53 protein-coding genes and 2 pseudogenes (2 of these 55 running past the window's edge) are annotated in these 55,439 nt (G+C 70.8%); 31 read left to right on the top strand and 24 right to left on the bottom strand.

The annotated features are described in order from the left end of the window. The 7 genes from ACFXJ5_RS11955 to ACFXJ5_RS11925 all read left to right on the top strand — a co-directional run. Positions 1-429, top strand: the 3' portion of a protein-coding gene (locus ACFXJ5_RS11955; RefSeq protein WP_384630354.1) for a TetR/AcrR family transcriptional regulator. 129 nt of this gene lie to the left of the window's left edge; the window shows 429 of its 558 coding nt (coding positions 130-558); the start codon falls outside the window, past its left edge; it ends in the stop codon at positions 427-429. A gap of 228 nt (positions 430-657) precedes the next feature. After that, on the top strand, positions 658-2,184 hold the full coding sequence (locus ACFXJ5_RS11950; protein WP_384630211.1) for a glycosyltransferase 87 family protein: 1,527 nt from the start codon (positions 658-660) through the stop codon (positions 2,182-2,184). Between the two features lie 197 nt (positions 2,185-2,381). After that, positions 2,382-3,272 carry an ABC transporter substrate-binding protein gene (locus ACFXJ5_RS11945; protein ID WP_384630210.1) on the top strand — a complete coding sequence of 297 codons (891 nt, stop codon included), beginning with the start codon at positions 2,382-2,384 and terminating at the stop codon, positions 3,270-3,272. Continuing rightward, entirely contained in the window at positions 3,272-4,900 is a 1,629-nt protein-coding gene (locus ACFXJ5_RS11940) for an amino acid ABC transporter permease/ATP-binding protein (RefSeq protein WP_384630209.1), read from the top strand. Before ACFXJ5_RS11945 ends, ACFXJ5_RS11940 begins: the two co-directional genes overlap by 1 nt. Further along, entirely contained in the window at positions 4,897-5,367 is a 471-nt protein-coding gene (locus ACFXJ5_RS11935; RefSeq protein ID WP_384630208.1) for a RidA family protein, read from the top strand. Before ACFXJ5_RS11940 ends, ACFXJ5_RS11935 begins: the two co-directional genes overlap by 4 nt. After that, positions 5,364-6,497 carry an acetamidase/formamidase family protein gene (locus ACFXJ5_RS11930; protein WP_384630207.1) on the top strand — a complete coding sequence of 378 codons (1,134 nt, stop codon included), beginning with the start codon at positions 5,364-5,366 and terminating at the stop codon, positions 6,495-6,497. The genes ACFXJ5_RS11935 and ACFXJ5_RS11930 overlap by 4 nt, the downstream gene beginning before the upstream one ends. A gap of 83 nt (positions 6,498-6,580) precedes the next feature. Next, on the top strand, positions 6,581-7,327 hold the full coding sequence (locus tag ACFXJ5_RS11925; protein WP_384630206.1) for a FadR/GntR family transcriptional regulator: 747 nt from the start codon (positions 6,581-6,583) through the stop codon (positions 7,325-7,327). Here ACFXJ5_RS11925 and ACFXJ5_RS11920 read toward each other — a convergent pair. Beyond that, on the bottom strand, positions 7,301-7,648 hold the full coding sequence (locus ACFXJ5_RS11920; protein WP_384630205.1) for an ArsR/SmtB family transcription factor: 348 nt from the start codon (positions 7,646-7,648) through the stop codon (positions 7,301-7,303). The two genes, ACFXJ5_RS11925 and ACFXJ5_RS11920, sit on opposite strands and share 27 nt — an antisense overlap. An 86-nt stretch (positions 7,649-7,734) precedes the next feature. Here ACFXJ5_RS11920 and ACFXJ5_RS11915 point away from each other — a divergent pair, with 86 nt between their 5' ends. From ACFXJ5_RS11915 to ACFXJ5_RS11905, 3 genes are all read left to right on the top strand, one after another. Beyond that, a complete protein-coding gene (locus ACFXJ5_RS11915; RefSeq protein WP_384630204.1) occupies positions 7,735-8,085 on the top strand; it encodes a VOC family protein in 351 nt (116 codons plus the stop codon). A 36-nt stretch (positions 8,086-8,121) separates the two neighbouring features. Then, on the top strand, positions 8,122-8,862 hold the full coding sequence (locus ACFXJ5_RS11910) for a type 1 glutamine amidotransferase domain-containing protein (protein WP_384630203.1): 741 nt from the start codon (positions 8,122-8,124) through the stop codon (positions 8,860-8,862). Positions 8,863-9,086: 224 nt separating this feature from the next. Next, on the top strand, positions 9,087-10,970 hold the full coding sequence (locus tag ACFXJ5_RS11905) for a ricin-type beta-trefoil lectin domain protein (RefSeq protein WP_384630202.1): 1,884 nt from the start codon (positions 9,087-9,089) through the stop codon (positions 10,968-10,970). Positions 10,971-11,023: 53 nt separating this feature from the next. On the opposite strand, the gene ACFXJ5_RS11900 is transcribed toward ACFXJ5_RS11905, so the two are convergent. The 5 genes from ACFXJ5_RS11900 to ACFXJ5_RS11880 all read right to left on the bottom strand — a co-directional run bounded on the left by ACFXJ5_RS11900 (position 11,024) and on the right by ACFXJ5_RS11880 (position 14,980). Beyond that, positions 11,024-11,863 (bottom strand): alpha/beta fold hydrolase, encoded by an 840-nt coding sequence (locus ACFXJ5_RS11900; protein ID WP_384630201.1) that lies wholly within the window; start codon positions 11,861-11,863, stop codon positions 11,024-11,026. Further along, on the bottom strand, positions 11,860-12,786 hold the full coding sequence (locus ACFXJ5_RS11895; RefSeq protein ID WP_384630200.1) for an alpha/beta hydrolase: 927 nt from the start codon (positions 12,784-12,786) through the stop codon (positions 11,860-11,862). Before ACFXJ5_RS11895 ends, ACFXJ5_RS11900 begins: the two co-directional genes overlap by 4 nt. A gap of 108 nt (positions 12,787-12,894) precedes the next feature. Further along, entirely contained in the window at positions 12,895-13,521 is a 627-nt protein-coding gene (locus ACFXJ5_RS11890) for a TetR/AcrR family transcriptional regulator (RefSeq protein ID WP_384630199.1), read from the bottom strand. Between the two features lie 43 nt (positions 13,522-13,564). Next, on the bottom strand, positions 13,565-14,428 hold the full coding sequence (locus ACFXJ5_RS11885; RefSeq protein WP_384630198.1) for a GNAT family N-acetyltransferase: 864 nt from the start codon (positions 14,426-14,428) through the stop codon (positions 13,565-13,567). A 390-nt stretch (positions 14,429-14,818) separates the two neighbouring features. Beyond that, complete coding sequence (locus ACFXJ5_RS11880) at positions 14,819-14,980, bottom strand: nuclear transport factor 2 family protein (RefSeq protein WP_384630197.1); 162 nt, start codon at positions 14,978-14,980, stop codon at positions 14,819-14,821. 183 nt (positions 14,981-15,163) lie between these two features. Between ACFXJ5_RS11880 and ACFXJ5_RS11875 the strand changes: the two genes are divergently transcribed. From ACFXJ5_RS11875 to ACFXJ5_RS11865, 3 genes are all read left to right on the top strand, one after another. After that, a complete protein-coding gene (locus ACFXJ5_RS11875) occupies positions 15,164-15,508 on the top strand; it encodes a hypothetical protein (RefSeq protein ID WP_384630196.1) in 345 nt (114 codons plus the stop codon). Between the two features lie 131 nt (positions 15,509-15,639). Beyond that, positions 15,640-16,362: a Type 1 glutamine amidotransferase-like domain-containing protein gene (locus tag ACFXJ5_RS11870; protein ID WP_384630195.1), complete on the top strand. Its 723-nt coding sequence runs from the start codon at positions 15,640-15,642 to the stop codon at positions 16,360-16,362. A 10-nt stretch (positions 16,363-16,372) separates the two neighbouring features. After that, complete coding sequence (locus tag ACFXJ5_RS11865; RefSeq protein WP_127355298.1) at positions 16,373-16,756, top strand: RNA-binding S4 domain-containing protein; 384 nt, start codon at positions 16,373-16,375, stop codon at positions 16,754-16,756. A 10-nt stretch (positions 16,757-16,766) separates the two neighbouring features. Here the strand turns inward: ACFXJ5_RS11865 and ACFXJ5_RS11860 are convergent. Continuing rightward, positions 16,767-17,060: pseudogene (locus ACFXJ5_RS11860) on the bottom strand (SDR family oxidoreductase); the annotation flags it as partial. A gap of 4 nt (positions 17,061-17,064) precedes the next feature. On the opposite strand from ACFXJ5_RS11860, the pseudogene ACFXJ5_RS11855 reads away from it, so the two are divergent. From ACFXJ5_RS11855 to ACFXJ5_RS11840, 4 genes and pseudogenes are all read left to right on the top strand, one after another. Next, positions 17,065-17,352: pseudogene (locus tag ACFXJ5_RS11855) on the top strand (SbtR family transcriptional regulator); the annotation flags it as partial. Positions 17,353-17,429: 77 nt separating this feature from the next. Continuing rightward, entirely contained in the window at positions 17,430-17,825 is a 396-nt protein-coding gene (locus tag ACFXJ5_RS11850) for a nuclear transport factor 2 family protein (protein WP_384630194.1), read from the top strand. Positions 17,826-17,959: 134 nt separating this feature from the next. Further along, positions 17,960-18,172, top strand: a complete 213-nt coding sequence (locus ACFXJ5_RS11845; RefSeq protein WP_384630193.1) for a heavy-metal-associated domain-containing protein — start codon at positions 17,960-17,962, stop codon at positions 18,170-18,172. Continuing rightward, on the top strand, positions 18,172-20,391 hold the full coding sequence (locus ACFXJ5_RS11840) for a heavy metal translocating P-type ATPase (RefSeq protein ID WP_384630192.1): 2,220 nt from the start codon (positions 18,172-18,174) through the stop codon (positions 20,389-20,391). Before ACFXJ5_RS11845 ends, ACFXJ5_RS11840 begins: the two co-directional genes overlap by 1 nt. A 26-nt stretch (positions 20,392-20,417) precedes the next feature. Here ACFXJ5_RS11840 and ACFXJ5_RS11835 read toward each other — a convergent pair whose 3' ends face one another. After that, on the bottom strand, positions 20,418-20,831 hold the full coding sequence (locus ACFXJ5_RS11835; protein WP_384630191.1) for an SsgA family sporulation/cell division regulator: 414 nt from the start codon (positions 20,829-20,831) through the stop codon (positions 20,418-20,420). Between the two features lie 209 nt (positions 20,832-21,040). Here ACFXJ5_RS11835 and ACFXJ5_RS11830 point away from each other — a divergent pair, with 209 nt between their 5' ends. Continuing rightward, positions 21,041-22,213: a winged helix DNA-binding domain-containing protein gene (locus tag ACFXJ5_RS11830; protein WP_384630190.1), complete on the top strand. Its 1,173-nt coding sequence runs from the start codon at positions 21,041-21,043 to the stop codon at positions 22,211-22,213. A 14-nt stretch (positions 22,214-22,227) separates the two neighbouring features. Here ACFXJ5_RS11830 and ACFXJ5_RS11825 read toward each other — a convergent pair whose 3' ends face one another. Continuing rightward, complete coding sequence (locus ACFXJ5_RS11825; RefSeq protein ID WP_384630189.1) at positions 22,228-23,964, bottom strand: D-alanyl-D-alanine carboxypeptidase family protein; 1,737 nt, start codon at positions 23,962-23,964, stop codon at positions 22,228-22,230. Between the two features lie 586 nt (positions 23,965-24,550). Between ACFXJ5_RS11825 and ACFXJ5_RS11820 the strand changes: the two genes are divergently transcribed. The 3 genes from ACFXJ5_RS11820 to ACFXJ5_RS11810 all read left to right on the top strand — a co-directional run bounded on the left by ACFXJ5_RS11820 (position 24,551) and on the right by ACFXJ5_RS11810 (position 26,814). Next, complete coding sequence (locus ACFXJ5_RS11820; protein ID WP_384630188.1) at positions 24,551-25,249, top strand: GPP34 family phosphoprotein; 699 nt, start codon at positions 24,551-24,553, stop codon at positions 25,247-25,249. Positions 25,250-25,564: 315 nt separating this feature from the next. Continuing rightward, the gene (locus ACFXJ5_RS11815) at positions 25,565-26,422 is read left to right on the top strand and encodes a helix-turn-helix domain-containing protein (RefSeq protein ID WP_384630187.1); all 858 of its coding nucleotides are present in this window, start codon (positions 25,565-25,567) and stop codon (positions 26,420-26,422) included. Positions 26,423-26,607: 185 nt separating this feature from the next. After that, the gene (locus ACFXJ5_RS11810) at positions 26,608-26,814 is read left to right on the top strand and encodes a DUF397 domain-containing protein (RefSeq protein WP_384630186.1); all 207 of its coding nucleotides are present in this window, start codon (positions 26,608-26,610) and stop codon (positions 26,812-26,814) included. A gap of 81 nt (positions 26,815-26,895) precedes the next feature. Here ACFXJ5_RS11810 and ACFXJ5_RS11805 read toward each other — a convergent pair whose 3' ends face one another. Beyond that, entirely contained in the window at positions 26,896-27,738 is an 843-nt protein-coding gene (locus ACFXJ5_RS11805) for a hypothetical protein (protein WP_384630185.1), read from the bottom strand. Positions 27,739-27,851: 113 nt separating this feature from the next. Between ACFXJ5_RS11805 and ACFXJ5_RS11800 the strand changes: the two genes are divergently transcribed. The 3 genes from ACFXJ5_RS11800 (at position 27,852) to ACFXJ5_RS11790 (ending at position 31,846) form a co-directional block, all read left to right on the top strand. Continuing rightward, positions 27,852-29,042: a PLP-dependent aminotransferase family protein gene (locus ACFXJ5_RS11800; protein WP_384630184.1), complete on the top strand. Its 1,191-nt coding sequence runs from the start codon at positions 27,852-27,854 to the stop codon at positions 29,040-29,042. 195 nt (positions 29,043-29,237) lie between these two features. Beyond that, positions 29,238-30,020, top strand: a complete 783-nt coding sequence (locus ACFXJ5_RS11795) for an SDR family oxidoreductase (protein WP_384630353.1) — start codon at positions 29,238-29,240, stop codon at positions 30,018-30,020. 296 nt (positions 30,021-30,316) lie between these two features. Further along, positions 30,317-31,846, top strand: a complete 1,530-nt coding sequence (locus ACFXJ5_RS11790; RefSeq protein ID WP_384630183.1) for a sodium:solute symporter family protein — start codon at positions 30,317-30,319, stop codon at positions 31,844-31,846. Positions 31,847-31,885: 39 nt separating this feature from the next. Here the strand turns inward: ACFXJ5_RS11790 and trxA are convergent, their stop codons facing one another. The 12 genes from trxA to ACFXJ5_RS11730 form a co-directional block, all read right to left on the bottom strand. After that, a complete protein-coding gene (gene trxA / locus ACFXJ5_RS11785; protein ID WP_384630182.1) occupies positions 31,886-32,200 on the bottom strand; it encodes a thioredoxin in 315 nt (104 codons plus the stop codon). Then, positions 32,197-32,598: a MerR family transcriptional regulator gene (locus ACFXJ5_RS11780; protein ID WP_384630181.1), complete on the bottom strand. Its 402-nt coding sequence runs from the start codon at positions 32,596-32,598 to the stop codon at positions 32,197-32,199. Before ACFXJ5_RS11780 ends, trxA begins: the two co-directional genes overlap by 4 nt. A gap of 63 nt (positions 32,599-32,661) precedes the next feature. After that, positions 32,662-33,768, bottom strand: a complete 1,107-nt coding sequence (locus ACFXJ5_RS11775) for an ADP-ribosylglycohydrolase family protein (protein WP_384630180.1) — start codon at positions 33,766-33,768, stop codon at positions 32,662-32,664. Positions 33,769-33,910: 142 nt separating this feature from the next. Then, a complete protein-coding gene (locus ACFXJ5_RS11770; RefSeq protein WP_384630179.1) occupies positions 33,911-36,511 on the bottom strand; it encodes a bifunctional FO biosynthesis protein CofGH in 2,601 nt (866 codons plus the stop codon). Between the two features lie 242 nt (positions 36,512-36,753). Beyond that, positions 36,754-37,179, bottom strand: a complete 426-nt coding sequence (locus tag ACFXJ5_RS11765) for a roadblock/LC7 domain-containing protein (RefSeq protein WP_384630178.1) — start codon at positions 37,177-37,179, stop codon at positions 36,754-36,756. A 10-nt stretch (positions 37,180-37,189) separates the two neighbouring features. Then, entirely contained in the window at positions 37,190-39,391 is a 2,202-nt protein-coding gene (locus ACFXJ5_RS11760) for a sensor histidine kinase (protein WP_384630177.1), read from the bottom strand. Positions 39,392-39,487: 96 nt separating this feature from the next. Next, on the bottom strand, positions 39,488-41,230 hold the full coding sequence (locus tag ACFXJ5_RS11755) for an amidohydrolase family protein (RefSeq protein WP_384630176.1): 1,743 nt from the start codon (positions 41,228-41,230) through the stop codon (positions 39,488-39,490). A gap of 140 nt (positions 41,231-41,370) precedes the next feature. Beyond that, the gene (locus tag ACFXJ5_RS11750) at positions 41,371-42,510 is read right to left on the bottom strand and encodes an LLM class flavin-dependent oxidoreductase (RefSeq protein ID WP_384630175.1); all 1,140 of its coding nucleotides are present in this window, start codon (positions 42,508-42,510) and stop codon (positions 41,371-41,373) included. A gap of 81 nt (positions 42,511-42,591) precedes the next feature. Next, complete coding sequence (locus ACFXJ5_RS11745; RefSeq protein WP_384630174.1) at positions 42,592-43,359, bottom strand: SDR family NAD(P)-dependent oxidoreductase; 768 nt, start codon at positions 43,357-43,359, stop codon at positions 42,592-42,594. Positions 43,360-43,376: 17 nt separating this feature from the next. After that, positions 43,377-44,267: a TIGR03619 family F420-dependent LLM class oxidoreductase gene (locus ACFXJ5_RS11740; RefSeq protein ID WP_384630173.1), complete on the bottom strand. Its 891-nt coding sequence runs from the start codon at positions 44,265-44,267 to the stop codon at positions 43,377-43,379. Positions 44,268-44,783: 516 nt separating this feature from the next. Then, complete coding sequence (locus tag ACFXJ5_RS11735) at positions 44,784-46,010, bottom strand: amidohydrolase family protein (RefSeq protein ID WP_384630172.1); 1,227 nt, start codon at positions 46,008-46,010, stop codon at positions 44,784-44,786. A 58-nt stretch (positions 46,011-46,068) separates the two neighbouring features. Then, positions 46,069-46,836: an AMP-binding protein gene (locus ACFXJ5_RS11730; protein WP_384630171.1), complete on the bottom strand. Its 768-nt coding sequence runs from the start codon at positions 46,834-46,836 to the stop codon at positions 46,069-46,071. A gap of 276 nt (positions 46,837-47,112) precedes the next feature. Here ACFXJ5_RS11730 and ACFXJ5_RS11725 point away from each other — a divergent pair, with 276 nt between their 5' ends. The 4 genes from ACFXJ5_RS11725 (at position 47,113) to ACFXJ5_RS11710 (ending at position 51,235) form a co-directional block, all read left to right on the top strand. Then, positions 47,113-50,061 (top strand): BTAD domain-containing putative transcriptional regulator, encoded by a 2,949-nt coding sequence (locus tag ACFXJ5_RS11725; protein WP_384630170.1) that lies wholly within the window; start codon positions 47,113-47,115, stop codon positions 50,059-50,061. Positions 50,062-50,222: 161 nt separating this feature from the next. Next, the gene (locus ACFXJ5_RS11720; protein WP_384630169.1) at positions 50,223-50,363 is read left to right on the top strand and encodes a hypothetical protein; all 141 of its coding nucleotides are present in this window, start codon (positions 50,223-50,225) and stop codon (positions 50,361-50,363) included. A 168-nt stretch (positions 50,364-50,531) separates the two neighbouring features. Then, positions 50,532-50,789: a type II toxin-antitoxin system Phd/YefM family antitoxin gene (locus tag ACFXJ5_RS11715; RefSeq protein WP_384630168.1), complete on the top strand. Its 258-nt coding sequence runs from the start codon at positions 50,532-50,534 to the stop codon at positions 50,787-50,789. Beyond that, the gene (locus tag ACFXJ5_RS11710) at positions 50,786-51,235 is read left to right on the top strand and encodes a PIN domain-containing protein (protein WP_384630167.1); all 450 of its coding nucleotides are present in this window, start codon (positions 50,786-50,788) and stop codon (positions 51,233-51,235) included. Before ACFXJ5_RS11715 ends, ACFXJ5_RS11710 begins: the two co-directional genes overlap by 4 nt. Positions 51,236-51,247: 12 nt before the next feature. On the opposite strand, the gene ACFXJ5_RS11705 is transcribed toward ACFXJ5_RS11710, so the two are convergent. Both ACFXJ5_RS11705 and ACFXJ5_RS11700 read right to left on the bottom strand, forming a co-directional pair. Then, positions 51,248-51,949, bottom strand: a complete 702-nt coding sequence (locus tag ACFXJ5_RS11705; RefSeq protein WP_384630166.1) for a class I SAM-dependent methyltransferase — start codon at positions 51,947-51,949, stop codon at positions 51,248-51,250. Between the two features lie 43 nt (positions 51,950-51,992). Next, entirely contained in the window at positions 51,993-53,558 is a 1,566-nt protein-coding gene (locus ACFXJ5_RS11700) for a FadD3 family acyl-CoA ligase (protein ID WP_384630165.1), read from the bottom strand. 58 nt (positions 53,559-53,616) lie between these two features. On the opposite strand from ACFXJ5_RS11700, the gene ACFXJ5_RS11695 reads away from it, so the two are divergent. The 3 genes in view from ACFXJ5_RS11695 to ACFXJ5_RS11685 are tightly spaced (at most 4 nt apart) and all read left to right on the top strand, a layout consistent with a single transcriptional unit that may run on beyond the window. Further along, positions 53,617-54,774 carry a lipid-transfer protein gene (locus tag ACFXJ5_RS11695; protein ID WP_384630164.1) on the top strand — a complete coding sequence of 386 codons (1,158 nt, stop codon included), beginning with the start codon at positions 53,617-53,619 and terminating at the stop codon, positions 54,772-54,774. 4 nt (positions 54,775-54,778) lie between these two features. After that, on the top strand, positions 54,779-55,186 hold the full coding sequence (locus ACFXJ5_RS11690; RefSeq protein ID WP_384630163.1) for a Zn-ribbon domain-containing OB-fold protein: 408 nt from the start codon (positions 54,779-54,781) through the stop codon (positions 55,184-55,186). Beyond that, a protein-coding gene (locus ACFXJ5_RS11685; protein ID WP_384630162.1) for an enoyl-CoA hydratase/isomerase family protein crosses the window boundary here: on the top strand, positions 55,155-55,439 show its beginning. The gene runs 495 nt beyond the window's last position; the window shows 285 of its 780 coding nt (coding positions 1-285); its start codon is at positions 55,155-55,157; its stop codon lies off the right edge, out of view. Before ACFXJ5_RS11690 ends, ACFXJ5_RS11685 begins: the two co-directional genes overlap by 32 nt.

Here is a 55,439-nt window from a genome sequence, read left to right as displayed (position 1 = left end):
CAGCTCTTCCCCGCGAAGGAACTCCTCGTCGAGGCGTACCTGGAGCGCCGTGACGTCGCATGGCGTGCACGCCTCGCCGAGCGTGTCGACCGGCATACGGCGGCGGACGAGCGCATCCTCGCGGTCTTCGACCACCTCCACGCGTGGTTCGGCGAGCCCGGCTTCCGGGGCTGCGCCTGGATCAACTCCTACGGCGAACTCGGCGCCACCTCACCGGGCATAGCCGCGCAGGCCCGCGCGCACAAAGGGGCGTTCACGGCCTACCTGGACACTCTCGTGGCCGCGGCGGGTCTGCCGGCAGGCACGGCCGGCAAGCTGCAACTCCTCGCCGAGGGGGCCATGGTGATGGCGGGGATCTTCGAAACCCCGGAACCGGCTCTGCAGGCCCGGGAGGCGGCGGCCGTGCTGCTGGAGGCCGCACGGCGCTGAGCGCGCGCGTCATCCGAGGTGGACGGAAGCACTCCGGATCGGCACCAAATCCCGTAAGGGTGCTGATAGCCAGGGATTTCCGCATGACCTACGGCGGGTGGCGCAGGTCATGCGGTGCCGGTGTACACAGCCTTCATCCGACTCTCAGGTTGCTCATATTTTCGGTGGCTAAATTCGCGGTATCCGAGTCTCACCGCTTGAAATCCCCGCGAAAGGCACTCCCCCCACATGCTTGACGCCTCCACTACGCCCCAGCGAGCGGACCCGATCCGCAGTGCGCTGAAGAGTGCGCGGACCAGCCTGTTCGAGAAACGGGGCGGCAGGATCGCCCTCAGCGCGGCGATCGTGATCGTCGCATTAGCAGTACGCGCCGCGATGTACCGCTACCAGTCAGGAGATTACGACTTCTTCGTAAGCCGCTGGTACGCGTACATCGACACCAACGGCGGGTTCAGCGCCCTCAAGAACACCAGCTTCGCCGACTACAACGTCCCGTACCTCTATCTGCTGGCGATACTGACCTACCTGCCGGTCCCGGTGCTTGCCGGGGTCAAGGCGCTCTCGATCGCGTTCGACCTGCTGTTGGCGTTCTTCGTCCACCGCATCGTGGCCGAGCGCTACGGGAGGCGGTCGTGGCAGCCGTTCGCGGCCGCGGCCGTTGTGCTGTTCCTGCCGACCGTGGCCACGAACAGCGGATGGTGGGCACAGGCCGACTCGGTCTACAGCTCTCTGGCGGTCGGCGGGTTCTACTTCGTCGTGCGCCGACGCCCGTGGTGGGCCTGCGTGTTCTTCGGGCTCGCCCTGTCCGTCAAGCTCCAGGCGATCTTCATCTTCCCGTTGCTGCTCGTCCTGGCCCTGTGCCGGTGGCTGCCGTGGCGGTCGCTGCTGGCCATACCGGGGGTGTACCTGGCCCTCGACATTCCGGCGCTGCTGGTCGGGGCGTCGCCCGGCGACCTGCTGACGATCTACGCCCGGCAGACGGACAGCTACCAGTCCCTCACCCTAGGCGCGCCCAACATCTACCAGTACGTCACGGCGGGCGGCGACGTCGGCACCCTGCGGACAGCGGGCATCGGTCTCACGGGCCTGGTGGTGCTCGCGCTGACGGCGTGGGTCGTGCTGCGGCGCGCCGGGCGGAAGCCGTTGCGGGTCGGCCTGCGGCGGCCCGAACTGACCCAGAACCGGCTGGTGTTGCTGGCGGCGGCCTCGGTCATCATCGTGCCGTACCTGCTGCCGGCGATGCACGAGCGCTACTTCTACCTCGCGGACGTGTTCAGCGTCCTGGTGGCGTTCCACCTGCCTCGTCGGCTGTGGTACGTGCCGGTGCTGGTGCAGACGGCGTCCTTCGGCGCGTACTGGCAGTACCTGTCGACGCAGGGCGACATGGGCTCGGGCGGCGCGTTCACCGGGGGCGGTGGCCCGGGCGCGGGCGGCCGGCCCGGTGGCGGGGCTGGTGGCGGCGGCCGACCGGGTGCCGGCGGCGGGTTCCCCCGCGGCGGTGGCGGGGCCGGTGCAGGTGCCGGTACCGGGGCCCCCGGCGGCACCGGGGACGCGACGAACCATGCGGGAGGCATGGGCGGCCGCATCGCGTCGGCCGCGTCGGACTACACGAACGCCGAGCAGAGGATCTACGCCGCCCTGATGGCGCTGGCCCTGCTGGCCGTCCTGTGGGCCGCCTTCCGCGAATTCCGGAGCCGGAAGGCGGCCGCGCCCGAACCCCCCGAGGTCGGCGACGTACTGCCGGTGGAGTCCTAGGACGTCGCAACAGACGAGGACGCCCCGCCCTGACCGGCGGGGCGTCCTCGTTTGTTGCGACGCCGTAAGAAGCCCGTGACGTTTGCGTTCGGCTACTGACGCGCCGCCGGGGCGTTCGTAAGGTGGCCACATTGGTCGGACCATCCGTCCAATGCGGGCAGCCACCAGCGCCTGCACCGTGACCGAGAGGAACGGCCATGCGCCACCTTCTGCCGATAGCCGCGGCGTCCGCCGCGTCAGTCGCCCTCCTGACGGCCTGCGGCGCCGGCTCGACGACGGAGACCGCTGCGACCACGACCACCGTTTCGTCCGCCTGCAAGCAGCTGCAGACCACTTATCCGGATCTCAAAGGCAAGACGTTCACCAACGCGATCAACCCGCACACGCCCGGCTACGAGGCGCTCGACCCCAAGGATCCGAGCAAGTACGTCGGGTTCGACGTCGATCTCGGCAGCGCAGTGGGCGGCTGTCTGGGCTTCAAGCTCACCTACAAGGCGGTGGCCTTCCCTGCGCTGCTGACCACGCTCCAGAGCGGCCAGGCCGACCTCGTCATCTCCGACATCTACGCCACCGCAGAGCGCGCCAAGGCGGCGGACTTCGTCACGTATTCGAAGGTCTACGACGGGGTGCTGGTGAAGAAGGGCAACCCGAAGAAGCTCACGGGCATCAACACCTCCCTCTGCGGGTCGACCGCCGCGCTCAACACCGGATTCGTCGAGGTGCCGCTCGTCCAGAACCTGGCCGGTGCGTGCAAGGCCGCCGGCCGTCCCGCCCCGCAGGTGCAGCTGTACGACGACAACGCCCAGTGCATCCAGGCGATCCTGGCCGGCCGGGCGGACACGTACATCAACGACGTCAACACGGTCGACCAGGCGGTCACGGCGAACCCGGACACGCTGGGCAAGGCGACCGCCGTGACGCTGCCCTACTCCATCGGCATCGCCGTACCGAAGAACAAGACGCAGTTCCGGGACGCCATCAAGGCCGCGGTCACCGAGGTCCAGAAGAACGGCACCGAGACGAGGCTGCTCAAGAAGTGGTCGCTCCAGACGGGCACGCTGGAGGCACCGAAGCTGGTGACGGGCTGATGTCCGACTTCCTCCACTACGTGGAGATGCCGTATCTGCTGCAAGGCATCCTCATCACCCTGCAACTGACCGCGCTGGGCCTGCTCGGCGGCCTGGTGCTGGGGTTCGCGCTGGCGAGCATGCAGCTGTCCCGGCACCGGCCGGTGTCCGCGGTGGCGCGCGGGTACACGATCATCTTCCGGGGCACCCCGCTGATCCTCCAGCTGGTCTTCGCGTACGACGCCCTGCCGCACGCCGGACTTCGGCTGAGCCCCCTGATGGCGGCCGGGCTGGCGCTCGCGGCCAACGAGGCCACCTTCATCGCGGAGGTCTTCCGGTCCGGCGTACTCGGGGTGGACAAGGGCCAGGTCACCGCCGGCCAGGCGCTCGGCATGACGCCGGCCGTGATCATGAGGCGGGTCATCGCTCCACAGGCGATACGTCTCATGGTCCCCGCCCTCGGCAACGAAGCCGTGACGACGCTCAAGAACTCCTCGCTCGCGTCGTTCATCGCCGTCCAGGAACTGACGCTGCGCAGCACCCAACTCGCCTCGTCCACCTTCGACTTCTTCTCCATCTTCTTCGCTTCCGGCGTGATGTACCTGGCCCTCACCGGGGCCATCAGTGCCGTACAGCTGGCGGTCGAGCGCGCCCTCGACCTGGACCGGCCCGCGTCCCGGTCGTGGGCGGCGCGGCTGCTGCCGATCCGCCGGCCGGTCGTGCCGCCGCAGGCGAGGGACGCTACCGCCGCGGCGCCCGCCGAGGCCGAGGCCGAGGCCGAGGCCGAGGCCGAGGAACCGTGGCTGCCGCCGGCCCCGGTCCAACCGTGGGAGCGGGAGGCCCGGGCCGTCGCTCTCGACGGAGCCACGGCCGCCGTCGAGGTCCGCGACCTGCACAAGGCGTACGGGGAGCACGTCGTGCTCGCCGGCCTGGAGATGACCGTACGGACCGGCGAGGTCGTCGCCCTGCTGGGACCCAGCGGGTCGGGCAAGAGCACCCTCCTGCGCAGCATCAACCACCTGGAGGATGCGGACTCGGGGGCGGTCCTGATCGGCGGCCGCCGTATCGGCTACCGGGACGACGGCAAGCCGCTGACTCCCGCGAAGGTCGCGGGCGCCCGCGCGGCGGCGGGGGTCGGCATGGTCTTCCAGCACTTCAACCTCTTCAGCCACCTCAGCGCGCTCGAGAATGTGGCCGGGCCGCTGCGGTGGGTGCACCGGATGCCGGCCGGGGAGGCGGAACGCAGGGCGCGCGAGCTGCTGGAACGGGTCGGTCTCGCCCATCGGGCCGACGCGCTGCCCCGGCACCTGTCGGGCGGCCAGCAGCAGCGCGTGGCCATCGCCCGGGCGCTGGCGCCCAGTCCCCGGGTGCTGCTGCTCGACGAGCCGACGTCGGCCCTCGACCCGGAACTGGTCCACGAGGTGCTCGAGGTGATCCGAAGGCTCGCCCGCGAGGACGGTCTGACGATGCTCATCGCCACCCACCAGCTGCGCTTCGCCCAGGAGGTCGCCGACCGGGTGGTGTTCATCAGCGAGGGCTCCGTGATCGAGGAGGGGCCCGCCGAGGTGCTCCTCACCCGTCCCAGGCACCCGACGACCGCCCGTTTCCTGCGGATCATGGGAGTGGAGAGCGTAGGAGAGGTCGCATGACAGCAAAGAACATGACAGCAAAGCAGAAGAAGGAGACCTTCGTCTTCTCACCGGAGGACGGGGTGCCACCGCAGGTCGGGCCGTTCGCCCATGCCACCCGCTTCGGATCGCTGGTGTTCGTCACCGGCCAGATGCCCACCGACCCGGCGACCGGCCGGCTGGTGGCAGGCGGCGTGGTCGCCCAGGGGGAGCAGGTGCGCCGCAACCTGGAGGCCGTACTCCGGCAGTTCGGCCTCACCTTCGACGACGTCCTCATGGTCCGGGTCTATCTGACCGACTTCGACGACTTTCCCGTCTTCAACAAGGCGTACGAAGCCTGGTTCAGCGGCCCCCTGCCGAGCCGCACGTGCGTCGGCGTCTCCGGCCTCGCCGTGGGCGCCGCGATCGAGATCGACCTCATCGCCGGAATCCCGGACGCTCCGGGCAGCCCGGATACCTCAGCCAGCCCGAACAGGAACGATTCATGAGCATGCCCCTTCTCCAGCCCCACGAGGGACCCGTTTCCGGTCGGCACTACCTGGCGTCGACCGTCGAAACGGTCACCTGGGGATGGCTCCCCGCCGAGGGCGCCGCGCCGGTCGCCGAGATGGCCTCCGGGGACACGATCACCGTGGACACCGTCTCGCACGAGGGGGTCATGGAGGACCAGGGCAGGGACCCGCGGACCTTCTTCGCGCAGTTCGGGGTGGACCCGGCCGACGTGCTGCGGGACGCCGTCGACATCGCGGCCGCGTACCCCGTCCGTGACGCCGTCGGGGACGGACCGCATGTCGCCACCGGACCGATCGCGGTCGGCGGGGCCAGGCCCGGCGACGTACTGCGGGTCGACTTCCTGGAGCTGGTGCCGCGCGCCCCGTACGGAGTCGTCTCCAGCCGGCACGGCTACGGCGCCCTGGCCGGGGAGCTCCCGCCGCTCCCGTACCCCGGTTTCGTGGCCGACCCCGGCGACCCGGACAAAGCGGGCTCCGTCTTCACCTTCTGCCGGGCCTCGGTGGATCTCGCGGGCCCCACCGGCCTCAGGGGAAGCCTGCCGGTGCCGGACGGGCGGGAGCTGCGCTTCCCCCTCGCGCCGTTCCTCGGGATGACCGGGGTCACGCCGGCCGGCGCCACTCCGCTCAACTCGGTGCCGCCCGGGCCGTTCGGCGGCAACATGGACGTCAAGGACCTTGTCGCCGGTACGAGCCTGTACCTGCCGGTGCAGGTGGACGGGGCCGGGCTCTTCGTCGGCGACCCGCACTACGCCCAGGGGCACGGCGAAGTGGCCCTCACCGCGCTGGAGGCCCCACTGCGGGCGACCCTTCGCGCGACGGTGCTGCCGGCAGCCGAAAGCCGCGCTCTGCTGGGACTGCTGCGGCGGCCCTTCGGTGAGACCTCGGAACACTGGATCGCGCTCGGCCTCCACCGCGACCTCAACGAGGCCTTCCGCGACGCGGTCCGCGAAGCCCTGCGGGTGCTGGCCGAGTTGTACGAGGTGCCGACGGACGTCGGGTACGCCTATCTGAGCGCCGCCGCGGATTTCGTGGTGAGCCAGGTGGTGGACGACGTCAAGGGCGTCCACTGCCTGATCCGCAAGAGCGACTTCAGCGCGTGGACGTGACGCCGTCGCGGGCCGGAAGCCGGGCCTGCCCGCGACAGCCGGGCGCTGTACGCTGACTGCACATTGGCGAGGAGGTAACGGGCATGGGAGTGGCGAAAGTGCCGCCGCTGCGCAGCCGTGTCCGTAGCGTCAGCGACGCGCTGGTCGCCCACCTCGAGCAGATGATCGCGCTGGGCGAACTGGGCCCGGGCGACCGGCTGCCCTCGGAGCGCGAACTGGCCGAGACGCTGTCGGTGTCCCGGACCTCTCTGCGGGAAGCCCTACACCAGCTGGAGGCCAAGCACCTCATCGAGCGGCGGCAGGGCAAGGGCACCGTGATCCTGGCGCCGCCCGCGCAGGTGGACGATCTTTACACCAGCCTCGCCGACCTGGCCGAGGCCGACCGGGAGCTGGCGAACGTGGCCGAGCTGCGGACCGTCATCGAGCCGAAGATCGCAGAATTCGCGGCCCTGCGCGCCACCAGCGCCGACCTGTTGCAGATGGACGACATCCTGCACGCCTCGGACGAGAACCTGCTGGGGGCCAAGTCCCTGGAGCTTGACATCCAGTTCCACCTGACGCTGGCCCGGGCGAGCCACAACCCGCTGCTCACCGCGCTGAGCACGATGGTCAGTTCATGGACCACCCCGGTCCGCAAGGACTCCCACAGCACTCGCGAGGGCCGCCGGGCGTCCCTCGCCGGCCACCAGGCGATCCGTGACGCGGTCGACGCCCGCGACCCGGCGGCCGCGGCCCAGGCCATGATCCTGCACCTCGCCGACGTCGACCAGCTGATCCGCCGCTCGCGCCACGACGGCACGGCCTCAGCGGACTCCACCGACCAGGCCTGACCTCCCTTCTGCGGAGGAGTCGGTGAACTCGTCCAGCACCGCGCCCAGCAGGTGGGGAAAGCGGGCGTCGAGTTCCGTCCGGCGCAGGGTCACCAGCCGGGTCTTCCCGCTGACCTGCGTGGACGTGATGCCCGCCTCGCGCAGGATGCGCCAGTGGTTCGACAGCGTCGAGCGCGGAACGGTCATCCCCTCGGGGCTGCAGGTGGTTTCGCCGTCCGTCATCAGCCGCCGCAGCAGCTCCAGTCGCACCGGGTCGCCGAGGGCGTGCAGCACGGTCGCCAGATCGAAGTCTTCGGGCTTGGGCTGGGGCAGTGCGCGCATCCGCTCTCTCCTCCTCGGGATCTGCGTCTAGTATGGCGATCAATTCAACAGTTCGGGAAAGTCGAATTGACCTCCGAGAGGCGGACATGAAGGTACTGGCCACACTGGCCCGGCTCTATGTGGATGACCTGGACCGCGCCCTGCCCGCCCTCCGCGCCCTGACAGGCCAGGAGATCCGCAGGCGCTTCACCTACTCCGGCGTGGAAGTGGCCGGCATCGGCGGCTTCCTGCTCGTCGCAGGCACCGACGAGGCCCTCGCCCCCTTCCGCAACGTCCAGAGCACCGTGCTCGTCGACAACCTCGACGGGCTCCAGGCCCTCCTGACCGCGCACGGCGGAGAGCTGCTCTCGGGCCCGAACCAGGTCCCGACCGGCCGCAACGCCATCGTTCGCCACCCCGGCGGAGTCGTCTTCGAATACGTCGAGCACTCCGCGTAGCCGTACCGAGTCGCGTCAAGGGAAGGAACGTACGCCGTGAAACTGCTCCTGCCGGTGCCGGACAGGGATTTCGACACCACGGAGGTCGCGGTGCCGTGGCGGCTGCTGACCGATCGGGGGCATACGGTCACCTTCGCCACGCAGGAGGGCGGGAGTGCTCCGGAGTGCGATCCGCGGTTGCTCACCGGGGTGGTGTTCGGGCGGCTCGGGGCCGAGCCGGAAGCGCGGGCGTTCTACGGGGAGTTGGCCGAGGCGCCGGAGTTCCGGCGGCCGGTGAGCTGGCGCACGGTGGATGTGGCGGAGTACGACGGGCTGATCCTGCCCGGCGGGCACGCGCCCGGGATGCGGCAGTACCTCGGGTCGGCCGCGTTGCAGGAGAAGGTCGCGGGGTTCTGGGCGCTGGGGCGGCCGGTGGGGGCGATCTGTCACGGCGTCCTGGTGCTCGCGCGCACCCTGGACCCGGCGACGGGGCGCAGCGTGCTCGCGGACCGGCGCACGACGTGCCTGCCCAAGGGCATGGAGCGGGCGGCGTATTACGCGACGGCCTGGCGGCTGGGGCGGTACTACCGTACGTATCCGGCTTACGTGGAGGACGAGGTCAGGGCCGCCCTGGCGGCGCCGGAGCAGTTCCAGCGGGGTCCGCGGTCGCTGAGCCGGGGCACGGCGACCGACCACTCGGAGGCCTTCGTCGTACAGGACGGGAACTACGTCTCGGCGCGCTGGCCCGGTGACGCCTACCTCTTCACGGAGCGCTTCGAGGCGCTTCTCACGCTCTGAATCAAGGCTGGCGTTCCCGTGCTTGACACCTTGACGCACCCTTATTTCACGAGTTAACTCACGGCGTGAAGTAGGTCTGGACCTTTACAAGCCCGCCTCTCCCCAGTCCGTCCCAGCCCGTCACGATGGCCAGTCGCATGTGTCAGGCCCATGACACGGATGACACACGCATGACACGCCCAAGGTCCACCGCGCCCCCACCGCCGGCCGAAAGGCATCACCCCATGAGACGCTCCCCCACCCCGCGCCCCCCACGCCGCCTGGTCGCCACGCTGCTCTCCACCGCCATGGCCGCGGCACTGGCACTGATCGGCGGGGCCCCGGCCCACGCCGCGGGCGAGGCGGTCAATGTCTGGCTCACCACCACCAATGACTCCGGCGGCCGCAATGTCACCCGCGGCCTCCAGCAGCAGACGCCCATAGCCTTCACCGCCGGCACCAGCGGCAGCGGGCAGAACGTCGTCGTCAACGAGAACACCAAGTACCAGCAGTTCAGCGGCGCCGGCGCGTCCTTCACCGACACCGCCGCCTACCTGATGAACAGCAGCGGCGCGCTCACCAGCGCGACCCGTACGGCGGTCATGCAGAAGCTCTTCGACCCGAGCTCGGGCATCGGCCTGAGCTTCCTGCGCAACCCGATGGGCGCCTCGGACCTGGCCCGCTACAGCTACACGTACGACGACGTGGCCGCCGGGGCGACCGATCCCAACCTCAACTCCTTCTCCATCAGCCATGACCTGGTCGACGTCCTCCCGCTGACCAAGCAGGCCAAGACGCTCAACCCGTCGCTGAAGGTCATGGGCACGCCGTGGACCGCCCCGTCGTGGATGAAGGACAACGGCTCCACCAGCCTGGGCTGGCTGCAGTCGCAGTACTACGCCGCCTACGCGCAGTACTTCGTGAAGTACATCCAGGCCTACGCGGCCCAGGGCGTGCCGATCGACTACGTCACCGCGCAGAACGAGCCCACCTGTTGCTCCGGCTACCCCTCCATGAACTGGAACGGCTCCGGCCTGCAGTACTTCCTCAAGACCAACCTCCTGCCGGCGTTCCACGCCGCGAATCTCAGCACCAAGGTCCTCGCCCTGGACTGGAACTGGGACACGTACGCGTCATACGGCGCGCCGACCGTCGACGACGCCACCATCCGCAACGATTCGCTCTTCGGCGGCATCGCCTGGCACGGCTACGGTGGCGACGTCACCGAGCAGACCACCGTGCACAACCAGTACCCGTCGACCGACGCCTTCGACACCGAGCACTCGGGCGGCACATGGGTCACCGACCAGCAGCGCGAAGACATGCTCAACATCATCGACTACACCCGCAACTGGGGTAAGTCGGTCGTCAAGTGGTCCCTCGCCGTCGACCAGAACATGGGTCCGCACAACGGCGGTTGCGGCACCTGCACCGGTCTGATCACCGTGCACAACGGCGACAGCCGCAGTGGCCAGGTCGACTACAACATCGAGTACTACGACATGGGCCAGCTGACGAAGTTCGTGAAGCCGGGCGCCTACCGCATCGACTCCACGGCCAACTCCACCATCCCGAACGTCGCGTGGCAGAACCCGGACGGCTCGAAGGCCCTCGTCGCCTACAACGACTCCACCTCGGCCCAGAACCTGCACGTGGTCTGGGGCGGCCAGTCCTTCACGTACTCCGTGCCCGCCCACACCTCCGCCACCTTCACCTGGAGCGGCACCGCGAGCGGCAACACCGCCCCCTCCGGCCCGATCACCGGCATCGCCGGCAAGTGCGCCGACGTCGCCGGCGCCGCCACCGCCAACGGCACCGCCATCCAGCTGTACGACTGCAACAGCAGTGCGGCCCAGAACTGGACCGTCGCCTCCGACGGTTCCCTCCAGGCCCTCGGCAAGTGCATGGACCTCACCTCCGCCGGAACCGCCAACGGCACCCAGGTCCAGTTGTACGACTGCAACGGCACCGCCGCCCAGAAATGGACCTACACCTCGGGCACCCTGGTGAACCCGGTGTCCGGCCGCTGCCTCGACGCCACCGGCGCCAGCTCGGCCAACGGCACCCGCCTGCAGATCTGGGACTGCACCGGCGCCTCCAACCAGAAGTGGACCGTGCCGACCGCCTGACCCACACCGGGTGAACGAGCGCGCCGCCGAAGGGGATTCGGCGGCGCGCTCGTTCATTTGGCCTGGCTGAACTCCCGGACGAGCTGGGCGAGCCGCGCCGGCTGGTCCAGGGGGATGAGGGTGTAGCTGTCCGCTATCTCGACCAGCCGTCCGTGCGGGAGGAGTTCGGCGAGGCGTCGGCCGTGTTCGGGCGGCATGACGCGGTCGCCGCTCGCCCAGACCACGAGGGCCGGACGGTCGTAGCTCGGCAGGCCCTCGGCCGCGGCGAGCAGGAGGCCGGTGTCCACCCCTGCGGCTCGCAGCATGCGTACGGTGTCGCGGCGGATCTCGGGCTGCTTCAGGACCGGCTTCACCCACCGGGCGGTGGCGGCGTCCCCGCGCTTGGTCAGCCACCCGAACGCGATCGGGAGTCGCCGGATCACGCGCAGCCGCATCTGCTGCATGAAGAGTCCGAACATCCGGGGCGAGAGCTTGCCGGCGAGCACGAGCGTCTTGCCTGTCAGCCCTGGCGGGAAGTTGTCGAACGCATCGCACGAGGCGAGCACGACCCGTCCCACGCGTGCGGCGCCGTCGCGCATGAGCAGTTGGACGAGTGCTCCGCCGGTGTCGTTGCCGACGAGGGTGACGTCATGCAGATCGAGGCGGTCCAGGAACTCGGCGACCAGCCGGGCCATCCCGGGCAGCGACAGGTCGGCGTCGGCGTGCATCGCATGACGGTGCGCGCCGAAGGGCAGTGTCGGTGCCACGCATCGGTGGTCTGCGGACAGTTCGGCGATCGGTCCGTCCCACAGCGAGGCGTCCATCATCAGCCCGTGCAACAGCACGACCGTGGGGCCGTTGCCACCGGTGTCCTCGTATTCGATCGGCCCGGCGGACAGCTCGATCGCCCTCATGCCGGCCGGTCCGCCGACGTATGACCGAGCAAGTGCCGCCGCAGGAAGGACAGTTCTGCCTCGACAGCCTTCTCGTGGCCACCCAGGAAGGGCTCGTAGTGCCCGCCGGGCATCCGTACGAGCTCCCCGCGGGCCGCTCGCCGCGCCGCACGGACGGCCGGACCGGCAAGCGCTGACTGATCCTGGTCGCACGCGAGGACCAGCAGCGGGCACGCCACCCGGGACGCGTCGCGGCCGGGGCGGTAGAAGCTGATACCGAACGAGGAGCGAGCGGCGATTGTCTGCTGCCAGTCCGGATACCGGTTGTCCGGGTTGAGGGCCCTGTCGCCGTCGATGCCGTCCGGCGTGGTGAGGAGCGCGACGGTGCCCGGTTCGCCAGCGAGCGGCACCAACAAGGGTGGGCGGCCGGCGAGACCGCCGAGCGTGTCGAGGAGGCCTCTGCCGGTGAGGCGGAGTATCGCGAGCGGCTTCTGGTGGCGCGTCGCCACGCGCGTGGCGGCCGGGCCGTCGGCGAGCGGCGTCTGTGCGATGGCCGCCGCCAGTTGCGGGTTGCGTGCCGCGACGCGGAGGACGTGGCCGCCCGACAGGGAGAAGCCCCAGGCCGCGAGCCTGGTCGGGTCGACTCCCGGCAGGGTCGCGGCGAACGCGATCGCGGCCTGCCAGTCGGCGAGTTGCTCCCCGATGCGCACAACCTGGCGCGGTTGGCCGCCGCTCTCCCCAAGCCGGCCGTAGTCAAAGGCGAGCACCGTGAACCCGGCCTCGTTGAACCGCTTGGCGAACGGGTCGGTGCCCGGCTCCTTGGTCACCGCGCCACCGGCGGCCATGATCACGCAGGCGCCGTTGGTTCCCGGATAGTGCCAGGCGGCGCACTCGGTGCTGCCGCTGGCGAAGCGAACCTGCTGCCGTAACACGGACACCTGCATGCCGACCTCCGAGGAGTGGACGAGATTCATCCCGCAGAAAAAGTGAACCACGCGGTTCGCAAACTGTCCATGCGGCCATCAGGGCTGTGACCGGCCCGGAGAGGGCGGCTATTCGTCGGCGGCCTCTTCTCGCTCCAGCGCACGGGCCAACGCGTCGAAGCCGGCGGCGACCCCGGCGGTGTCGCCGCTGGTCCGCGAGTCCACCAGGAAGCCGCGCAGCGTCGCGAGGATCATCTCGGCGACCTCCAGCCTGCGCCGGTCGGACCAGTGCTCCGGACAGATGGACAGCAGCAAGGGCAGGTACTGCTGCGACGCCTCGCGGCCGAGTGCCGCGTATCGGTCGGGGTCGTACATCGCCAAGCCGATGGCCTGGTCGAGTACCCGCGCCTCCTCACCCACGAGGACCGGCCACACCGCGCGTACCCAGTCCCCCAGCGGCCGGCGGGCCGGTCCGTCGGCGGCGGCCGACGCCTTCTCGATGCGCCTTCCGCGTAGCTTGACGATCGCCTGCACGAGTAGGTCGTCGGCTCCGTCGAAGTGATAGAGCAGCACCTTGTGCGTGGTGCCGGCCGCCCGCGCGGCGCGCCGGAGCGAGAAGTCCACGAGCCCGTTGACCGCGAGGTCGTCGGTGACACGGTCGAGGAGTTCCCGGCGCCTGGCCTCGCCGCGCGGCGACCCCGCTGATCGCCGGTAGCCCGCTCGTCCTGGTGAGCCGTCGTCGGCAGAGGTGTTCACCCCGACAGCTTCCCCGATCGGCGCGCGGATCCGCCCCGGGCCGCTACAGATCCAGCTGGTACGTCGCCGTGCGGTGCGTCGGCGCGTAGCCCAGGGCGTCGTTGATACGGCGCATGTACGTGTTGCTGTCGGCGGTGTCGGTGAGGAGGCCGGCGAGGGCGGGGTGCTGGACGCGGGCCTGGAGGATGGATCGGGCTTTGAGCCAGGCGGCGAGGCCGTGGCCGCGGTGGGCCGGGAGGACGGCGGTGCCGTAGTGCTGGGCGTCGCCGGTGCCGTCGCCGGGGACGACGAGTTCGGTGAAGGCGACGATGGTGCCGGTGGGTTGGTGGAGGGCGGCGACGGTGTGCAGGTGGTCGCCGCGGTCGGCGACGGCCTGGGCGACGGCGTGCAGGCGGGGGATGTCCCAGGTGACGGTGCCGAAGTCGGTGTCGTCCATGGGCATGTCGTCCATGGCGTGCCGGGAGTCGGCGTAGGTCGGGGCGAAGTGGTCGGGGACCGCGCCGTCCCAGGAGACCAGACGGTAGCCGGGGTGCGGGTCGGCGACGGCGGCCGTGAGGGCGGCGATGTCGGCGTCGGCCAGGGCGAGTCGGGCGTACGTCAGGGTCAGGACCTTGCGAAAGCCCTGGGCGGGGAGGAACCGGGCGCCGGGTGAGTCGGTGGCGGCCTGGGCGATGACACAGCGCTTGCCGGCTTCGCGGGCGGCGGAGAGAGCCGCGGTGAGGAGCTGCGTGCCGGTGCCGTGGCGGCGGTCGGCGGGGTGCACGGCGAGTTCGAGCTCGGCGAGGTGGTCCTGGCCGGAGCGGTCGAAGAGCCGGAGGAAGGCCGAGCCGACGGGGTGACCGGCGGGGTCGGCGGCGAGCCAGACCAGGCGGTCGGGGTGGGTCAGCGGGGTGAGGCGGATGGACAAGGTGGCTCCGTCGTGAGGAGGTTGCCGGCGGGGATGGCGGGGCTGGCGGTGGGCGAGTCCGGGTGCTGCCGGACACTCCTGTGATCACTCCTGCGCATTGCTGCACACCTCCTTTCCTTGTCGTACGTACGGGCCGGGCCCCGGGAAGGTACCAGTTGCAGGGGCGTATTCGTGGTGCCCGTATGGAGTAAGGGACATCGGACACCCAAAGGGGCTGAACATGACGCCGCGCACCGCACAGCGCCAGCAGTTCGACCCGACGGAGAGGTCGCCGGGCGGGCGACCTCTCCGTCGGCGAGCCGGCCTTCGCTCCGTCCCCATGGGATCCGTCCGACGGCCACGGCTACGGGCGCTGCGCGCCTCGGCGAAGTAGCCACGCCATCCCCCCGGTCAGAGGCGGTGATGGCGTCCGGTGACGTTCTGGCCCGCGCCGTGGGCGAGGACGTCCTCGGCGACGAGTTCCAGGAGGTCCGTGATGCGCCGGGGCTCGAGAACCCGCAGGTAGCGGCGGACGACGGCTTCGGGCGACTGCGGCTGGGTGTGGTCCGGCACACGGGGACGGCAGTCCACGGATCGCCTACACGTCCCGGTTCCACGTATCGGTGGATTCCAGCAGATTGAGTGCCTTTGCCGTTTTTGTGGGCGCGGCGCGGCGTGTTTCGTCGCGCCCGGGCCGACGCTTGCCGAGTCCAACCCGTGCAGGTGCTTCGGTACCTGCGGTGACAGGAGATGGCTATGCGTGTATCCCGCTTCGCGGCTGCACTCGGTGTGGCAGCGGCCCTGGTCCTCGGCGGTGCGGTGAGTGCAGAGGCCGCAACGCCGCGGACGGCGACGGCCGGTGCGTCTGCCCTGCACGACCACGACCACGACAACGACCACGGCCGTGGCTACGACCACGACGACCACGGCTGGGGCCGCGGCGACCACGGCTGGGGCCGCGGCGATGACGGCTGGGGCCGCGGCGACGACCGGCCCGGCGGCTGGTACCACCACGGCCGCCACCACCACTGGTACGGCCACCGCCACCACCGCGACGACTACCGCTGGAACGGCTACCACCACAACCGCTACGACCGCTGACGCCCGGCCCGACAACCGACGGGGGCGTCCTCCCTTCCCCGGGGAGGACGCCCCCTCAGCGCTGCAGGGGGAAGGGTCGTGCCGGTTTAATCTCCCTCGGATCGCTCGGCGCGGTGCTAGCGTCCGGCGCTGTGACCACGACCAGGTATTTGATCGGCGGTGGCTGGGACGAAGCCGCCTCCGGCCTCCTCTACGGCCCGTTTCTCGCCGATGCCGGGCGGCGAGCCGGGGGGCCGGACCCGACCGTGGCCTGCCTGCTCGTCGACGAGGGCGACGGTGCCGAGGACTTCGTACGGTACGAGGCCGCACTGCGCCGGGCCGGGCCCTGCACGCCGGTGCCGGTCCTCGTGCCGCTGGGCGGGACGCTGGATCCGGCGGCACTGGACGGCGTGGACGCGCTGCTGGTCGGCGGTGGGCTGACGCCCGCGTACCAGGAAGCCCTCGCAGCCGTACGGGACAGCACGGCGCGGCTGCCGTACGCGGGGTTCTCGGCGGGGGCGGCGGTCGCGGCGCGGGAGGCACTGGTCGGGGGGTGGCTGGCGGGCGGGGTGCAGGTGTGCCCGGAGGAGACCGGGGAGGACCTGGAGGAGATCGAGGTCAGGCCGGGGCTCGGCCTGGTGCCGTTCACGGTGGATGTCCACGCCGCGCAGTGGGGCACCCTCCCCCGGCTGATCGAAGCCGTGCGGCGCGGCCGCGCAGGAGCGTACGGCGTGGCGATCGACGAGAACACGATGCTGGCGGTGGACGGCGCCCGGGCCCGGGTGTCCGGGCTGGGCCGGGTCCATGTGGTGCGCGGCGCCGAGGTCCGCGCGTACGGCTCGGGCGAGTCCTTCGACGTGAAACCAGAGACGTAGGGTCGGGAGCATGGCTGCAGACGAGGGAAGCGTGCGGGTCGACAGCTGGATCTGGTCCGTACGCCTGACGAAGACCCGTTCGCTGGCCGCCGCGGCCTGTCGCGCCGGGCACGTCCGCGTCAACGGGGAGCGCGTGAAGCCGGCCCACGCGGTCGCCCCCGGGGACGAAGTGCGGCTCTACCACGCGGGCCGCGAGCGGATCGTGGTCGTCAAGGTCCTCGTACGCAAGCGGGTCGGCCCGCCGGTCGCCGCCGAGGCCTACCTCGACAACAGCCCCCCGCCCCCGCCCCGCGAGGAGGCCGTCGTCGTGGCCCACCGCGACAGGGGCGCGGGGCGCCCGACGAAGCGCGAGCGCCGCGACCTCGAACGGCTGCGGGGCCGCGCGGAGTCGTAGACGGTAGGCCTTAGTCCTGCGCAGTGGGCCGGACGACGATGTCGCCCACGTCGACGCCGTTCGGCTGCTGGATCGCGAAGGCGAAGGCGCGGGCCACGGCGTCCGGCGGCATCGCGATCTCGCCCATCCTCTCCGGGGTCCGGGCCTTCGTCTCCGGATCCGTCATGGAGTCCGCGAAGTCCGTGTTGACGACGCCCGGCGACACGACAGTCACGCGCAGATGGGGGCCGGCCTCCTGGCGCAGGCCCTCGGAGATGGTGCGTACGGCGTTCTTCGTGCCGGCGTAGACCGACTGAAGCGGGACCGCGACCGCCAAACTGGGCATGGCGGACGCCCTGCGAGCGGTCGTCGCCTCGGGCACCAACCCTTACGCCCGGAGCCACGAGATGATTCAGGCCGCCCTCTCGTCGCTCATGGACGCCGGTACCGCAGCCGGAGCGTTCCGGTCGGACATCCTCCCGACCGACATGTTCGCCGCGCTCGCCGGCATCGCCCTCGCCTCCGGCCATCCCGAACAGCGTGCGCAGGCCGAGCGCCTCCTCGACCTCACCCTGGACGGACTGAGCCCCGTCCATCAGGGCCCACCCGACACATAGCCGTGCGGGCGGGGCGGTGAGAAGGTGGTTACGGCAGCCGAATTTGCCCCGCTTTCTCATGAAAGGTGGCGATCACGATGGCTGAGCACCCGCACGCCGCACTCGTACGCAAGGGCTACGAGGCCTTCTCGCGCGGTGACATGGACGCCCTGCGCGGGCTGATGACCGGGGACTGCACGCACCACGTCCCGGGCGACCACCCGCTGGCCGGTGACTACAAGGGCGTTGACAACGTCCTGCGCTTCTACGGACAGCTCTTCGCGGAGACCGACGGCTCGATGCGCGTCGAGGTTCGCGACCTGTTCGTCGACGGGCGCGGACATGTGGTCGCGGTCCACCACCAGACCGCCAACCGGGGCGGCAAGACGATCGACCAGGACGCCTGCATCGTCTTCCGCGTCGTCGGCGACAAGATCACCGACCTGGACGAATGCTCCCCGGACCTCGACGAGGACAACGCCTTCTGGGCGTGACCTTCCTGGCGTGACCCTGACCCGACGGTCCAGGCCTCGCGCGCCCACTTCGCGTGCCCACCCCCCAGGAATACCCCTGGGGGGTATACTCTGGCATCATCGGCTCAGAGAACCACACGCAAGGAGCGCACACGATGACCGTCACCTACACCGTCTCCGGCATGAGCTGCGGCCACTGCGAGTCCGCGGTCACCAAGGAGGTCTCGGCCCTCCCCGGCGTGACGGATACCAAGGCGGACGCGCAGACCGGCCTGCTGACCGTCGCGTCCGAGCAGCCGCTGGACGACGAGGCCGTCCGCGCCGCCGTCGACGAGGCCGGCTACGAGTTGGTCGGCAGGACCGTCTGATGAGTTCCGTTGAGCTTGAGATCGGCGGGATGACCTGCGCCTCGTGCGCGGCCCGCATCGAGAAGAAGCTCAACCGGCTGGACGGCGTCACCGCCACCGTCAACTACGCCACCGAGAAGGCGAAGGTTTCGTACGTCTCATACGAGGACGGGGGCGCCGTCGCGGTCGGTGACCTGATCTCGACGGTCGAGGCGACGGGCTACAGGGCGGCGCTCCCGGCACCGCCGGCCACGGCGGACGACGCGGCGGCCGAACTGCTGCCGCTGGAGCAGCGGCTGCTGACCGCCGTCGTGCTCGCGATACCCGTGATCGCGATGGCCATGGTCCCGGCACTGCAGTTCCGCGGCTGGCAGTGGCTCTCGCTGATCCTGGCCACGCCCGTCGTCACGTACGCGGCCTGGCCCTTCCACAAGGCCACCTGGGCCAATCTGCGGCACGGCACGGCCACCATGGACACCCTCATCTCGGTGGGGACGCTGGCCGCGTTCGGCTGGTCGGTGTGGGCGCTGTTCTTCGGCGACGCCGGCACGCCGGGCATGAAGCATCCCTTCGAGCTGACCATCGAACGCGGCGACGGCAGCGCCAACCTCTACTTCGAGGTCGCGGCCGGGGTCACCTCCTTCATCCTCGCCGGGCGCTACTTCGAGGCCCGCAGCAAACGGCGGGCGGGCGCGGCGCTGCGGGCGCTGATGGAGCTGGGCGCCAAGGAGGTGGCGGTCCTGAGGGACGGCCTGGAGGTGCGCGTCCCGACGAACGAACTGGCGGTCGGCGACCTCTTCGCCGTACGGCCGGGCGAGAAGATCGCGACGGACGGCGTCGTACGGGAGGGTTCCTCGGCCGTCGACGCGTCGATGCTGACCGGCGAATCGGTGCCGGTCGAGGTCGGGCCCGGCGACACGGTCACCGGCGCAACGGTCAACGCGGGCGGGCGGATCGTGGTCGAGGCGACCCGGATCGGCGCGGACACGCAGCTCGCGCGGATGGCACGGCTCGTCGAGGACGCGCAGAACGGCAAGGCCGCCGCGCAGCGGCTCGCGGACCGCATCTCGGCGGTCTTCGTGCCGGTGGTGATCGGGCTCGCGATCGCGACCCTGGGGTGGTGGTGGCTGGTCGAGGGGGCCGGCGCCGCGTCGGCCTTCACGGCCGCCGTCGCCGTGCTGATCATCGCGTGCCCGTGTGCGCTTGGCCTGGCAACGCCTACGGCGTTGATGGTAGGCACCGGGCGGGGTGCGCAGCTGGGCATCCTCATTAAGGGGCCGGAGGTACTTGAAACCACCCAAAAGGTGGACACCATCGTGCTCGACAAGACCGGCACGGTGACGAGCGGCGCGATGTCGCTGACGTCCGTTCACCTCGCCGACGGCGAGGACGAGGCGCAGGTCCTGCGGCTCGCCGGCGCCCTGGAACACGCTTCCGAGCACCCCATCGCCCAGGCGGTCGCCGCGGCCACCGGCGACAGGCTTCCGGTGCCGGAGAACTTCACGGCGGTCGCGGGGCTGGGCGTACGGGGAGTCGTGGACGGCCACGCCGTGGTCGTCGGCCGCGAAAAGCTGCTGTCCGAGCCGCTCTCCGGCAAGCTCGGCCTCGCCTGGACCGAGGCGGAGGAAGCCGGCCGTACGGCGATCGCCGTCGGCTGGGACGGGGAAGCCCGGGCCGTGCTCGTCGTCTCCGACGCGGTCAAGCCGAGCAGCGCGGAGGCGGTCCGGATGCTGCGCGCGCTGGGGCTGCGGCCGGTCCTGCTCACCGGGGACAATGCCGCCGTCGCCCGGTCCGTTGCCACGGAGGTCGGCATCGCGGCCGTTGACGTGATCGCCGGCGTCATGCCCGAGGACAAGGTCGCCGTCATTCGCCGCCTCCAGGCCGAAGGCCACTCCGTCGCCATGGTCGGCGACGGCATCAACGACGCGGCCGCCCTCGCCCAGGCCGACCTCGGCCTCGCCATCGGCACCGGCACCGACGCCGCCATCGAGGCCGCCGACCTCACCCTCGTCCGCGGCGACCTCCGCGTCGCCGCCGACGCCATCCGCCTCTCCCGCCACACCCTCGCCACCATCAAGGGCAACCTCTTCTGGGCCTTCGGCTACAACCTCGCCGCCCTCCCCCTCGCCGCCGCGGGTCTCCTCAACCCGATGATCGCCGGCGCCGCGATGGCCTTCTCGTCCGTCTTCGTGGTCGGCAACTCGCTGCGTCTGCGGCGCTTCGCGCCATCCGCGGTGTAGTTCGGGGTGCGCCCGCCCGGGGGGCTTCAATCGTCGTCCAGGAGGGCGGCGAGGGCGGCGTCGACGTCGAGGTGGTGGACCTCCTCGCCGGCGGGAACGGCTTCGTAGGCGCGGGAGAGAAACGTGTGGAGGTCGGGCGTGGCGAGGTCGATGAGGGCGGTGCCCTCCTGGGCGCGGAGTTCGATCATGGTGTGGCGGGGACCGTAGGGCCAGATGTGGACGTCGCCGTCACCGGCGGGGGCGCGGAGGCCGGCGGTGAGGAGGTTGCGGGCGAAGGTCCAGGTGACGTCGGTGCCGTCGAGGGAGACGGAGGCGGGGAAGGTCAGATAGACGGCGAGCGGGTCCTCGCGGTGGTAGCGGAGGACGGCGGTGGTGTCCTGGGCCCCGGAGTCGGGGGCGCAGATACGGACCCGGACAGTGCGGTCGATGTCGGTGAGCATGGCTGGAACCCTCCGGTGGGCGCGACGCGTATATCCGTCAACCAGGAAGACCGGAAATCAGGGGCAGCCATTACGCGACTTACGCAACAGAACATGTGACCTGTCCCACAGCCCGACAGGCACGTCACCGACTTATAGTGCCGAATGCCCGGAATTCGAGAGGGGTCGCCGACCATGGCCGAAGGCTTCGCCAACACCCGGGGTCACCGATGACCACCGCCCTCCGCCGGATCACGGCCGCCGAGCGCAGGGCCCGGCTGGGCGCGCGGCACCGGCTGGCCGCCGGGGACCGGGCGGCGACCGCCGAGGAGGTCACGGAGTCACTGGTGGGGCTGCACGGCACGGACCCGGCGACGGTCTACCTGTCGGTGGCGGCGCGCCTGCGTACCCCCGGCACGGCGGAGCTCGAGCGGGCGCTGTACGAGGACGGATCGCTGCTGCGGCTGCTGGCGATGCGCCGGACGATGTTCGTGGTGACGGAGGCCTCTGCGCCCGTCGTGTACGCGGCTGCCGCCCGGGCCGTCGCCGCCGACGAACGCAAGAAGCTCCTCGCCTACCTCGCCGAGGGCGGCGGCTGGGACGCCGCCTGGCTGGCCGACGTCGAGGCCGCTGCACTCGCGGCCCTGGCCGAGCGCGGCGAGGCCACGGCGGCGGCGCTGGGCGCCGCCGAGCCACGGCTGCGGGAGCAGGTCGTGGTCGCGCGCGGGAAGCCGTACGAGGCGACGCAGAACGTCTCCAGCCGCATCCTGCGGGTCCTGGCCGCCGAGGGCCGGATCACCCGGCGCCGCCCGGCCGGGAGCTGGACCAGCAGCCAGTACCGCTGGGCCGTGGGCAAGGCCCTGCCCGAGCTGCCGGCCGCCGAGGCCAGGGCGGAGCTCGTACGGCGCTGGCTCGCCGCCTACGGGCCGGGGACCGAGGCCGACCTGAAGTGGTGGACGGGCTGGACCCTCACCGACGTACGCAAGGCCCTGGCGGCCGTCGGCGCCGAACCGGTGACCCTCGACGAGGGAACCGGCCACATACTCCCCGGCGACACCGCACCGCCCCAGGACGACGCGCCCTGGGCGGCGTTGCTACCCGCCCTCGACCCGACGCCCATGGGCTGGCAGCAACGCGACTGGTACCTCCCCGAGGCTCCGGACCGCGCCGCGCTGTTCGACCGCTCCGGCAACATCGGCCCCACCGTGTGGTGGCACGGCCAGGTCGTCGGCGGCTGGGCCCAGCGGGCCGACGGGACCATCGCCTACCGCGTGTTCGGGGACCCCGGCGGGGAGGCCGCCGCCGCGATCGGGGCGGCGGCCTCCCGGCTGAGCGGCTTGCTCGGGGACGTGCGGGTCACCCCGCGCTTCCGTACGCCGCTGGAGCGCGAACTCTCGGCCTGACGGCGGACCGGGGCCTACGCGACCCGGGTCAGCTTGGTGCCGAAGCCCGGCTCGGCCAGATCGGTCTGGAGGGCGACCGGGACCTTGACCTCGCTGTTGCCGTTGCCGTTGCCGACGGTGAGGGTGCCCACGGTGGCGCCGGACTTGGCCGTGTGCGGGATGCCGGAGGTGGCGGCGGCCAGCGAGATGCCGACCTTGAGCCCCGACCACCCGGCGGCGGTCACGTCCTTGGTGGTGACGACGGCGGTGTGGCCGCCGAGTCCGTCGTCCACGTAGCCGACGACCGTGCCCTTCTTGATGATCGTCTCGGCCTTCAGGGCTCCCTGGGTGGCCTGGATCAGATCCTTACTCTTGTTGAGCACGGTCGTGATGATCGGCGACACGTACTGGCCCAGCGTGGCGCCGATGATGAGCCGCTTGGTGCCGCCCACCGTCTTCGTGGCGGCGAAGAGCAGATTGCCGCCGGCCTTGGTGCTGGTGCCGGTCTTGATGCCGACGACGCCGTTGTAGCCCGCGAGTTGGTTCCAGTTCTTGTGCTTGGTGCCGGAGCTGTCGGTGTACTCGATCTTGGCGGCGATCTCCTGGAAGACCGCGCTGTTCTGCATGGCCTTCCTGCCCAGCTTGACCTGGTCCTTCGCCGTACTGACCGTGGTGGCCTCCAGGCCGCTGGGGTCGGTGTACGTCGTGTTGGTCATGCCGAGATCCTTCGCGGCCGCGTTCATCTTCGCGACGAACGCCGACTCCGAGCCGGCGTCCCAGCGGGCGAGCAGCCGCGCGACGTTGTTCGCCGACGCGAGCAGCACGGCCTCCAGGGCCTCGTACTCGGTGAGTTGCTGCCCCTTCGTGACCTTCACGACGGACTCGGCGTCGGCCAGCCCGCTCTTGTACTGGTCGGCCGCCTTCTGGTCGACGGTGATGGTCTCGCCCTTGGCGCCGCTCTTGATCGGGTGGTCGCGGAGGATGACGTACGCCGTCATGACCTTGGCGACGCTCGCGATCGGGACCGGCTTCTCCTGGCCGTACGAACCGAGCGTGCCCATCCCCTCGACCTCGACGACGGCCTGACCCTCCGTCGGCCAGGGCAGCGAGGGCGTACTGCCGCTGAAGGTGTAGGCCGAGGCGGTGGTGAGCTTGAGCTGCGGGTCGGGCAGCGGGCGCAGGGCCTGGACCGCACCGAAGACGATGACCAGCAGCACTACCAGCGGCGTCCAGATCTTGAACCGCCGCGTCACGGTCCGCAGCGGAGTCTCCGGCGGCGGGGGCGTGTTGGTGAGCTCGGCGAGCAGCTTCAGCGGCTCCCCGGGGGTGGGCGGCAGCGGCATCTGCTTCGTACTCTCGCGAGGCGCGTTCGGCGTCTCGTCGGTCACCAGCGGTACGAAGGTGCCGACCGGCCCCGCCGGCCCGGCCGGCGGCTTCGGCGGAAGCGGCTTGGGCGTGACCGGCTTTGTGGTGATGGGCGTGGCCGACTTCGGCGTCACCGGCGTCACCGGCGTCACCGGCGTCACCGGCGTGACCGGCTTGGCCTCGGGCAGCGCGATGCTCGCCCGCATCTCCGCGACGGTGTGGGCCGCCAGGACGAGGGTGCCCTCGCGCGGCTGCGGCTCGGCCTCGGGTGCCTCAGGGGCTTCCGGCGCCGCCGACTCCGCCCCTTCCGACTCCTCGGGCTCGTCGGCCTCCTCGGGCTCGTCCTCGGAGGCCTCGGAGACCTCGGGCTTGTCCTCCGCCGCATCCCCCGCCGTCTCGTCCGCCATTTCCTCGGCAGTCTCTTCCGCGGATTCCTCCGCCGCTTCCGCTTCCGCTTCGGAATCCGAAGCGGATTCCGTATCGTCGGCGGACTCCGCGTCTGTCTCGGTTACGTCATCCGACGCATCCGGGGTACGTCCCTCGCCCCCCGCCTTCGCGTCGGCGGGGGCCTCGGCGTCAAGATCTTCGCGATCTGTTACCGGATCGTTATGTTGGGTCCCGGAGGAACCTTCCGCCTCTTCCGCCCCACGGAATGCGGCGAGCCTCGGATCCTCCGTCCTGCGCTCGGTCGCCTCCCCCGACGACTCCTGCTGCTCCGCCCTGCCGGGGGACTCGCCCGCCACGCAGACCTCCTCCACACGTCAGGCGGGCCGTCTGCGCGACGACCCGCTCCACCCATACACCAGTGTCCAGCCCCAGGCTGAGAAGCCTCTGAGAGACCCGCCGGAACCTCTGCGATGTCTCCTCGACACCACCGCCCGGGTGGTAGACGAGAACGACATATGAGTCGGTTCCCGCACGAACGGGCAAGGCGCTCTCGACAGGTTGCTGTGAGAGGCGTCACCCTGTCTTCATCCACGCGGGGAGGCATGGATGGGCAGGAGCCGCAGAAGTATTCCGGAGGAGCTACTGCTTCTCGCCTTGGACCCGACCACGGGCACCACGGCGCAGCCGCAGTCGCTCGACCTAGGCCTTGCCGGGGCACAGCTAGTGGAGCTGGCTCTGGCAGGGCGAATAGCCCCTGATGGGGATCGTATCGCCGTGGTGCACCCACGGCCGACAGGAGATCCGACCCTGGACTCCGCGCTCGAACTGCTGCGGCGACGCGGCAGCCCCGTGCGTGCCGTCCACTGGATCGGCGGGCCCCGCCTGGGGCTCCGTCAGACGTATCTCGCGCATCTCGAACGGTGCGGCATGGTGCATGCCGTGGCGGGGCAGATGTGCGGGGTGCTGCCGACCACTCGCTATCAGGCGACCGACAGCGAAGTCAGCCGGGAGATCAGGGCCCGGCTGGACAACGCGATCCGCACCGGCGTACCGCCGGACCCGCGGACCGCAGCGCTGGCCGCGCTCGCCCATGCCGTGGGGCTCGGCAAGCACCTTTACCCGGGTAACGAAGGCCGGTCCTCGCGATCGCGCCTGAGGGATCTCATCCGTTACGACCCCATGGGCGGCCTCGTCGCGCACGCGGTCATGGACGTACAGAACGGCGTCGCCGCACAGCCGAAGCGAGCGCCCGCACAGGGGCGACCCTCGGCGGGGCAAGGGATGGCCCGGGCCGGCGTCCGATGAGCGAGAAGAGCGATAGACAAGCAGGACAGAAAGAGCAGTAGGCGACAACAGGACGGACCGGTATCCGGAGGCAGGGCCCGGACACCGACACCGCACCGTCCTCAGCGACCCGGTCACGGGAGCCGCTGCGATGCGCGGGGCATGGGCCGGCACCACCGGTCCGTGCCCCGCGCATCGCTGTTCTCCGCGCCGGGGAGGTCCGGGAAAGAGCGACCATACGACCATTTCCCAGCGGGCCGATGACCGGTAGTGGCAGGCTGCTGACAAGCAGTACTCAGCAGTGCAGAAACCATTCATGCCGGAGGTGCACATCCCGTGGCCGCCAACGTCAACCCCACCGTCAGGCGACGCCGTCTCGGAGCCGAACTACGCAAGTTGCGCGAGTTGAAAGGCCTCACGGCGGAAGCGGTCGCGGCCCAGCTGCTGGTCTCCCAGTCCAAGATCAGCCGACTGGAGAACGGCCGCCGCAGCATCAGCCAGCGCGACGTCCGCGACCTGTGCGGGGTCTACGGGGTCGACGATCCCCACATGGTCGAGTCACTGATGAACATGGCTCGCGAGTCCCGCCAGCAGGGCTGGTGGCACGCCTTCGGGGACGTGCCCTACAGCGTCTACATCGGGCTGGAGATGGAAGCGGCGTCGCTGCGGACCTACGAGTCGCTGATCGTGCCGGGCCTGCTGCAGACCCGCACCTACGCGGAGGCCGTCATCTTCGGTATGGGCCCCGAGGCGACCCCGGCCGAGATCCAGAAGCGCGTCGACGTACGGCTCAAGCGCCAAGAGCGCGTGACGGACCCGGAGTTGCCCCTGCGCCTGTGGGTGGTGGTCGACGAGTCGGCGCTGCGCCGCGAGGTGGGCGGCTCGCAGGTGATGTACGAACAGCTGGAGCACCTGGCGGACATGAGCACGCTGCCGCACATCACCGTCCAGGTCCTGCCGCACGACGTCGGCGCCCACCCGGGTATGTACGGGGCCTTCGCCGTCCTGGAGTTCGAGGACAGCGCGGACTCGTCGGTGGTGTACCTGGAGGGCGTGACGAGCGACCTCTACCTGGAGAAGCACACCGATGTGCAGAAGTACGCGATGATGTACGAGCACCTTCGCGCCCAGGCTCTGAACCCCGAGAAGTCGAGGGAGTTCGTCCTGGACGTCGCGAAGGAATACGCGCCCTGAGACGAGTCGTCACAAGTTTGGGCGGAAAGGTACACCTGTCCCCCTCACCGTGGAAGACGCACGTGGAATATGCCATCCGGTCGAGTGACAGACCCTCTCCAGACAGTGATGTTGTCGCGTAGCGTCGAGACGTGCTTACCACACAGGCACATCGCAGCACGTCTCACACGATCGGAGCAACGATCATGCATCGGGAAGATACGGCCCTCTCATGGCGGAAGTCCTCGTATTCGGGGAACAACGGCGCGTGCGTTGAAATCGCCCTCCCGGACACCCAGACCATTGCCGTACGCGACTCCAAGGACCCGGCCGGGCCGACCTTGAGCTTCTCGTCGCGCGGCTGGTCGGCGTTCGTGGCCGAGGTCGGCCAGGGGGCCTTCGACCTTCCGTAGAATCCGCAGCAACCGAGGCAGCACCTGTGCCAAGCCCTCTCGACCGGCTCGCCGTCCTGGCCGAGGGGGCTCGTTGCTGCCTCAGCGCAGCTGATCGACGTACGTGTCCGTGCCCGGGATCGTCGGGATGAAGGGCGCCACCAGCTCGACCCGGCCCAGCCCGGCCGCGGCGACCGCCTCGTCGAGGCCCGTGAAGTGCTCCTCCCACACGTCTCGCGGGTCCCGTTGCAGGAACCAGAGCAGGGTGAGCCGGGTGTCGGTGCCCTCGACCTGCTTGACGTACGACATGCGGTCCAGCGGCAGCGGGGTGGGCGTGAACACGGTGACCATGGCGGCGGGCGAACCTCCGGCCAGCCGCTTCGGAAGGTGCCGGGCGCGCAGCCACTCCAGCAACTCCGCCCGCTGCCCGGCCGATTCGGCGTCGACGACCTCGACGACGAGACCGGCGTAGGGGTGGTCGAGGGCGTGGATGTCGCGGGGCCCTGCGGCGCCGTCGCGGTAGACGGTGGTGGCGTGGTCCTGGAAGGCCGTGAAGACGTGGGTGCGGGCGTGGTGGACGCGGGCGTCGCGGTTGAGGCGCTTGTTGATCCTGACCGTCCACTTCATGTGGTCGGCGTAGCGGCCGGCGGTGATCCAGTAGACGGTGAGATAGCAGCCGGCGGTGACCGGCTGGGCCACGGCGGACTTCTCCGGGTAGCGGAGCTGCTGCAGTTCGCGGGTGGCGACCCAGCGGCGGCCGGCGTAGAGCCAGGGCATGGCCATGGCGCCGGCGATGAAGTGGTCGTCCTCGTACCAGCGGTTGTACGCGTACTCGTGGCCCGGGTGGGGCTCGACCATGGTGATCAGCGCGTGGCCGAACCGGGGCTCGTACGGGCCGAGGGCAGCCAGCTCGGCGTAGCTCTCGCTGCGCGTATCGTCTGTCATACCTACGGTTTAGCTGACTGGGTGTCAGATATGGAAGGGTGTGGCACCTCCGGCCGAGGTAGATGTACCTTCCAGGCAATTCCGTCCAGTGAAGTCCAGTGAAGGAGTCAGCCATGCGTGCCCCCGTTCCCGGCCTCGCCACCCGTGCCGCCTCGGTCGCCGGATCGCCGGTACGCGAGATCCTGGCGCTGACCGCACGACCCGAGGTGATCTCCTTCGCGGGCGGTCTCCCGGCCCCCGACTTCTTCGACACCGAGGGGATCCGGGCCGCGTACGACCGCGTACTCGCCGAGGACCCCCGCCGCGCCCTCCAGTACTCCACCACCGAGGGCGACCCGGCGCTGCGCGTGGCCGTCGCCGAGCGGCTCGGCACCAGCCTGCCGACCGACCCGGACGACCTCCTGATCACCGGCGGCTCCCAGCAGGCGCTGACGCTGCTCGCGACCGCCCTCCTGGAGCCGGGCGACGTGGTCCTGGTCGAGGACCCGACCTACCTGGCCGCGTTGCAGTGCTTCGGCTTCGCCGGGGCGCGGGTCGTGCCCGTGCCATCGGACGATGACGGGGTCGACCCGGCGGCGCTGGAGGAGCTGGTCGTCCGCGAACGACCCAAGCTGCTCTACCTCATCCCGACCTTCCAGAACCCGACCGGCCGCACCCTCCCTGCCGCCCGCCGCACGGCCGTCGCGGAGATCGCCGAGCGCCACGGCCTGTGGATCGCCGAGGACGACCCGTACGGAGAGCTGCGCTACGAGGGCGACCACATGCCCTGGATCGCCTCCCTCCCGGCCGCTGCCGACCGCACCGTCCTGCTCGGCAGCTTCTCCAAGATCATGGCCCCCGGCATGCGACTCGGCTGGCTCCGCGCCCCCGCCGCCCTCCGCCGCGCCTGCGTCATCGCCAAGCAGTCCGCCGACCTCCACACCTCGACCATCGACCAGGCCGCCGCCGCCCGCTACCTCGCCGACTCCGACCTCGACGCCCACCTCACCCGCGTCCGCGGCGCCTACCGCGAACGCCGCGACGCCCTCCTCGGCGGCCTGAGCAACGCCCTCCCGCCCACCAGCTCCTGGAACCACCCCGAGGGCGGCATGTTCGTCTGGGCCCGCCTCCCGCACGGCTACGACGCCACCGCCGCCCTGCGCGTCGCCGTCACCCACGACGTGGCGTACGTCCCCGGCACACCCTTCTTCGCGAGCGACCCCGACCCGGCGGCACTGCGGCTGTCCTTCGTCACGCACACCCCGGACGAAATCCGCGAGGGGCTACTGCGGCTGGGCAAGGCCCTGGCAATCGCCGCCCCGTGACCCTAAACTGACGCTCCGTCAGTTCAACTGTGCCGCGCCGGTGCCCCGTCGGCGAGTGAGCCGAAGCGGAGCGGTCGCTGTCGAAAAGGAGAACGCGCGCAGTTCGCGAGGAACGAGCGAGCGAGCACGATCGACTGTCGACAGTGACTCAGCGCAGCGGAGGCGAACCGAGCCGCCAAAAAAAGGGGCCTCGTGATGCTGCTTCAGGGCAAGACCGTCGTAGTCTCCGGCGTCGGCGCCGGCCTGGGTCACCGCGTCGCGGCCACCGTCGTACGGGACGGCGGCAACGCCGTGCTCGGCGCCCGCACGGAGGCGTACCTGGCGAAGGCCGCCGAGGCAATCGACCCCGAGGGCCTGAACACGGCCTGGCAGGCAACCGACATCACCGACGAGACCCAGTGCGAGGACCTGGCCGCACTGGCAACCGACCGCTTCGGCGGCATCGACGCGGTAGTCAACGTGGCCGCCCTGGACGCCCACTTCGGCGGCCTCGAGGACGCGGACTTCGCGAGCTGGCAGCGGGTCATCGACGTGAACCTCTTCGGGACCCTGCGGATGACCCGGGCCTGCCTGCCCGGCCTCAAGCAGCGCGGCGGCTCTGTCGTCCTCATCGGCACCCAGTCCGCCGTCGCCGCGCCGTCCCAGGTGCGGCAGGCCGCCTACGCCGCCTCCAAGGGCGCCCTCACCTCCGCGATGTACTCGCTGGCCCGGGAGTTGGGCCCGCACCGGATCCGGGTCAACACGGTGTTGCCCGGCTGGATGTGGGGGCCGCCGGTGCAGGCGTACGTCCAGTACACGGCACACATCGAGAGCGTGCCCGAGCCGGACGTACTGGCCCGGCTCACCGAACGCATGGCGCTGCCGGAGCTGGCCACGGACGGAGACGTGGCGGAGGCTGTGGCATTCCTGGCCTCCGACCGGGCGCGGGCGATCACCGGGCAGTCGCTGCTGGTGAACGCCGGTGAACTCATGAGGTAGTTCGAGGTAGATCGAGGTAGCAAGGTAGATCAAGGTAAATCGAAGTAGGTCGGACGGGGCGATCCGGCGAAGTACGTGCTCATGGTGGGCTGTCACGGGCGCCCACAACAACGCCACGGAAGGTCAAGAGCAGGCAAAATCGTTCTGGCTTCTGACTTTGGTTCATGTCCTTGAACGCCTTTGGTCTTGACCATGCCTTGAACAGACGGTTCAATCTGGGTCGCCGCCCCATGACGGACGTACCGGCGAAGTACGCACCCGTTCACAAGGCGGACCCCTGGAGGGGGCATCAAGGTATGAACACTCTCGACTGGGCTGTGCTCATCGCGTACTTCGGCGTCATGGTCGCGATCGGCCTCTGGTCCCACAAGCGCGTCGACAACGTCAGCGACTTCTTCACCGCCGGCGGCAAGATGCCATGGTGGCTGTCCGGCATCTCGCACCACATGTCGGGCTACAGCGCCGTCATGTTCACCGGCTACGCCGGCATCGCGTACACGTACGGCGTCACCTCGTACGTCACCTGGTCCTTCCCGATCGCGATCGGCATCGCGATCGGCTCCCAGCTCTTCGCGCCCCGGCTCAACCGGCTGCGGTCCAGGCTGCACGTGGCCTCGCCGCTCGAATACCTCAAGAACCGCTACAACGTGCCGACGCAGCAAGCCCTCGCGGTGTCGGGCCTGCTGCTGAAGATCGTCGACGTCGGCGCGAAGTGGGCGGCCATCGCGACCCTGTTGTCGGTCTTCACCGGCGCCTCGCTCAACCAGGGAATCCTCATCACCGGCGCGGTCACCGCCATCTACTGCACCGTGGGCGGGCTGTGGGCGGACGCGCTGACCGAGCTGGGCCAGTTCCTGATCCAGCTGGTGGCCGGGGTGGCGATGCTGATCGCGGTGCTGGGGAAGATCGGCGGCTTCAGCGGACTGTGGAACGTGTGGGACCGGCTACCGGCCGCGCACACGCACCCCACGGCCGGGCCGTACACCGTGACCTTCCTGCTGGCGTATCTCTTCATCAAGACCTTCGAGTACAACGGCGGCATGTGGAACCAGGCCCAGCGCTACATGGCCACCGCGAACGCCCATGAGGCCACCCGCTCGGCGCGGCTGTCCGCGGCGCTGTGGTTCGTCTGGCCGCTGGTGCTGTTCTTCCCGATGTGGGTGGCCCCGCTGCTGGTCAAGGCGCAGAAGCCGGACGCCTCGGACGCGTACGCGCTGCTCACCGAGCAGCTGCTGCCGCACGGCCTGCTCGGCCTGGTCGTCGTCGGCTTCTTCTCGCACACCATGGCCATGTGCTCGTCCGACGCCAACGCCATCGCGGCCGTCTTCACCCGCGACATCGCACCGGTCGTGTCCCGCGCGGCCCGGGGCTGGACCGAGCGGGCCGGGCTGGTGGCGGCGCGGCTGTCCACGATCGCCTTCCTGGGCCTGTCGATGGCGGTCGCGACGCAGGTCAACTCCCCTGCTTTCAAGGACATCATCACCGTCGTCATCAAGTGGGTCGCCGGCCTCATGGGGCCGATCGCGATCCCCTTCATGCTCGGCCTGCTGCGGCCGTTCCGTAAGTCCGGCCCGACGGCCGCCCTGGTCTCCTGGGCGGCAGGCCTGTTCGCCTTCTGGCTGACCAACTACGGCCTGATCGGCATCCAGTTGCAGATCCAGATCGTCACGCCGCTCGCGACCTCGCTCGTCCTGTACGTCCTCATCGGCCTGATCAAGCCCGAGGACACCCCCGAGCGCGACGCGATCCTCGCCCGTATCAACTCCGACGACGACGGCTCCGCGGCCGCCGACGCGGTGCCGGCGGCCGCGGGCGCGGCCGAGTAGGGGGACAGGCCCCAGGTGGTGCCGGGAGCCGGCCGACGGTCACATGACGTCGGCCAGCTCCTGCATCAGTCGCCGCTTGGCCCGGGCACCGACCATGGACTTCACCGGCTCACCGGCCCGGAAGACCATCAGGGTCGGCATGGAGAGCACCCCGTACGCGGACTGGGTCACCGGATTGGTGTCCACGTCCAGCACCACCACCTTGAGCCGGCCCTCCTCCTCTCGGGCCACCTCGGCCAGCACCGGGGCGATCTGGCGGCAGGGCGGGCACCAGTCGGCGGTGAACTCCACCAGGACCGGGAGGTCAGCCTTCAGGACCTCTTCGGCGAACGTCGCGTCCGTCACCGTCTTCACGTTTCCGTACTCCCCTCGCAGGTGAATTCGCAGTGCGGTTCGGATGCCACCAGCTCGGCCTTCGCCAGCTGCGACCCGATCCGCTCCCGGACCGCGGTCAGTCCGGCGATGCAGTCGTCCAGCTCGGCCAGCTTGCGCCGGTAGACGTCGAGCGAGGCGGGGCACGAGTCGCCCTCGGGATGGCCGGCGCGGAGGCAGTCCACGAAGGGCCTGGTCTCCTCCAGTTCGAAGCCGAAGTCCCGCAGCAGCTGGATCTGGCGCAGCAGCCGCAGGTCCTGCTCGTCGTAGGCGCGGTAGCCGTTGCCCGCCCGCCGCGCACGCAGCAGGCCGCGCGACTCGTAGTACCGCAGGGCACGTGTGGTCGTCCCCGCCCGTTCGGCCAGCTCTCCGATCCGCATGCGTACGACGGTAGACCTTGACGCCGACGTCAAGGCCAGCGGCTTTCCGTGGTCGGTCCGGGCTCAGGCGCTGGGGTAGCGGTCCAGCCACACCGGGGACGCGCCATTGGGGCCGTGCAGGGCGGGGGCCTGGGTCATCTCCATGGCGAAGTCGTCGGCGAGCTGGAGGATGGTGCCGCGTCCCTCCAGCTCGGCGACCCAGGCGGGCGGCAGGGAGGTCTCGCCGTGCTGGACGCCGAGGAGGTTGCCGCAGACGGAGCCCGTGGAGTCGCTGTCGCCGGAGTGGTTGACGGCCAGCAGTAGCCCGTGGCGTACGTCCTCGGCGACCAGGGCGCAGTAGACGCCGATGGCGAGGGCTTCCTCGGCCGTCCAGCCCTCGCCCAGGGACTCGACGCGGGCCGCGGACGGCAGGCCCTGCCGCACGGCCCCCAGGGCGCTCTGGAGGGCGTCGGTGGTCTCCTCGTGGCCGGGGTTGGGGGAGAGCAGGGCCAGGGCGTGCTGGACGGCGCCGTCGAGGGCCTCGCCGCGCGCGAGGCCGTGGATGATGACGGCGAAGGCGCCCGCGGCGAGCGTGCCGGTGGGGTGGCCGTGGGTCTGGGCCGCGCACTCCAGGGCGAGCTGGAAGACCAGCTGCGGCTCCCAGCCGACGAGCAGCCCGAAGGGCGCGGAGCGCATGACGGTGCCGCAGCCCTTGGAGTCGGGGTTCTTGGGCTGCTCGAGCGTGCCCATGCGGTCGTCGCCGAGGCCGGTGAGGCAGGCCCGGCCCGGGGCTCTGCGCGAATACAGCCACTCCTCACGAGCGAGCCAGCCGGTGTCCTTGCGGCGCTCGTCGGGACCCCAGTCGTTCTGGGTCGCGGCCCAGCGCAGGTAGGCGCGGTGGATGTCGGTGGGCGGATGCCAGGCGCCGCTGTCGCGGCGGACCTGGGCGCGTATGAGCCCTTCGGCGGTGAAGAGGGTCATCTGCGTGTCGTCGGTGACGGCCCCGCGTCTGCCGAAGGCCTGGACGTAGTCCGTGACCCCGTCCTGGCCGTGCGCCTGCCGGATCGCGTCAAGGGAGTCGAACTCCACGCCCGCGCCCAGCGCGTCGCCGATCGCCCCGCCCAGCAGACACCCGCGTACGCGACTGCGGAAACCCTGCTGTTCGGCGCGCCCCCATACGGCTGCGCACATGCCACACCTCCAGCCAGATCGTCGCCCAGCACTGTAATCGACCAGGAACGGTCAGCTCTTGGCCAAGTACGGAATGTGAGGAGTCACCCATGCGGTCTTTGCCGGGCGTTTGTGCGCCCGGATCCGGCGGTTCCCCCGGCCTCTAGCCCTCCAGCACCGGGAGCAGTTCGGGCAGGTGTCCGTCCGACGCGCGGCCCGCCGCGATCCGCTCGTCGGACACGTCTCCGTACGTCGTGGTGCGCTGCCGGTGCGGCCGGCCCGCGGCCTCGGCGATGGCGACGAGGTCCTGGATCGACTTGTACGAGCCGTAACTCGACCCCGCCATACGGGAGATGGTCTCCTCCATCAGCGTGCCGCCCAGGTCGTTCGCGCCCGAGCGGAGCATTTCGGCGGCGCCCTGCGAGCCCAGCTTGACCCAGCTGGTCTGGATGTTGGGGATGTGGGGGTGGAGGAGGAGGCGGGCCATGGCGGTGACGGCCCGGTTGTCGCGTGCGGTGGGGCCGGGGCGGGCGATGCCGGCCAGGTAGACGGGGGCGTTGGTGTGGATGAAGGGCAGGGTCACGAACTCGGTGAAGCCGCCAGTCTCCTGCTGGATGCGGGCGAGGAGGCGGAGGTGGCCGAGCCAGTGGTGGGGCTGGTCCACGTGTCCGTACATCATCGTGGAGGAGGAGCGGATGCCCAGCTCGTGGGCGGTGGTGACGACCTCGACCCAGGTGGCGGTGGGCAGCTTGCCCTTGGTCAGGACCCAGCGCACCTCGTCGTCGAGGATTTCGGCGGCCGTGCCGGGGATGGAGTCCAGGCCGGCCTCCTTGGCGGCCGCCAGCCAGTCGCGGATGGACATGCCGGTGCGGGTCGCGCCGTTGGCGACTTCCATCGGTGAGAAGGCGTGCACATGCATGCCCGGCACGCGCTCCTTGACCGCGCGGGCGATGTCGAAGTAGGCGGTGCCCGGCAGGTCGGGGTGGATGCCGCCTTGCATGCAGACCTCGGTCGCACCGACCTCCCAGGCCTGCTCGGCGCGGTCGGCGACCTGGGAGAGGGAGAGGGTGTACGCGTCGGCGTCGGTGCGGCGCTGGGCGAAGGCGCAGAAGCGGCAGCCGGTGTAGCAGACGTTCGTGAAGTTGATGTTCCGCGTGACGATGTACGTGACGTCGTCGCCGACCGCGTCGCGGCGGACGTCGTCCGCGATCCGGCACAGCGCGTCCAGGGCCGGGCCGTCCGCGTGGAGGAGGGCCAGCGCCTCGGCGTCGGTGAGCTTGGTGGGGTCGTCGGCGGCGACGGTCAGGGCTGTGCGGATGTCGGCTTCGATGCGGTCCGGGATCATGCCGGGGGCGGCCTGCTCGCGCAGGGCCTCCCAGTCGCCGTAGACGGCGTCGAAGTCGTCGCGGCGGTCGGCGGTGCGGCCGGTGGTGTCGATGGTGGCGTGCAGGTCCGTGCGTCCGGTGGCGGTGAAGGCCTCGTCCGGCTCCTGCCAGGGGAGGCCTTGCGGCTTCGCCTCTTCCACGGCGAGGCCGGTGGTGGGGTCGGCCAGCGCCCGTACGTGCGGCAGCAGGCGGGGGTCGAGCCAGGGCTCGCCGCGCTGGATGAACTCCGGGTAGATCGTGAGCCGTTCGCGCAGTGCGAAGCCCGCATCGGCGGTGCGCTCGGCCAGTTGGTCGATGTGCGGCCACGGGCGTTCGGGGTTGACATGGTCCGGGGTGAGCGGGGAGACCCCGCCCCAGTCGTCGATCCCGGCACCGATCATCAGCGCGTACTCGGCGTCGACCAGGTTCGGCGGCGCCTGGATCCGGGCGTTCGGGCCCAGGATGAGACGGGCGACGGCGATGGCGGCGGCCAGCTCCTCGAGCTCCGCGTCCGGCATGCCGCGCATCGCGGTGTCCGGCTTGGCGCGGAAGTTCTGGACGATGACTTCCTGGACGCCGTGGTACTGGCGGGCGATGCGGCGGATGGCGAAGAGGGATTCGGCGCGTTCTTCGTAACTCTCGCCGATGCCGATCAGGATGCCGGTGGTGAAGGGGACGTTCGAGCGGCCCGCGTCCTCCAGAACGCGCAGGCGGACGGCCGGGTCCTTGTCCGGCGAGCCGTAGTGCGGGCCGCCTGGTTCGGACCACAGGCGGGTCGCGGTCGTCTCCAGCATCATGCCCATGGAGGGGGCGACGGGCTTGAGCCGCTGCAGGTCGGTCCAGGACATCACGCCGGGGTTGAGGTGCGGGAGCAGGCCCGTCTCTTCGAGGACCCGGATCGCCATCGCACGTACGTACGAGAGCGTGTCGTCGTATCCGTGCGCCTCGAGCCACTCGCGGGCTTCGGGCCACCGCTCCTCCGGGCGGTCGCCGAGCGTGAACAGGGCCTCCTTACAGCCCATTTCCGCGCCCCGGCGAGCGATGTCCAGCACCTCGTCCGGCGACAGGTACATCCCGTGCCCCTCGGCACGCAGCTTCCCGGGCACGGTGACGAAGGTGCAGTAGTGACACTTGTCCCGGCACAGCCGGGTCAGCGGGATGAAGACCTTCCGGCTGTACGTGATCGCGCCGGGCCGGCCGGCGGATTCCAGGCCCGCGTCGCGGATCCGGGCGGCGGTGGCGGCCAGGTCCGTCAGATCGCTGCCCCGCGCCTGGAGGAGGACGGCGGCCTCCGCCGTGTCCAGGGCCACGCCGTCCCGAGCCCGCTTCAGCGCGCGGCGCATGCCGTTGGCGGTGGGCGGCGAGTTCTGCGCCTCCGGGCGCGGCGTGCGTTGCGTCATCCTCAGAGCATAGGTGGGGGGTGCGACGGTCGCCCTGTCACATAGATCACCCTTTTTTTGAGCGGCTCGGTTCGCCTCCGCTGCGCTGAGTCACTGTGGGGGCACCTCCCAGACGGAGTCTGGGGGAAGTCGATCGTGCTCGCCCGCTCGTTCCTCGCGGACTGCGCGCGTTCTCTTTTTCGACAGCGACCGCTCCGCTTCGGCTCACTCGCCGGGTGGGCACCGGAGGACTTTGGTCGCCGTCACATTCCGGCGCCGACCGCCAGGGGGGCCGAGTGGAGCTCGACGACGAGTTGGGGGGTGAGGAGCTCGCCGGCGCGGTCGGCGAGGACGGCCATTTCGTAGCCGACGAGGCCGACGTCGCAGCCTTCGGCGGCGAGGACGCCGAGGCAGGAGCCGTCGCGGATGCGGCCGACCATCATGAAGCCGCCGAGCATTTCGATCATGACGAGCTTCATGCCCTGGAAGCCGTGGGTGGCGGCGGCGTTCTGGGCGAGGGAGGTTATGCCGGAGACGACGGCGGCGAGGTGGTCGGCGCGATCGCGGCCGAGGCCGTCGGAGGCGGCCATGAGGAGGCCGTCGGAGGAGACGGCGACGGCGTCGGTGACGCCGTCGGCCGTACGGACGAACTCGGAGATGAGCCAGCCGAAGCTTTGGGCAGTGGTCACGACGGTCGTCCTATCTGGCTTCGGCGCGGGCGACGCCGGCACGGAAGCCGTTGAGCATGGCAGATACATGGGAGGGGGTGCCGGACGTACGAAGGGGCTTACGGGCCGCCGCCGGCCGGCCGGGGGCCGGGACCGGGGCCGGGACGAGGAGGCGGGCCGGGAGGGTGACGAGGGCGGAGACGCCGCCGCCGGGGGTGTCGAACAGCCGGACCTCGACGTCGAGGCGGCGGGCGAGGCGGCCGACGACGTAGTGGCCGAGGAAGCGGGTCGGGGCCACGAGGAAGGCCTCGTCGCCGGCGAGGCGGGCGTTGGAGCGTTCGAGGTCGGGGCCGGGCATGCCGACGCCGTGGTCGACGACCGCGATGCAGTATTCGTCGCCGTCGGCCCAGCCGTGCACCTCGACGGGCTCGGTCGGCGGGGAGAAGGTGAGCGCGTTCTCGACGATCTCGGCGAGCAGATGCGCGAGGTCCGCGACGGCGTGGCCGCGCAGGTGGCAGGGCTCGACCGTGGCGACCATGACGCGGCGGAACTGCTCGACCTCGGCCAGAGCCGCCTGCACCAGCTCCAGGCTGCCGGCCGTGCCGGTGGACGTACGGGGGGTGTGCTGGCCGACGAGGACGAGCAGGCTCTCGGCGTTGCGGCGCATGCGCGTGGCGAGGTGGTCGAGTTCGAACAGTTCGGCGAGGGCGTCGGGGTCGAGTTCCTGGTTCTCCAGGCGGGTGATGAGGCCGAGCTGGCGGCGGATGAGGCCCTGGCTGCGGCGCCCCAGGTTGGCCAGGGATTCGGTGGTGTTGCGGCGCAGCACGGCCTGCTCCGCGGCGAGCCCGACGGCGGTGCGCTCGACGCCGCGCAGGGCGGCGGCGACCTTGGTGACCTCCTCGGAGCCGCCCACTCCGCGTTCCGGCTCTCCGTCGTCCGTGTCCGGCAGCCGGCCGTCCTCCTGGATCCGTCGTACGGCCTCCGGCAGCCGCTGCCGCGAGACTTCGGCGGCGTCGCGGGCGAGGGCGTCCAGGGGGCGGGTGATGGAGCGGGAGGCCAGCAGCCAGGCGAGGGTGACCAGGGCGACGGCGAGCAGGCCGACGCCGAGGTAGCCGATGAGCTGGGTGGTCGCGGCGTCGCTGAGCTGGGACGTACGGGTGCGCAGGTCGGCGCCGACTTCTTGTTGCACGTCGTACAGCGCGTCGACGAGCACGGTCATGTCGTCCCACCACGCCTTGGGGTCGATCTGCAGAGCCGAGCCGTCGACCCCGCGCTCGGCCAGTTCCTCGTACGACGTGGCGCTGTGGGCCGCGACGGAGCTGAAGGCGTTGTCGAGTTCCGCGCGCTGCTTGGCGGTCGCGACCTGCCGGTAACGCGCGAGGGCGGCGACGCGGGTCGCCCGCGTCTCGGTGAAGTCCAGGTACTGGGTGCGGGTGAAGGAGCCGGCGGCGAACACGCCGTTCAGCGAGCCGCGTTCGAGGGCCAGGGACTCCTTGGCCGCCGCCAGGGCCTGGAGCGCGGCGAGGCCGTCGCGCAGCTTGCGGTCGCCACGGGTGGTGGTGTCGGCGGCCGGGTCCTCGGCGTTGAGGGTGTCGATGGCGTCGGTGTAGAAGCGCAGGGTGGTCGCGGGGTCGGCGATGTCGGCGTCGACGTCGGCCCGTACGGGGGTGAGGCGGGCCAGCCGGTCCTGCACGGCGGTGGCGACGACGGGCTCGTTGCGCAGGTCATACAGCGCGGTGTCGACCTTCTTGCGCTGGGCGCGCAGCTGCGTCGCGTACGACTCCTCACCACCGAGCAGGCCGTTGGTCAGGCCTCGTTCGCGCTGCAGCTCGTGGACCAGACCCTGCACGCGCAGCGACAGGTTGACCTCGGACCGCGTCTGGCTGGCGTCGTCGAACTGCGTGATACGCCCCTGGACGGCCAGGCCCACCATCGCGAGCAGCAGGCAGGTCGGCACGGCCAGTACGACCGCGACCCGGCCGCGGATCGTGCGCCAGCCGGGCAGCGTGCGGCGGCGCCACAGGCGGCTGCCGCCGGCTGACCGCGCCGGTGCCGGTGCCGGTGCCGGCTGCTTCAGCTCCGGCTCTTTCGGCTCCGGTTGTTGCAGCTCCGGGTGCTTCAGCTCCGGGTGCTTCAGCTCCGGGCGATCCGACTCCGGCTTCGGCCGCGCCGCAGCCGACCCCGCACGTCTCGCGTGCGCCCGTCCTGTCGCGCCTGCCGTCCCGCCCCTCATACCGGATGAAGCTACCCTTCCGACCGCGAAGGCCGGTTTCCGCCGTGTTAGGGGTGGGTTGCGCAGTGCTCACAGTTGCTGATGGGACGTCAGGAGTCAGGCGGTCGTGCTCACCGTTTCCGTGTCCCGGCCCGACCTCAGTACGGTCCCGGGGATCGCCCCTGTGATCGCGTCGTCCCGGATCGTCTCGACGCCGTTCACGCGCACGCTCACCACGCCCTGCCCCCGCGCGTCCAGGCGCGGGCTGTCCCCCGGCAGGTCGTGCACCAGCCTCGCCACCCCCGCGTCGATCCGCTCCGGGTCGAACAGCACCAGATCCGCGTGGTACCCCTCCACGATCCGGCCCCGGCCACGCAGCCCGAACAACCGCGCCGGGTCGTCCGTCAGCATCCGTACCGCCCTCGCCAACGGCACCAGTTTCCGCCCGCGCAGACAGTCCCCCAGGAAGCGCGTGGTGTACGGCGCCCCGCACATCCGGTCCAGATGCGCCCCCGCGTCCGAGCCGCCCAGCATCACGTCCTCGTGCTCCCACGTGCGGCGGCGCAGCTCCCAGCTGTCCGGGTCGTTGTCGGTCGGCATCGGCCACAGCACAGTACGCAGCTCGTCGTTAGCGCAGATCTCCACCAGCGTGTGGAAGGGCTCCTGCCCGCGCTCTGCGGCGATGTCCCGCACGACCCGTCCGCTGACCCCGGCCTCCTTGTTCACCTGCGAGTACGTGTCCCCTATGACGTACCGCCCGAAGTCGGCCAGCCGCCGGAAGACTCCGGCCTCCGGGCTGTCGGCCCGGCGCAGCATCTCCGTACGCACGGTCTCGTCCCGCAGCCGCGCGATCCGCTCCGGGACGGGGAGGGAGAGGATCTCGCCCCATCCGGGGATGAGGTTCAGGGCGCAGAAGGTGCCGAGCGACATGTTCATCGGCGTCAGGATCGGCATCGTGAGGGCCACGATCCGGCCGCCGGCCTTACGCGCCTGCTCGGAGGCGAGCAACTGGCGCGGGACGCGCTGCGGGACGGCGGCGTCGATCGTCAGGACGTTCCAGTTGAGCGGCCGGCCGGCCGCCGCGCTCATCTCCACGAACAGCTCGATCTCGTCGTCCGAGAACTGGTCCAGGCAGCCCGCGACGATCGCCTCGATCTGCGTCCCCTCGTGCTCGCCCACCGCCCTGGACAGCGCCAGCAGTTCCGCCGGGCGGGCGTGCCGCGATGCGACGGGCCTGCCGTCGCCGTCCGAGTGCGTCGACGACTGCGTCGTCGACAGCCCCCAGCCGCCCGCGTCCATCGACGCGTGGAACAGGCTCAGCATCTCGTCCAGCTGTGCGGCGCTCGGCTGCCCGCCGACCGCCTCCGCGCCCATCACGTGCCGCCGGAGCGCGCAATGTCCCACCATGAAGCCCGCGTTGACCGCGATACCTCGGCTCTCGAGGGCGCTCAGGTAATCCCCGAACGACTCCCACGTCCACTCGACCCCGTCCTCCAGTGCCTTGAGGGACATTCCCTCGACCCTCGACATCATCCGGCGCGTGTAGTCCGCGTCCTCCGGCTTGAGCGGCGCGAGCGTGAAACCGCAGTTCCCGCCCGCGATTGTCGTGACCCCGTGGTTCATCGACGGCGTCGCGAACGGGTCCCAGAAGAGCTGCGCGTCATAGTGCGTGTGCGGATCCACGAACCCGGGCGTGAGCACAAGGCCCGACGCGTCCTCGCTGCTCCGGGCGGGCTCGGTCGTCTCTCCGGGCGGGGCGATCGCGGCGATCCGGCCGCCCCGGATCCCGACGTCGGCGCTGCGTGGCGGGGCGCCGGTGCCGTCGACGACGGTCGCGCCGCGTATCAGATGGTCGAGCATGACCTTCCCTTCCTTTCAGAGGTTGGGGGTAGGCCGTCCGCCTGAGGCGGAGCCCCGGCACCGGCACCCCAACGGCGTGGCCCCCGCCGGGGGCCGCCCCGGGCGGGGGCCGGGCGGCGGTCCGGGAAGACGCCGCCCTGTCAGTGGTGACCGCCGGGGGCCGCCGCATCGCGGAAGCGCGTGGTGCGGTGGACCGGGTCCGTGTCGATCTTGGGGATGACGTGCTCGCCGACGAGCCGGATCGTCCGGAGGGTGTCCTCGTAGGGGACGCCCACCGGAAGCCCGAACGACAGCTGGTCGGCCCCCGCCGCCTCCCACCGCTTGCACTGCGCGAGCGCGTCGTCGGGGTCGCCGCAGATGATCAGTTCCTCGTCGAGCAGCAGCTCGATCAGCTCCTCCGTGTACTGCGGAAGCAGCTCCGGCCACTGGGGGATGTACTCCGGCCTCGGGAACGTGTCGTGGTACCGGAAGAGCAGCGACTGCAGGTAGTTGAGATTGCTGGTGGCGGCGACCCGGACGGCCTCCTTCCGGGTCTCCGCGACGATCGCGGTGGTCGTCACCATCACGTTGTCGTTGACGAAGTCCCCGATCGGCTCGGCGTCCCGCACCGCGGTCTTGTACGAGTCGACGACCCACTCCATGTCGGAGACCTTCTGCACGCTGAAGCCCAGTACGCCCAGCCCCTTCCTGGCCGCCATGGCGTACGAAGGCGGGGACCCGGCGGCGTACCACATGGCGGGGTGGGAGGCCCCGTACGGCTTGGGCAGGACCTTGCGGGGCGGCAGGGACCAGTGCTTGCCCTGGAAGCCCTCGTACTCGTCCTGGAGCCACATCTTGGGGAACTCGCCGACCGTCTCCTCCCAGATCTCCTTGGTGGCGTTCATGTCGGTGATGCCGGGCAGGAAGCCGAGGATCTCGTGGCTGCCGGCGCCGCGCCCGGTGCCGAACTCGAAGCGGCGGCCGGAGAGATGGTCGAGCATGGCGACCCGCTCGGCGACCTTGACGGGGTGGTTGACCTGCGGGAGGGGGTTGAAGATGCCGGAGCCGAGGTGGATGCGCTCGGTGGCGTGGGTGAGGTAGCCGATGTAGACGTCGTTGGCCGAGAGGTGCGAGTACTCCTCCAGGAAGTGGTGCTCGCTGAACCAGGAGTATTTGAAGCCGGACTTGTCGGCCTGGATGACGTACTCGGTCTCCTCCATGAGCGCGTGGTGCTCCGCCTCAGGATCGACCTTGGCACGGAAGTTGGGTACGTATCCCTGTACGAAGATGCCGAATTCCAAGGGGTCACCGTCCCTAAGCGTTTCTGACGCATCGTCAGATCACAACTGACTCTTCCACTGAGCTGACGCACCGTCAAGTAGTCAGAAGATGGAGACCCCGGCCAGCCAGCCGCCGTCGATGACGAACGGCTGCCCGGTGATGTACGAGGAGTCCTCGCTGGTCAGGAAGAGCGCGAGCCGCGCCACCTCGTCCGGGCGGCCGATCCGGGCGAGCGGTACGACCTTGCCGTACAGCTGGTCCAGCGCCTCGGCCGGGACGCCCTCGCCCGGGTTGGACATCGGGGTGTCGATCGCCCCCGGGCACATCGCGTTGACCCGGATGCCCTTGCCGGCCAGCTCCATCGCGGCGACCCGGGTCATTCCGAGGATCGCGGCCTTGGTCGCCGCGTACGAGGTCACGCCCGCCATGCCGCTGAGGGCGACGTACGACGCCGTGTTGACGATCGTGCCGCCCCCGGCCGCCTCCAGGGCGGGGATGGCGGCGCGCATGCCGAGGAAGGCGCCCACCTGGTTGACCTGGACGACCTGGAGGAACTCCTCGAGCGGGGTGGACGCCAGCTCGTTGAAGCGGAGTATCCCGGCGTTGTTGACCAGGCCGTCGAGCCGCCCGTAGCTGTCGGTGGCGACGGCGAGGGCGGCCGCCCAGTCCTCCTCGCGGCTCACGTCGAGGTGGACGTACCGCGCCCGGTCCGCGCCGATGTCGGCGGCCACCGCCTCGCCCTGCTCGTCCAGCACGTCCCCGAGGACGACCTTCGCACCCTCGGCCGCGAACAGCCGTGCCTCCTGCTCGCCCTGGCCGCGGGCCGCACCGCTGATCAGTACGACCCGGCCGTCCAGCCTGCCACCCATGCCGGTCCCCTCTTCGTTCATTCGTTGAGGTGCGGCGCCACGCCGTCGGCGAACGCCTCCATCTGGTCGACCAGTTCCGCCGTGCTCCGGCTGCGGAACCGCACCTGGAGCTGGTCCACGCCCATCGCCCGGTACGCCCGCAGCGACTCCGCGAGCGCCTCCGGCTTGCCGGTCAGCGTCCGCCGCCCCACGGCCCAGTCCGGCTCCCCGACGTACATCGGCTCGGCGATCGCCCCGACCGTGAAGGGCGCCTCGATGCCCGCCCGCTCTCGCAGTTCCCTGATCCGGCCGATCTTGCCGGGCAGTCGGTCCCGGGGATCCCCCTGCGGCAACCACCCGTCGCCCTTCAGCGCGGCCCGCCGTACGGCCGCCGGCGACGAACCGCCCACCCACACCGGCACCGGCCGCTGCACCGCCCCCGGCTGCTGCTCCCCCGCCGCGAACTGCGCCCGTACGGCGTCGATCGCCTCGTCCAGCACCGCCCCGCGCCGCTCGAAGTCCACGCCCAGCGCCTCGAACTCCTCCCGTACGTGCCCCGCCCCCACGCCCAGGACCAGCCGCCCGGCGGAGAGGTGGTCCAGCGTCGCGTACTGCTTGGCGGTGAGCAGCGGATGCCGCAGCCCGATCACCGCGACATGGCTCAGCAACCGCACCCTGGTCGTCACGCCCGCGAGGAAGGCGAGCGTCGCCACCGGGTCGTACCACGTCACGCTCATCGCCCCCGCGAGGCGTGGCGGGATCGCGACGTGGTCGCAGCACCCGACATACGCGAAGCCCAGCCGGTCCGCCGCCCGCGCGACCTCGACCAGGTCGTCCGGACCGGCGCCCGCCTCCCACGGCTCGGCGTAGATCGTGCTGAGGGACTGCACCGGCAGCTGCATGCCGTAGGCGATCGGGGTCCGGGTCATGCCGTCATGGTCGTACCTGACGGACCGTCAGACAAGGGGTCGGGCGAAGTCGGGGTCGGCGAGATCGATCGTGACCGAGTTGCCCAGGTTGTTGGTGAACGTGGCCAGTGATCCCTCGACCGTCGCCAACTCGAAGGGATTGGAGCAGCGCCGCGCTGTCCACCTCCGCGCTGCGCGCCGAACCGTCCGTCCCACCCGGGCACCTCGTGCGCCGCCCGCAGCTCGGTGATCCGGCTCATCGGCTGCCCTCCGCGGGTCGCCTCCACATCAGTCCGACCGCAGGGTGTCACGCTTCGCTCGCCTCGGGCGGTCGGCCTTGCCCGCAGCCCGGCGCAGCGCACTGCGACGGCGGGAGGGCCCGGGGTCGTAGGGGTGGGGGTCCTGGACGCTCCGCATATTTGTGTGCGCCATGCCGGTCCAGGCAGCGAACGACCCGTCACGCACGTAAATATGTCGGTCCAGGACTCCCAGCCCCGGAGGCCCCGGACCCGGAGCGACGCACCCACGAAAACCCGTTCAGACGACCGCGTCCGCCCAGAGGCCGTCCTTGGTCAGCCCGAGCAGCTCGATGGCGTTCGTACGGACGATGCGGTCGACGACGTCCGGCGCGAGGTGCCCCATCTGGGCCTCACCCACCTCACGGGACTTCGGCCAGGTCGAGTCGGAGTGCGGGTAGTCCGTCTCGTACAGCACATTGCCGACGCCGATCGCGTCAAGATTCCTCAGCCCCACCGCGTCGTCGAAGAAGCAGCCGTAGACGTGCTCGGCGAAGAGCTCGCTCGGGGGCCGCAGGACCTTGTCGGCGACGCCGCCCCAGCCGCGGTTCTCCTCCCAGACCACGTCGGCACGTTCGAGGATGTAGGGGATCCAGCCGATCTGGCCTTCCGCGTACATGATCTTGAGCCCGGGGAAGCGGTCGAACTTGCCGGACATGAGCCAGTCCACCATCGAGAAGCAGCAGTTGGCGAAGGTGATCGTCGAGCCGACCGCGGCAGGGGCGTCGGCGGACGTCGACGGCATGCGGGACGACGAGCCGATGTGCATGGCGATGACGGTGCCGGTCTCCTCGCAGGCCCGCAGGAAGGGATCCCACTCGTCGGTGTGAATGGACGGCAGGCCGAGCGCCGGCGGGATCTCCGAGAAGCAGACCGCCCGCACGCCCCGCGCGGCGTTGCGGCGCACCTCCGCCGCCGCGAGTTCGGCGTCCCAGAGGGGGATGAGGGTGAGGGGTATGAGCCGGCCCTGGGCGTCGGGGCCGCACCACTCCTCCACCATCCAGTCGTTGTAGGCGCGCACGCACAGCAGCCCGAGGTCGTGGTCCTTGGCCTCGGTGAAGGTCTGGCCGCAGAAGCGCGGGAAGGTGGGGAAGCACAGCGCGGACTGGACGTGGTTCACGTCCATGTCCACCAGCCGCTCGGGGACGCTGTACGAGCCGGGCCGCATCTGCTCGTACGTGATGGCCTCCAGCCGCACTTCGTCCCTGCTGTAGCCCACGGCCGTGTCCAGCCGGGTCAGCGGCCGGCGCAGCCCTTCGTACAGCCACCAGTCGGCGAGCGGGCCGTCGTCGCCGGGCTCGCCCATGCGCGGGGAGAAGCGGCCGCCGACGAAGCTGATCGACTTCAGGGGGGCGCGGACGATGCGGGGGGCGGTGTCGTGGTAGGCCGACGGGAGCCTGTCCCGCCAGACGTCGGGAGGCTCGACCGTGTGGTCGTCCACCGAAATGATCCTAGGGAAGGTCTCCATGCGCACCACGGTAGCGCGAATCTGACGGTGCGTCAGTAAGTGGGCACGAAGCCGCCGCCTACGAGACGACCGGCAGCAGGATCCGCCACACCGCCTCCTCCAGGCCGTGGACCGAGGCGATCCACCCCACGCTCTCCTCCGGCGTCCCCAGCTGTGCCGCGCGCGCCAACTCCCCCAGCAACTCGCCCAGGTCGCAGTGGCGCAGCGGTGGCTCCAGCCGGCCGCCGCCGAGCCTGTCGGCCCCCCCGGCCACGTAACGCTCGTACGCGACGGCGGAGCGCAGGACGCCGACCGGCTGCCAGGACGCGGCCAGCCGGTCCGCCCGCTCGCCGCCGACGCGGGTGCCGTCGGCCTCGATGACCTGAGTACGGGAACGGTCCACCGCCAGCGAGGTCCACGCGTCGCCCCCGGTGAGCACCGCCGCCGGGCGGCACCGTTCGACGGCCTGCGCGAGAGCGCCGGGGCGATCGGGGCCACCCGCGCCGGCCGCCACCAGCGGCACCGCCGACATGCCCGCGTACAGGCAGCCGAAGAAGGCACCGGCGAGGTCCACGCCCTGCGGGTAGGCCAGCAGGATGCGGCTGCCGGGCGGTACCACGACACCCAGCCGGGCCGCGACCGCCCGGGCCCGCCGGTCGAGGTCGGCGAAGCTGCAGCCGAGGTAGGGCGTGGCGTCGGGCCGGTTCGCCGCCCGGCGCCGCAGCAGGGGCCCCGGCAGCCGGCGGACGCTGACCGGCACACTGCGGGCGCCCGCGTCAGGGCCGTCGGGGCCGTTGGGGCCCTCCGGTCCATCGGGGCCGTTCGGGCCGTTCACGGCCTCCGGCATACATCGTGAGCACATGGGCAGCCCGTCACTCCCCCCGGCACACGCACACGAATCGAATTGGCCCGACACACACAGCACAGCCCCCGCGGCGACACAGATGGAACCTCAAATTCCTGGTAACTCTTCGTACAGCGCCCCCCGACCGGCCACCCCATAGGTGACCGAAACCGGTTGACACGGCAAACTGGCACGGCGACCACTGTTGCGGCTCGCGATGAACGATCGATAAACGCGCCCGTCGCGACCGGAAACGGCGCGCCGGCACAGGGGGCAGGAATGGGGAGCGGCGACACAGGACCCGACCCGCAGGCGGTGCCGAGCGCGGAGCTGCGCTTCACGGTCCTCGGCCCGGTACGGGCCTGGCGGGGCGACAAGCCGATCACCAGCATGCCGCCGCAGCAACGCGCCCTGCTGGCCGCCCTCCTCCTGCGCGGCGGCCGCGCCGCCACCGCCGCCGAACTCCTCGACGCCCTCTGGGGCGAGGAACCGCCCGCCACCGCCCTCGCCGCCCTGCGCGGCTACGCCTTCCGGCTCCGCAAGGCCCTCGGCACCGACGCCCTCACCACCGTCGACGGCGGCTACGCCCTGCACACCGAGCCCGCCGCCCTCGACCTCACCCGCGCCGAGATGTACGTCGCCGACGCCGAGAAGGCCCGCGGCGCCTCCGACCTCGGCAAGGCCCGCGACGACCTCGCCCGCGCCCTCGCCCTGTGGGACGGCGAACCGCTGGCCGGCCTCCCCGGCCCGTACGCCGACGCCCAGCGCAACCGCCTGTCCGAATGGCGCCTCCAGCTCGCCGAGACCCGCCTCGACCTCGACCTCCAGGTCGGCTGCCACGCCGAAGCCGTCTCCGAACTGACCGCCCTGTCCGCCGAACACCCCCTGCGCGAGCGGCTGCGCGCCCTGCTGATGCTCGCCCTGTACCGCAGCGGCCGCCAGGCCGAGGCCCTCGGCGTCTACGCGGACACCCGCCGCCTCCTCGCCGACGAACTCGGTGTCGACCCCGGCGCCGAGCTCACCGACCTCCACCAGCGGATCCTCGAGGTCGACCCGGCCCTGCTCCAACCCCCGGCCCCCCAGGCCGAGTCCGCCCAGGAGCCGGTCCGTCCCGCCCAACTCCCGGCCACGGTCTCCGACTTCACCGGCCGCGCCGCCTTCGTACGCGAACTCGGCGAGAGCCTGGCGCACGGCGGCGTCATGTCGGTATCCGCGGTCGCGGGCATCGGCGGCGTCGGCAAGACCACGCTGGCCGTGCATGTCGCGCACGCCGCCTACGAGGCCTTCCCCGACGGCCAGTTGTACGTCGACCTCCAGGGCACCGACGCCCGGCCGGCCGAACCGGAGGCCGTCCTGGCCTCCTTCCTGCGGGCGCTGGGCATCCAGGACTCCGCGATACCCGACTCCCTGGCCGACCGCTCCGCCCTCTACCGCTCCACCCTGGCCGGCCGCCGCGTCCTCGCCCTCCTCGACAACGCCCACGACGCCGCCCAGGTCCGCCCCCTCCTCCCCGGCACCCCCGGCTGCGCCGCCCTCATCACCAGCCGCGTCCGCATGGTCGACCTGGCCGGCGCCCATCTCGTCGACCTCGACGTCATGAGCCCCGAGGAAGCCCTCCAGCTCTTCACCCGCATCGTCGGCCACGAACGCGTCGCCAGCGAACGCCAGGCCGCCCTCGACGTCGTCGCCGCCTGCGGCTTCCTGCCGCTGGCCATCCGCATCGCCGCCTCCCGCCTCGCCACCCGCCGCACCTGGACCGTCTCCTTCCTCGCCCGCAAGCTCAGCGACGAACGCCGCCGCCTCGACGAGCTCAAAGCCGGCGACCTCGCCGTCAAGGCCACCTTCGAGCTCGGCTACGGCCACCTCACCCCCGCCCAGGCCCGCGCCTTCCGCCTCCTCTCCCTCCCCGACGGCCCCGACATCTCCCTCGACGCCGCCGCCGCCGTCCTCGACATGGACCCCTACGACGCCGAAGCGCTGCTCGAAGCCCTGGTCGACATCAGCCTCATCGAATCCGCCGCCCCCGCCCGCTACCGCTTCCACGACCTTCTGCGGCTGTACGCCCGCGACTGCGCCGACCGCCACGAATCCGACGAGTCCCGCTGCACCGCACTCCTGCGGCTGCTCGACTTCTACCTGGCCTCTGCCGCCCGCGCGTACGAGCTGGAAAACCCGGGCGACCGGCTCCTCGACCACCTCGTGGTGACCTCACGCCAGGGGCTCGCCTTCACCAGCCGCGGTGAAGCCCTGGACTGGCTTTTCACCGAGGCCCCCGGCCTGCTGGCTGCCGTTCAACAGGCCGCCGCGGGCGGGTGCGACGGTCCGATGCGACGAGCCGTCGATCTGCTGCACGTGAGCCATGACCTCACGGAATCCGGTGTGTACGCCCGCCAGTACGAACAGGCCACCCGAGCCCTGGTGACCACCGCCGCCGACTGCGGCGAAGCGCTCGTCGAGGGCCGGGGACGCGTCACCCTCGGCCATCTGAACGGCCTGGCCGGGCGCTTCGCCGACGCCGACCGCGAAGCCCAGCGGGCCCTGCTCCTCGGCCTCGCCGCCAACGACCCACTGACCAGCAGCTACGCCCCGAACCTGCGAGGCACGATCGCGTTGCCCGAGCGGCGCTTCGAGGAGTGCGCGGCCTATCACACCACAGCTCTCGACGCCTTCCGTGCCGACAGCAACCGATACGGCGAAGCCACGGCTCTCAGCAATCTGTCGCGTGCGCAGATCGCCCTCGGAGACGTTCCGGCCGCCATCGACTCGGCCGAACAGGCCATGGTCATCTACCGCGAACTGGGTGCCGGATTCCGATTCGGCAACGGTCTGTACGCCCTGGCTATCGCCCTCACCGCCGCCGAGCGCCTGGACGAAGCCCTGGCCCGCCTCACAGACGCGCTGTCCGTGTTCCGCGATGCGCGTCAGCAGTTCTGGGAGGGCATGACGCTCTTCCGTATGGCCGAGGTCCAACTCGCCGCAGGCCGTAACCGCCAGGCGGCGTCCTTCGCCGAGCAGTCGCTCACCCTTCTGCGCGAGGTCAGCGGCGAGTATCGCTGGGCGAACGCCCTCACGGCGCTCGGCAAGGCCCTCGCCCGCATCGGACACACCGACCGCGCCCGCGCCTGTTGGCACGAGGCTCTCGCCACGTTCACCGCTCTCGGCTCGCCCGAAGCAGACGAGGTCCGGCGGTTCCTCAGCGATCCCTCGGCTCCGGCAGTCGCCGTGTAAGCCCCATGTCGGGTGCTGTGCGAGCGTTCGTTTATCAGTTGATTATCGACTGCTGCCACGATTCCATCACTGCGAGAGCTGCCCGCCTGGTAGCGCACGGGGGTCGTTGCCAGGCGGGCCTCGCATCGGCACCACTTATTCAGCATCCAGGGGAGAAGAGCATGAGCGAAAGCACCGCTCCGGAGACCGCCGAGGTCACCGAGCCCGAGGAGGTCGCCACCTCCACGGACGAGACCACTGAAGAGCCGACGGTCAAGGGCGACGGCACCACCGTCAAGCCGGACAACTACAACACTCCCTGAGGCCCAGCACCACCAAGGGGAACAGCACAACACGGGGGAAACCGGGGGGAACCGGGGGATGAGGACCGACCGTGGCGCGGAGGGGGCGCCGCGGCCGGTCCTTTCACATGCACGCGCTGCGTACGGCACAGCGCACACATGTAGGACATCTGTAGTACACTCTCGGGCATGGAGACGAGTGCGCGCGAGCTCAACCAGCAAACGGCCAAGATCCTCGCCCGGGTCGAGCAGGGCGAGTCCGTCATCGTCACTAAGAACGGGCAGCCGATAGTGGTGATGCGCCCCTATGGGCAGGCGGACGAGCCGGTGCACGCCTTCCGTACGGATCCCATGGGCGAGGACGAGGAGGCACCCGTCTTCACGGGTGGCCCCACAGACCTCTCCACTCACGTGGACGACTACCTCGCTGCAGGATTCGGCCGGTGAGCGGCACGGCGGTCGCTATTGCGGACACTGGAGCCCTGCTCGCGTACTACAAGGGCGACGAAGGCGATCATGAAGCGTGCCGGAAGGCACTCGCGACGATCGGCCATCTCGTGGTACCCCCCATGGTGCTCGCGGAACTCGACTACCTCGTCACCAGCTACCTCGGGTCCAAAGCCGCCGTAAGCGTGCTGGGCCACATCGCCGACAAAGTCGCCATCGGCCGATTCGAGGTACCCGAAGTGGGGACGCATCTCCACGCGGCTCGTGCGGTGATGCAGAGCTACCTGGACCTGGCCATCGGCCTGACCGACGCCATGAACGTCGTACTCGCTCGTGACTTCAGGACCGACGCCCTGTTCACCATCGACCGCAGGCACTTTCGCGCGGTCCAGCCGCTCACCTCTCACGGCGCGTTCCGGTTGCTGCCGGACGACCTGACGGAGTAGCGGCGCCGCGCGTCAGCGCTTGACGCACGTATAGGCCCCGTACACCGACCCCACGAACTCCGCGTCGAGGATGTCGAAGCCGGCGGCGGCGAGCATGGGCTCCAGGAGCCAGCGGAAGGTGCTGAATTCCGTGCGGAGGTGGTCGGCGAAGTCGTCGCGGGTGTAGCCGGCGGCGGGGTCGGTGGCGGCGCCGGACATCCAGCGCTCGAGGACGGCGTCGGCTGCGGAGGGCTGGAAGTCGAAGATGAGGTCGCGGAGGCGGAGGATGCCGCCGGGTCGCAGGGAGTCGGCGATGCGCTGGAGGGCGAGGGCTTTCCAGAAGTCGGGGAGTTGGTGGAGGGCGTTGCGGGTGTGGACGGCGTCGGCGGGTGGGCCGGGGTGGTCGTAGGAGAGGAAGCCGGCGAGGGCGAAGCCGACGTTCGCGAAACCTGCGTCGGCGGTGCGTTTGCGGAGGGCGTCCTGCATGGCGGGGGAGACGTCGACGGCCGTGACGTGCCCGAAGCGGCGGGCGGCGGCCAGGGTGAACTGGCCGGTGCCGGCGGCGAGGTCGATGACGGTGGAGGTGAGGCCGAGGCCGTGGGCGGCGAGGACGGCGATGTCCTCGGTGGGGTCGGGGTGACCCTGCTTGCGGTCGTAGCCGGCGACGAAGGCGGCGTCGAGGTGTTCGGGGCCGGCGTGGGCGAGTTCGTCGATCTTCCAGGGCTCGGTGGTCATCCCCCGATTCTGAATCGCCTGCGGCGCGGGCCGCTTCTGGTTTTCACCCGCGCGACCGCAGCTCGCCCTTCAGGACCTTGCCGCTGGCGTTGCGCGGCAGCTCGGTCAGGAACTCCACTTCCCTGGGCACTTTGTAGTTGGCCATCTCCCGCCGCGACCAGGCGATGAGGTCGTCCGCCGTCAGGGCTGTGCCCGGCCGCCGTACCACATACGCCTTGCCGACCTCGCCGAGCCGGCCGTCGGGGATGCCGACGACGGCGGTGTCCAGCACGTCCGGGTGCCGGGCGAGGGACTGCTCGATCTCGGCGGGGTAGGCGTTGAAGCCGCCGACGATGTACATGTCCTTGATGCGGTCGGTGATACGGAGGTTGCCGTCGGGGTCGAGGACACCGACGTCGCCGGTGTGGAGCCAGCCATCCGCGTCGACGACCGTGGAAGTCTCCGCCGGGTCCTCCCAGTAGCCGGACATGACGTTGTAGCCGCGTACCAGGACTTCGCCGGGAAGGCCCGGCCCGTCGGAGAGCACGCGTACCTCGGTGTCGGGGATGGCGCGCCCCGACGTGGCGGCGATGACCTCGGCGGGGTCGCCGCGGCGGCACATGGTCACCGTCCCGCTGGCCTCGGTCAGGCCGTAGGCGGTCAGGACGGTGGCGATCTTGAGCTCGGTGCGCAGCCGCTCGACGAGCTGGAGCGGTATGACGGCGGCGCCGGTGACCACGAGCCGCAGGGCCGACAGGTCGTGGGAGCCGCGCGCCGGGTGGTCGAGGATGGACTGGTGGAGGGTCGGCGGGCCGGGCAGGACGGAGATGCGTTCGGCGGCGATGTTCGCCAGGGCGGTGTCGACGTCGAAGACGGGCTGGGGGACCATCGTGGCGCCGCGCATGAGACAGGCGATGATGCCGGCCTTGTAACCGAAGGTGTGGAAGAAGGGGTTGACGATCAGATAGCGGTCGCCTTCCTCCAACCCCGCCAGCTCGCTCCAGACGCCGTAGACCCGCAGCGTCTGGGCGTGCGTGATCACCGCGCCCTTGGGGTGGCCCGTGGTGCCGGACGTGAAGGTGATGTCGGAGGGGTCGGTGGGGCGTACGGCCTCGACCCGCTCCCGTACCGCATCCGGGGACACCGCGTCGCCCGCCGCCAGGAAGTCCTTCCAGGTCCGGTACCCCTCCGGGGCGGCGTCGGACAGCACCACCACCTGCTCCAGGTCCGCCGGCTCGCGCCCGGCCTGGGCGCGGCGCAGCGAGGCGACGTACGACGTCCCCAGGAAGGTGCCCGTCACGAACAGCAGCCGGGTGCGGGTCTGCCGCAGGACGTACGCGGCCTCGGCGCCCTTGAAGCGGGTGTTGAGCGGCACCAGGACGCCGCCCGCCGTGACGGCGCCGAGGGCGGCGGTGATCCAGTCCAGCGTGTTGGGCGCCCAGATCGCGACGCGGTCGCCCGGCTCGACGCCCGCCGCGATCGATGCGGCGGCGGCCCGTTCGACACGCTCGCCCAGCTCGGCGTACGAGACCCGCGATCTGCCGTCGACCACCGCCTCGCGGTCGCCGTAGCGCTCGGCCGCGTCCCGTACGAGTCGTGGGATGCTGCCCCACTCCAGGTCACCGCGCACGATACCTCCCGCACCAGGCATTGCTGACTACCCGTCAGATTAGCGATAACCTGACGGCATGTCAGCCTCGAAGGACCTGAAGGACGCGACCGCGATCGCCGGCATAGGCCAGACCCCCTTCGCCAAGCACCTCCCCGAGTCCGAGCGGACGCTCGCCTGCCGGGCGATCCTCGCCGCCCTCGACGACGCGGGCATCGATCCCTCCGAGGTGGACGCCTTCGCCTCGTACACGATGGAGGAGACCGACGAGGTCGAGGTCGCCAAGGCCATCGGCGCCGGCGACGTGACCTTCTTCTCCAAGGTCGGTTACGGAGGTGGCGGCTCCTGCGCCACCGTCGCCCACCTCGCCGCCGCCATCGCCACCGGCCAGGCCACCGTCGGCGTCGCCTGGCGCTCCCGCAAACGCGGCAGCGGCCCCCGCCCCTGGACCAACACCACCGCCCAACTCCCCACCCCCGCCCAGTGGACGCGACCCTTCGGCCTGCTCCGCCCCGCCGACGAGATCGGCATGCTGGCCCGCCGCTACATGCACGAGTACGGAGCGACCCGCGACCACCTCTTCAACGTCGCCCTCGCGTGCCGCAACCGCGCCAACCAGAACCCCGCCGCGATGATGTACGACCGCCCGCTCACCCGCGAGATGTACATGACCGCCCGCTGGATCAGCGAGCCGCTCTGCCTCTACGACAACTGCCTCGAAACCGACGGCGCGTTGGCCTGCGTCGTCGTGTCCGCCGAACGCGCCCGCGACTGCCGCCGCCGCCCCGTCTACGTCCACTCCGCCGCCCAGGGCCTGCCCGCCCAGCACCACGGCATGGTCAACTACTGGACCGACGACCCGCTCACCGGCCCCGCCTGGACCGCCGCCCGGCACCTCTGGAAGCACGCCGACCTCACCCCCGAGGACATCGACGTCGCCCAGATCTACGACGCCTTCACCCCCCTCATCCCGCTCTCCCTCGAGGGCTACGGCTTCTGCGGACGAGGCGAGGGCGCCGCCTTCACCGAGGGCGGCGCCCTCGAAATCGGCGGCCTGCTCCCCCTCAACACCGGCGGCGGCGGCCTCAGCGAGGCGTACGTCCACGGCTTCAACCTCATCACCGAGGGGGTCAGGCAACTGCGCGGCACCTCCACCGCCCAGGTCCCCGACGCCGCCGCCTGCCTGGTCACCGCGGGCGAAGGCGTCCCCACCTCCGCCCTCCTCCTCCGGAGCTGACCCCATGCTGACACCCGTGACCGACGACGACGGCGCCCCCTTCTGGGACTACGCCCGCGCCGGTGAACTCCGCGTCCAGGCCTGCGCCGGCTGCGGCCGGCTCCGCTTCCCGCCCCGCCCCTGCTGCCCGCACTGCCACTCCTTCGCCACCGACTGGCGGCTCATGAGCGGCCGCGGCCGCATCTGGTCGTACGTCGTCCCCCACCCGCCTCTGCTCCCGGACTACGCCGCCCAGGCCCCGTACAACGTCATCCTGGTCGAACTCGCCGAGGACCCGCGCATCCGCCTCGTCGGCAACCTCGTCACGGCCCCGGACGCGCCCCTGAACTCCCTCGACCCGGCCCGCATCCGCATCAACACGCCCGTGAAGGCGGTGTTCCATGACGGCATCCCCCGCTGGCTTGCGCTGTGAATCCAAGGACGGCATCGCCGTCGTCACCCTCGACCGCCCCGCCCGCCACAACGCGATCGACCCGGCCACCGCCGCCGAACTGACCGCTCTCTGGCGCGATTTCAGATTCCGCGACGACATCAACGCCATCGTCCTCACCGGCGCCGGCGACCAGGCCTTCTGCACCGGCATCGACCGCACCACCGAGGTCCCCCAACCGCCCTCCCCCTATTCGATGGACGACCCCCTGCTGGCCGTCGGCCCCAAGGCCAAC

The sequence above is a fragment of the Streptomyces sp. NPDC059373 genome (assembly GCF_042751495.1).
Taxonomy (GTDB): domain Bacteria; phylum Actinomycetota; class Actinomycetes; order Streptomycetales; family Streptomycetaceae; genus Actinacidiphila.
Note: the sequence above shows the minus strand (reverse complement) of the source record. Positions and strands in the feature narration are given on the sequence as shown.

Excerpts from the sequence above, each read along its gene's own strand:
- ACFXJ5_RS11830 (WP_384630190.1), top strand. The coding sequence starts at position 21,041 with ATGACCACCGCCCTCCGCCGGATCACGGCCGCCGAGCGCAGGGCCCGG.
- ACFXJ5_RS11940 (WP_384630209.1), top strand. The coding sequence starts at position 3,272 with ATGTCCGACTTCCTCCACTACGTGGAGATGCCGTATCTGCTGCAAGGC.
- ACFXJ5_RS11930 (WP_384630207.1), top strand. The coding sequence starts at position 5,364 with ATGAGCATGCCCCTTCTCCAGCCCCACGAGGGACCCGTTTCCGGTCGG.
- ACFXJ5_RS11805 (WP_384630185.1), bottom strand. The coding sequence starts at position 27,738 with ATGACAGACGATACGCGCAGCGAGAGCTACGCCGAGCTGGCTGCCCTC.
- ACFXJ5_RS11895 (WP_384630200.1), bottom strand. The coding sequence starts at position 12,786 with ATGCAGGTGTCCGTGTTACGGCAGCAGGTTCGCTTCGCCAGCGGCAGC.
- ACFXJ5_RS11730 (WP_384630171.1), bottom strand. The coding sequence starts at position 46,836 with ATGCCGGAGGCCGTGAACGGCCCGAACGGCCCCGATGGACCGGAGGGC.
- ACFXJ5_RS11755 (WP_384630176.1), bottom strand. The coding sequence starts at position 41,230 with ATGCTCGACCATCTGATACGCGGCGCGACCGTCGTCGACGGCACCGGC.
- ACFXJ5_RS11905 (WP_384630202.1), top strand. The coding sequence starts at position 9,087 with ATGAGACGCTCCCCCACCCCGCGCCCCCCACGCCGCCTGGTCGCCACG.
- ACFXJ5_RS11725 (WP_384630170.1), top strand. The coding sequence starts at position 47,113 with ATGGGGAGCGGCGACACAGGACCCGACCCGCAGGCGGTGCCGAGCGCG.
- ACFXJ5_RS11705 (WP_384630166.1), bottom strand. The coding sequence starts at position 51,949 with ATGACCACCGAGCCCTGGAAGATCGACGAACTCGCCCACGCCGGCCCC.
- ACFXJ5_RS11795 (WP_384630353.1), top strand. The coding sequence starts at position 29,238 with ATGCTGCTTCAGGGCAAGACCGTCGTAGTCTCCGGCGTCGGCGCCGGC.
- ACFXJ5_RS11715 (WP_384630168.1), top strand. The coding sequence starts at position 50,532 with ATGGAGACGAGTGCGCGCGAGCTCAACCAGCAAACGGCCAAGATCCTC.
- ACFXJ5_RS11770 (WP_384630179.1), bottom strand. The coding sequence starts at position 36,511 with ATGACGCAACGCACGCCGCGCCCGGAGGCGCAGAACTCGCCGCCCACC.
- ACFXJ5_RS11865 (WP_127355298.1), top strand. The coding sequence starts at position 16,373 with ATGGCTGCAGACGAGGGAAGCGTGCGGGTCGACAGCTGGATCTGGTCC.
- ACFXJ5_RS11845 (WP_384630193.1), top strand. The coding sequence starts at position 17,960 with ATGACCGTCACCTACACCGTCTCCGGCATGAGCTGCGGCCACTGCGAG.
- ACFXJ5_RS11720 (WP_384630169.1), top strand. The coding sequence starts at position 50,223 with ATGAGCGAAAGCACCGCTCCGGAGACCGCCGAGGTCACCGAGCCCGAG.
- ACFXJ5_RS11800 (WP_384630184.1), top strand. The coding sequence starts at position 27,852 with ATGCGTGCCCCCGTTCCCGGCCTCGCCACCCGTGCCGCCTCGGTCGCC.
- ACFXJ5_RS11825 (WP_384630189.1), bottom strand. The coding sequence starts at position 23,964 with ATGGCGGACGAGACGGCGGGGGATGCGGCGGAGGACAAGCCCGAGGTC.
- ACFXJ5_RS11950 (WP_384630211.1), top strand. The coding sequence starts at position 658 with ATGCTTGACGCCTCCACTACGCCCCAGCGAGCGGACCCGATCCGCAGT.
- ACFXJ5_RS11735 (WP_384630172.1), bottom strand. The coding sequence starts at position 46,010 with ATGGAGACCTTCCCTAGGATCATTTCGGTGGACGACCACACGGTCGAG.
- ACFXJ5_RS11900 (WP_384630201.1), bottom strand. The coding sequence starts at position 11,863 with ATGAGGGCGATCGAGCTGTCCGCCGGGCCGATCGAATACGAGGACACC.
- ACFXJ5_RS11775 (WP_384630180.1), bottom strand. The coding sequence starts at position 33,768 with ATGTGCGCAGCCGTATGGGGGCGCGCCGAACAGCAGGGTTTCCGCAGT.
- ACFXJ5_RS11850 (WP_384630194.1), top strand. The coding sequence starts at position 17,430 with ATGGCTGAGCACCCGCACGCCGCACTCGTACGCAAGGGCTACGAGGCC.
- ACFXJ5_RS11760 (WP_384630177.1), bottom strand. The coding sequence starts at position 39,391 with ATGAGGGGCGGGACGGCAGGCGCGACAGGACGGGCGCACGCGAGACGT.
- ACFXJ5_RS11935 (WP_384630208.1), top strand. The coding sequence starts at position 4,897 with ATGACAGCAAAGAACATGACAGCAAAGCAGAAGAAGGAGACCTTCGTC.
- ACFXJ5_RS11875 (WP_384630196.1), top strand. The coding sequence starts at position 15,164 with ATGCGTGTATCCCGCTTCGCGGCTGCACTCGGTGTGGCAGCGGCCCTG.
- ACFXJ5_RS11925 (WP_384630206.1), top strand. The coding sequence starts at position 6,581 with ATGGGAGTGGCGAAAGTGCCGCCGCTGCGCAGCCGTGTCCGTAGCGTC.
- ACFXJ5_RS11690 (WP_384630163.1), top strand. The coding sequence starts at position 54,779 with ATGCTGACACCCGTGACCGACGACGACGGCGCCCCCTTCTGGGACTAC.
- ACFXJ5_RS11945 (WP_384630210.1), top strand. The coding sequence starts at position 2,382 with ATGCGCCACCTTCTGCCGATAGCCGCGGCGTCCGCCGCGTCAGTCGCC.
- ACFXJ5_RS11820 (WP_384630188.1), top strand. The coding sequence starts at position 24,551 with ATGGGCAGGAGCCGCAGAAGTATTCCGGAGGAGCTACTGCTTCTCGCC.
- ACFXJ5_RS11920 (WP_384630205.1), bottom strand. The coding sequence starts at position 7,648 with ATGCGCGCACTGCCCCAGCCCAAGCCCGAAGACTTCGATCTGGCGACC.
- ACFXJ5_RS11840 (WP_384630192.1), top strand. The coding sequence starts at position 18,172 with ATGAGTTCCGTTGAGCTTGAGATCGGCGGGATGACCTGCGCCTCGTGC.
- ACFXJ5_RS11695 (WP_384630164.1), top strand. The coding sequence starts at position 53,617 with ATGTCAGCCTCGAAGGACCTGAAGGACGCGACCGCGATCGCCGGCATA.
- ACFXJ5_RS11780 (WP_384630181.1), bottom strand. The coding sequence starts at position 32,598 with ATGCGGATCGGAGAGCTGGCCGAACGGGCGGGGACGACCACACGTGCC.
- ACFXJ5_RS11790 (WP_384630183.1), top strand. The coding sequence starts at position 30,317 with ATGAACACTCTCGACTGGGCTGTGCTCATCGCGTACTTCGGCGTCATG.
- ACFXJ5_RS11745 (WP_384630174.1), bottom strand. The coding sequence starts at position 43,359 with ATGGGTGGCAGGCTGGACGGCCGGGTCGTACTGATCAGCGGTGCGGCC.
- ACFXJ5_RS11915 (WP_384630204.1), top strand. The coding sequence starts at position 7,735 with ATGAAGGTACTGGCCACACTGGCCCGGCTCTATGTGGATGACCTGGAC.
- ACFXJ5_RS11835 (WP_384630191.1), bottom strand. The coding sequence starts at position 20,831 with ATGCTCACCGACATCGACCGCACTGTCCGGGTCCGTATCTGCGCCCCC.
- ACFXJ5_RS11740 (WP_384630173.1), bottom strand. The coding sequence starts at position 44,267 with ATGACCCGGACCCCGATCGCCTACGGCATGCAGCTGCCGGTGCAGTCC.
- ACFXJ5_RS11810 (WP_384630186.1), top strand. The coding sequence starts at position 26,608 with ATGCATCGGGAAGATACGGCCCTCTCATGGCGGAAGTCCTCGTATTCG.